This window comes from Gemmatimonadaceae bacterium, from assembly GCA_035606695.1.
Lineage (GTDB): Bacteria > Gemmatimonadota > Gemmatimonadetes > Gemmatimonadales > Gemmatimonadaceae > JAQBQB01.
Genome location: DATNEW010000008.1, coordinates 1 through 57,671, shown reverse-complemented (window position 1 = coordinate 57,671; position 57,671 = coordinate 1). Strand labels below are relative to the sequence as shown.

Here is a 57,671-nt window from a genome sequence, read left to right as displayed (position 1 = left end):
ACGAGAACGTTGACGCCGGCCGCGGCGTTCGTGTCATCGCGAATGACGTCGGTGACGCGAACGCGTTCCATCACGCGCGCACCGGCGCGCCGCGCGCGATCGAGAAGCACCGCATCGAGAACTTCGCGGCGCACGGACAGACCATACGGCGTGCTGCCTTTGTATCCGTGCGCACCGACAAAATCGCCGGCGATCACCGAACCGTTCGGCGCGTGGACGCGGATCCCGGAGAGCTTCGCGGCGCCTGACGCCTCGATCTCGCCGAGGGCGTCCATATTCGCCAGAATGCGCGACGCTTCGGGGCTCAGCGACTCGGCACACGGCTTTGGCCGTGGAAATGTCGCGCGATCGACCATGAGCACATCGACGCCGGCGCGCGCCAGCGCAAACGCCACGGATGAGCCAGCCGGTCCCGCGCCGACGACGAGCACTTCTGCATCGTGCATTCTCGTACTCTATCGTGCCATCCAAGCAGCCAGAAGTCCGCCGGCGACTCCGCTGAGCAAATTCACGGCATCGTTCGTCAGCCATCGTACGCCGCCGCGCGCCGTGGTCGGCGTTCCACAATCGTGAATGATGCGTTCGGTGAGCTGTGCGCACGCGGGGCACCAACGACGCGTCTGGATGAGCGCGCCGAGCAGTGAATCGACGAGCGCCCCGACGAATCCGCCGGCGGCGATGGCGATCGCGTCACCGTGCGCGCCGAAGACGCGAGCGAGAATCGCGATGAACCCGGCGCCCGCGGCGGAAGCGATCAAGCCGATCGCCGTCACGCCGCCCGACATACCGGCAGCGACGGGACGAAACGTGACGATCGAGCGCGGCCCGCCACCGTAGAGCGTTCCAATCTCCGTCGCCCACGTATCCGCGGCCGAGGCCGCGAGTGCGCCGATGCCGAGTGCGAGCCAGCGAGTGTTGGGCTCGATGATGGTGAGGAGCGCGCCGGCGATGAATACCGCGCCGTTCGCGAATACTTGCAATGCATCGCGCTCACCTCCTTTGGCGACTACCTTGGCGGTTCGCTGCTCCTTCTCGCGGCGGCCAAGGTGGGACAACGCGGTCGATGAGACGAAATACACGATCAGCAGAATGGCCCACGCCCAACCCGCGGCGGCGGCGAGCGTTCCGGTCACGACGGCCGCGAGCGCGCCGTCAGGCGTCAGCGAACGCGTCCGCCGCGCGGCGATGGCGATGATGGCGGCGAGTGCCGCGCCGATCAGAGTGCGCAGCAGCATGACATTGAAAGCTTTATGGCTTGAACGGCCTCTCTGGCCCGGCTAGCTTCGCAATCCGCCCTTCTATCGACGCACATGCTTGCCACCGTAGACGCCCTCGTCCCGCTCAGCCTCCTCGAGGCCGTCCGCAACGTCGATACGCCGAACGACCAGTTCGAGGCGGAGTTCGTCGACGAGCTGCGCAACAAGCGGTTGGGGTTGAGTGACACGATCTACGCGCAGATCAAGCGGCACACGGAAGCGGCGAAACGGGGACATCGTACCGGCCAGGACGAGGCGATCGCGCTGGCGAAGTTGATCGGCCGCCGTCCCGACGCCGAGGCGGTGTTTCGCGCCGCCGGGCGGTATCTCGCCAAACAGTCGTATCGCACGATTTCGCCGGTGACGCGCAAGATGATGCGGCTCTTGCCGTCGGCGATGGCGCGTCCTCTCGCGTTCCGGCACGCGCGGAAGATCGCGGGTCGGTATCTCAACGGCAACGTGCGGCGTGTCGGCACGTTTCTGCTCCTCGACGTGCCGCGGTCGATCACGCTCGGCACGGCGCCGGGGAGCATCGGGTGCACGTACTATGAATCGTCGCTGCGCGAGCTGCTGCTGTTGTTGATCGGCAGCATCGGCGCCGTGGAGCACGTGCGGTGCAATGGGCGCGGCGAAGGAACCGACGAGTGGCGCGCCGACTGGCGGTCGTTCGATCGGACGGCGGGTCTCACAAACACGTCATCCTGAGCACGCGAAGCGTAGCGAAGGCCCCTATCGCTGCGGTGCGCAGTCCTCGGCGACAAAGGGGTCCTTCGCCCTCGCTTCGCCCTCGCTTCGTCCTCGCTTCGCTCGGTCTCAGGATGACACCAACTTCATAGAACTGACATGCTCTCTCCTGAATCGCTCGCCGACGTCCAGCGCGCACTCGCCGCCGCCGGCGTCGACGGTTGGCTGCTGTACGATTTTCGCGGTCTGAATCCGATCGCCAGTGGACTCATGCGGCTCGACGGCATGACGACGCGACGCGTATTTGCCTGGGTGCCGACGCGCGGCAAGCCCGTCGCCATCACGCATGCCATCGAACAAACGCAGTGGAAACATTGGCCGACGGACTGGACGCGCGAGATCTACGCGTCGTGGAAGAGTCTCGAATCGCTGCTCGCGAAGCACATCAAAGGCAAGCGCGTCGCCATGGAATACTCGGCGGGTGATGCCGTGCCGTATCTCGATCGCGTGCCGGCGGGCGTGATCGAGATGGTGCGCGAGGCCGGAGCGACGGTCGTGTCGTCGGGCGAGCTGGTGTCGCGCTTCTACGCGACATGGAACGCCGAGAACATCGCGTCGCACCTGCGATCGGCGGAGATCATCGCGTCGGTGGCAAAGGACGCGATGGAGCTCGCCGGCGAGCGCGCGCGGGGGAAGGAACCGTTGGCCGAGCACGAGTTGATGGGCTGGATCCTCGACAACTTCAAGAAGCATGGGTTGACGACAGATCACGGGCCGAATGTGTCCGTCGGCGCGAACGCGGCGAATCCGCACTACGAGCCGTCGGCCGACGCGCCGAAAGTGATCAAGCCCGGCGAGATTCTGCTGATCGACCTCTGGGCGCGCGAGGCGGATGGCGGCGTGTGGGCCGACCAGACCTGGATGGCGTCGCTCGGAAAGCCGTCCGCGGACGCATTAGAGATCTGGAATGCCGTGAAAGACGCCCGCGACGCGGCGATCGCGCTCGTGCTGCAGAAGGCCAAGGCCGGCGTCGCGATCAAGGGCGCCGACGTGGACGACGCGGCGCGCCAGGTGATCGATTCGCGCGGATTCGGCGAGAACTTCACGCATCGTACCGGGCATTCGATCGACTCGCGCGAGCTGCACGGATCCGGGCCGCATCTCGACAATCTCGAGACGCGTGAGGAGCGGTTGCTCGTGCCGGGGGTGGCGTTCTCGATCGAGCCGGGGATTTACATCCCGGGCAAGATCGGCATGCGGACCGAAGTCAACGTGTACATCACGCCTGGTGAGGCGGTAGTGACGCCCCGGGAGTATCAGAAAGAGTTGATGATCGTTTAACGGCAGAAGATCGACTGGAGACTGCGAATGGAACAGTCGACTGGAGAGAGCGAATGGAAACGGCGAATGGAAGGAGCGACGCCTTTTCCATTCGCATTTTCCAATCGCCTGTTCCATTCGATCTTTCCACTCGCTTTCTCCAATCGCCGTTCTAGCTCTTGACCTCACCTCCAAATCCCCGGATCCTCGAGCCCGAGCCGCCAATAGGCCACGCGCGTCGCGCCAAGCGTCGTAACTTCGCCGATCAGCGTTCGCAGGAGCTCAGCATCCGTCACCCACAGTTCCCAATCGTTCGGTTTCACCGCGTGCATCGAGCCCGATGACGGATCGTGCACCAGCTCGACGTTCGCTTGCGCCGCGGCGTGGCGCGCATCCTCGAAGCTGATCGGCTGGCCCGGCTGATTCGGCCGCCACAGATACCCGTAGAGCGGCAGCGCCGCAACGATTTGTGACGCCCCCGCGGCCGCGATGCGCGCGCCGAGCGTGCGGCGAACCCAAAGGGGTGTGGCGATCGGTCCCGGCGCCGACGTCGACCAATGCTCGTCGTAGAGCATGACGACGAGCAAATCGGCCACTGCCGCGAGCGACGCCGTCGGATACGCGGCGGTGTCGGCGGCCGGAATCGCGAGCGCGACGACGCGCACGCCGCGTCGATGCACGCTGTCGACGATCGCGCGGACCACGCGAATCGTACGAGGAACGTCGTCGCGCGACTGATCCTCGAGGTCGAGCACGACACCCTCGTAGCCCCCACTCGAGAGCAGGCTGGCCGTGCGCGACGCCGTAAACGCCAACGCGCCAGGATCGGCCGCCAGGCGGCGAATCATCTCCGGATGAAACCTGGTCCCCCCATAACTGGTGACCAACGCAAACCGTCCCGCAGTGGCCGCGCGCGGCGTATTGTCCCGGTAGAGTTGAGCGGGCTGACCGGTTAGGCTATCGAGCTGTATCCAGCCACTCACGACCACGTCGAGCGACTTGCCGTGCGCCGCGACGCTGCTGTCGCTCCTCGCATCCCACGGCGCGGTGAATCCCCACGACACGGCGACACGAGGCGCGGCGGTCATGGTGGCTGGCGTCGTTCCGCCGCAGCCGCCCAGCGCCGTGATCACGGTGATCCAGGTCAACGCCGCAAATAATCCGAGAGGCCTTCGTAGATGGCGCGTCGTTTGCCCCCTTTGGCGGCGTGAGTCGCTTGAACCCTATTGCCAGAATCGTGACCGAATTCAAATCGCGGCGCATCGCCGCCGTTGTGCTCGCTTGTTCCTGCCTTGTCGCCTGCGGAAAGGATGCCGCGCGAACCCAGAAGAGTGGCAGTCGCACGACGGCGGTCGTTCAGAAGACCGACGACTCCGCGGCGGGGACCGTCGATCTCGGCGGCGGGTCGTACAAGCCTGGGCCGGTCACCTCGAGCGGATCTCTCGCGGGCACGATCAAGCTTGACGGCGCGGCGCCCGCGCCGGTGGCGATCGATATCGATCAGAAAATCTGTGGCACGACCGCCGAAAGCCCGGTAACGACATCGGCGAAAACGGGTGGTCTCGGCGGCGTGGTCGTGTGGATCGCCAACATCACCACCGGCAAACCGTTTCCCATCGACAAACGCGCGGAATTGTCGAGTGAGAAGTGCGCGCTGGATCCGCGAGTGCAGGGCGTGGTCGTCGGCACGACGGTCAACGTCTTCAACGACGACAAGCTGCTGCACAAGCTGGTGTTCACGCCGTTGGGAACGCACGACACCCTGACCGCCATGCCGTTCTTCAACGAGGGGCAGGTCGTCGCGAGCGAGCGGCTCGCGAAATCGCCGGGCATCGTCGAGGTGCGTTGCGTTCAGCATCCGTGGACGCACGCCTACATCGCGGTGTTCGATCATCCGTATTTCGACGTGACCGAAGACGACGGCAGCTTCAAGATCGATTCGCTGCCGCCCGGCACGTACACGGTCAACCTGTGGCACGAAGGGATGGCCAAGCCGGTGACGCAGTCCGTGAACATCGCGGCGAACGGCACCGCCCGCATCGATCTGCCGATCAAGCTTCAATAAACTCTGATCGGCAGATCGAGCGCGGTCGCTACTGCTGGCAGCGCGCGAACGGACTGTCGGGCTTCGTCTTGTCGACGACGACGCGATGATCCAGGTCCGCCACCTTGACCGCGATGTCATATACCAGCTTGTCGACGGCGGCCATGTGCGTGTACTGGATGTATTCCGGCTCGTCGGTCACCTGGTGGTAGTCCGCGTGGCCGCCCGTCGTGAAGAAGATCACCGGAATGCCGTACCGCGCGTAGTTTGCGTGATCCGACCGGCAGTAGATGTTCTGCGGGTGGCCGTTTGCATCCATTGAATAATCGAACTTGAACGGCGTCGGCTCCGACATATTCACCGACTCGGCAATGTCGCCGAGCTCCGTCGACAACCGCCTCGAGCCGACGAGCTGCAGATAGTTCGTGGCGCCGCTCAGCTCGTGGTTTTCCTTGTCGCGGCCGGTGATGTCCGTGGGCGCGCCGCGGCCAACCATGTCGAGATTGAGGTCGGCGACGATCGAGTCGCGGGGAACCGTGGGATGGTTCGTGAACCACTGCGAGCCCCACAAGCCTTTCTCTTCGCCCATCTGCCAGATGAAGATCAGCGAACGCTTCGGCTTGATCGGCCCTTTCGCGAACGCCTCGGCGATCTCGAGAATCGAGACGGAGCCCGAGCCGTCGTCGTCGGCGCCGTTGCTGATCGAATCCTTCCGCGCCGGATAGATCTTGCGCAGCGAATCCTTGAGCGCGTTGATGCGCGCCCACTGCTCTGGCGTCGGCGGTGCGGCACCGCGTGAATCCGCACCTTCGACGCGCGCGATCATGTTGTACGCCTTGAGCGAGTCATGCTCGACGATGTTGCCGCCGCTCGAATAGCCGATGTGATCCGCGTGCGCGCCGATCACGACATACTCATTCTTCAAGACGGGATCGGTGCCGGGAATGATGCCGACGACGTTGCGCGTCTCCGCGGCCACCGTTTCGACTTTCACGTTGATGGTTGCCGAGCCGCCCGTGTCGCCCTTCGTCGCGCGGCTCACCGGCTTGCCGAGCAGCGCCTGCGCGACGGCTGGGGTCACCGTGACGTTCAATGCGCCGCCGCCGAATCCGCCGCGGCCGCCACGTCCTCCGCGACCGCCCTGATTCGCCGAGGGATTCGCGGCCGCGTACGCGGCGCGTCCTTCGTTCTGCACCGTGTCGTTTAGAGTATACTGAACGCGCGCCTTGGGCAGTGACGGCGTCGACGAGACCGTCACGATCGCGGCTGCTTCCGCGAGCGGATTGTTCGCGCCGCCGCCCCGGCCAAAGCCTCCACGCCCGCCGCCGGCGCCCGCGACCATGACGACGATCTTGCCCTTCACCGCATCAGCGGACAGCGCGTTCGCCGTGTCGCCAAGCGTGCCGCCGAAGATCACGTCGCCGGACACCTTTGCGTCGGCGCCCGCATTGGCGGCGAAGTCCTTGTTCGGATGGAACGTCTTTCCGCCGACGGTGATGCTCGACGCCGCGCTCAGCTGTCGAGCGGTGACGGGCATGTACTGGAAGTAGGTGCCGTGATCGCCGGCGGGCTTGAGGCCGAGCCGTTTGACTTCGTGCTCGATGTACGCGGTCGCCCTGATGGCGTCAGGGGTGCCGGCTTCGCGTCCGCGCATGGAGTCGGCGGCGTAGATGTAGAGCCGCGTCATCAGGTCGCACGGGGTGATGTCGGGCACGGTGGGGCCGCCCTTGTACGTGAGCGGCATCTTGGCGCCGGTCACGGCGGGGCAGGTCTGTTTCTGCTGTGTTTGCCGAGTGGGCAAGAGAGAGGTCGAGCCCGCGAACAGCAGCGCCGCGGGCAGCATGTAACGAGGATTCACAGTGAGATCTCGAGTGTGGTTCGGATCCCTAATGATGGTGCGAGACGCGGGGGACGGGAAGTTGTGGCCCGTGGTATCCGCACGCCCATCCGGTCCGCGAGGTAGCGAGGGGCCTTACGCGAGCGGGACCATTTTCGACCGGAGGATTCGGCGGTCGCGGGTGAGCAGCGGGACGTCGTGCACGACGCTCGTCGCAGCGATCAATTCGTCGGCGGGGTCGGCATTGAAGTCCAACTGGGTCGACTGAACGGCCACAGCAAGGTCGATCGGCCAGACGTGGATGCTCGAGAGGACACCGACGACATCACGGTGCGTCACGTCCAGGTCTACACGGCCGAGTTGGACGAGCTTGGCGATTTCCCAGAAAACGACGCCTGAAATGCTCCACGGCTGCGAGGTGAGCAGGCGGCGTTCCTTGGGGGTCAGCTCGCCGGCGAGAGCGAAGATGAGCACGTGCGTGTCGAGGTTAATCACTCGCGTCCCAAGCCACGCCGGTACTGCGGATGTCGCCTTTCACCGTCACGCGGCCGCGCAGCGAGCCGATGAGCGCGCCGGGCTCGTCGCGAAAGGGCAGCACGCGTGCGACCGGGCGGCCGTGTTTGGTCACCACGATACCGTCGTCCTCGAGGTGATCGAGGATGGCCAGGCATTGCTCCTTGAACTTTGCGGCGGCGATTCGCTTCATGGACATAATTTATAACTGGTCGGAAATTATGTCCAGAATAATGCGATGCCATGCGCGGTGCATCAGCCCGGCGGGCGGCGGTCAGTCGCCAAGTACGCTCGCGAAGTACTCGGCGAGATCGACCCGAAACGCCGTCGCCGCACCGTCGGGACGCCACTCGAGGACGTCCGTCACGACTTCCACGCGCGGCTCGGACGGCGTAGACCGCTCGACGGTTCGCGCATCCAAATCGACGAGCCAGTACTCGGGCACGCCTTCGTCTCGGTACAACGTGCGCTTCGCCACGCGATCCGCGCGGGCCGATGAGGGGGAGAGCACCTCGACCGCGAGAAGAAGGCGTCCGACGTCGGCGAACTTTTGAGGGCGAGGACCGTCGACCACCGGGACGACAAGGAGGTCTGGTTGAACGCCGCGCGTCGGCGAAAAGATGATGTCCACGGGAGCGAACAGAACCTCGCCGACTCGCCCGCTCCGGAGGTACTCGGCGACGAGAGAGTAGAGTGCGGCAATCGCGCGCTGATGCTTCCATGCTGGCGCGGGCGTCACGAACAACTCGCCGTCGATGACCTCGTACCGGTTGCCGTCGTCCGGCAAATCCTCGAGATCGGCGACCGTCCACTGTCGCTTGACCATTGGCATGTGCATACGCTACGTCCTCGGCGCCGAGTTATGCAAGGCTGCATGCGGGAGAGTATCGCATGCGCTCGGCGGACGAAGCATCAATCCATCGCGTACGTGGCGATTTGATGTCCTGCGGCGAATTCGTCGTCATCCCGAACGGAGCGAGGGATCCAACATCCGGAAGGAGAGCCCTCTATCGCGAACGCTAGATCCCTCGCCGCTTCGCTCCTCGGGATGACAAACTCACACCAAATCCGCCGTCGCCAGTCGCGAGAACAACCCGCCGCGCGCGATGAGCTCCGCATGCGTCCCCGCTTCGACCACGCGCCCACGCTCGAGCACGACGACGCGATCGGCGCGCCGCACGGTGCTCAAGCGATGCGCGATGATCAACGTCGAGCGGCCGCGTAAGAGATCTTCCATGGCCGACTCCACCGCCCGCTCGCTCTCGGTGTCGAGGCTCGACGTCGCCTCGTCGAGTACCACGACCGCGGGGTTCTTGAGAAACACGCGCGCGATCGCGAGGCGCTGCCGTTGGCCGCCGGACAACTTTACGCCGCGCTCGCCAACGCGCGTGTCGAGCCCTTCCGGCAAACGCTCGATGAACTCCCAGGCGTGCGCCCCGCGCGCCGCGGCGACGATCTCCGCTTCCGAGGGCATCGGCCCGGCTTCGCCAGGGCGCGCATACGCGATGTTCTCGCGAATGGTGCCGCTGAACAGCGCGGGCTCCTGCGGCACCATGCCGATCGCGCCGCGGAGGTCGGCGAATGCCAATTTCCTAATATCAATTCCATCAAGCGTGATGCGGCCGCCCGTCACGTCCCAGAAGCGCGGCAGGAGCGACGCGACGGTCGTCTTCCCGGCGCCGGACGGCCCGACGAGGGCCACCACCTCGCCCGGCGCGATGCGCAGCGTCACGTCGATCAATACTTCCGGCGCGTCGGATGAATAGCGAAAACTCACGCTCTCCAATGCCACGGCGCCGCGCACCGGCTTGACCAACGCCGCCGGATGCGCCGGCTCCGCCACCTCCGCATGGACGTCGAGCAACTCGAACACGCGTGAGGCGGCACCCAAGGCTTCCTGGTAGCTGCCGAAAAGCGAGGCGAGCGACCCCACCGCGGCCGCGACCGTGATCGCATAGAGTAGGAACGAGACCAGGGCGCCAGGCGTCAGCGCACCGTCGAGCACGAGCTGGCCGCCTTCCCACAGCACGGCAACGACACCGGCGAACGCAACGAATCCGACGATGCCGAAGAACATCGCGCGAATCTTCGCGCGATTCACCGCCGCCGTGACGACGTCCGCCAGCTGATCGCGGTAGCGGCGCGTCTCCTCCGCCTCGCGGCGAAAACTCTGCACCGTGCGAATCTGCGAGAACGCCTCATCGGCATGCGCCATCGCCTCGGCCACACGATCCTGCACGCCGGTGCTCGCGCGGCGCAGGCGCCGGCCGAAGTAGAATGCCGCGGTGACGACGATGGGCACGACGGCGAGCGTCGTCGTCGTGAGGCGCGGATGCGTGAGCGAGAGCATCACGAGGCCGCCGATCAGGAACAATCCCTGTCGCGACATCTCCGAGATCCACGTGCTCATCAACGATTGCAGCACGGCGAGATCCGCCGAGAGCCGGCTCGTGAGCTCGCCCGTGCGGCGCTCGGTAAAGAAGCCCGGGGACAATCGCACGAGATGCGCGAACGCATCCTCGCGCAGCGCGGCGATCACGCGCTCCGTCGTCGACGTGAGCAGATAGACCTGGACGAAATTCATCAGGCCCTGGAGCGCGAAAAGCGCGACGAGACCGAGCGCGATGCGATCGAGCAGCGCGCGATCATGATTCTGGAATGCCGCGTCGAGCAGATGCCGCACGATCTGCGGAAACGCGAGGCCGACGGCCGCGGCGACGAGCAGGCAGATCGCGGCCACGACGAGTCGGCCGCTGTACGGCTTCAGTCGCGGAAGAAGTCTGCCGAGCGGCTTGGGAGAACCGAGGCGGCGCGAGCGCTTATCGGAGCGGGAGAGCGACGGTGAAGTCAAACGAAGGACCCAGGCGGTCCACGACCATCGCCGCGAACAGCAACGCCAGATAGAGAAGAGAGAACTTGTAGAGCCGCCACGCGGGCTTGTTCCACTCGGTGGCGCGAATGACCGCCACCACGTCTCTCACGAACAATCCTCCGAGCACGAGCGCGCTCACGAGGTAAATCGGGCCGAGCGCGCGGAACGCGACCGGTAGCACGGTGAGGGGAATGAGAATGAGCGTATACCACAACATCTGCCGCTTCGTTTCACGCTCGCCCCAGACAAGCGGCGCCATGGGCACGCCGGCGCGCCCGTAGTCTTTCTGCTTGAGCAGCGCGAGCGCCCAGAAGTGCGGCGGCGTCCAGTAGAAAATGACGAGGAAGAGGTAGACGGCGAGCAGATCGATGTGATTCGTCACCGCCGCCCAGCCGACGAGCGGCGGGAATGCGCCTGCCGCGCCGCCGATCACGATGTTCTGCGGCGTACTGCGCTTGAGCCACCGCGTGTAGACGAAGACGTAGAAGTAGAATCCCGCCAGCGCGAGCGCGGCCGTGAGCACGTTCGCCGCGGCGGCGAACAGATACGTTGCTCCGGTCGAGAGCAGCACGCCGAACGCGAGCACCTCGCGCGGCTGCATGCGTCCACTCGGGATGGGACGCAGCCGCGTGCGCGACATGCGATCGTCGATGTCGCGGTCCATGTACATGTTCACCGCGTTCGCGCCGCCGGCCATGAGATAGCCGCCGACAAATACGGCGAGCACGAGCGACCAGCTCGGATGTCCCGCGACGTACATCGGCGCGATCGTCGTGACGAGCAGCAGCGAGATGATGCGCGGCTTCGTCAGCGCGACGAGGTCGCGCGCGAACGACTTCGAGCGAGAGGCGATCACCGCTTCGCTCACAGCAGGTCGGCTCCGCGCGCGACGATGACGGCCATGGTGGGTGGTGGCGGAGGCAGCGGCGAGAGTGGTTTGACGTCCTGAAGGAGCGACGCGGCGCTCGCGTCATCCCGAGAGAGCGAAGGGACCGAGGGATCTTGCGTCGCCGTCAGAGTGACTGGCCTCTCTACCGTGATGCCAGATTCCTCGCTTCGCTCGGAATGACGAACGGGCTCGGAATGACGAACGGGCTCCGAATGACGAACGGGCTCGGAATGACGAACGGGCGCGCTTGTGCCGCCCGCTGTTTCCGGCACGGTACGCGCCGCGATCCGCGCCAAATACGCCAGCACGAAGCAGCTGAGCCAAATGCCAACGCCGGTCGCTTCGTGCAACGACCGCAAGACTGGCGGAAGGTGTCCGAGAATCATCGCGGATGCGACGACGAGCTGCAGCAGCACCATGCCGAGCGCGATGTGCGCCGCGCGCACCACGACAGGCGCTTCCGACGCGCGCCGCTTGCGCATCATCGTCACGACGCCGATCAAGTGGAGCACCAACAGCACCGCGATCGTGCGATGCAACATCTGAATGTCGATGCTCGAGCGCGCGACGCTCGGATTCGGACCACACAGCGGAACCGTCGTGCACCCGACGGAGGCGCCGGGCATTTTCGCGGTGAGACCGCCCATCGCCACCGCGAAGATCGCCATTACCGCGGCGGCGAATGCCGAGCGCGCGGCGCGTGACGTTCCGCGTTGCACGCGCGCGCTCGCGCCACCGAGCGTGCCGCTGCGGATCGCCGTCATCGCGACCATGGCGAGAAGCGTCATCGCCACGAGCCAGTGCGCGACGGTTGCCCACGGCGCGTTGCCCATTTTGACAGTGACGCCACCGAGAATCGCGGCGGCGAACACGGCGGCGACGGCGCCGAGCGCCGAGCGCATGGGGCCGCCGCGTCCGCCGGTTTCGGCGCGATTGCGCACCGCGACGAACGCGAGCGACAGCACCGTCAATGTGAGAATCGACGCGAGGTAGCGGTGGCTTACTTCAACGATGAGATCGGGGCGGCTGAACGGCGGAATCCAATAGCCGTAGCACTTGGGCCAGTTTTCCCCGCAGCCCAGCCCCGAGCCCGAGATACGGACGATGGCGCCGAACACGAGATGCGTGCACGCGACGACGAGCGCCGCGATCGATAGACGACGGGTATTGTTCACGGCGCGAGCGTGGCCGCGACAGCCGATGCCGGTGATTCCGGTGATGCGGGCGATGCGGGCGATGCGGGGGCGTGAATCGCCGACCATGTGAACACGAGCACGACGGCGAGCGCGATGCCGGGCAACACCGCCCACGCGATCTCGACGACGCGCGGCGATGCGGTCGCGGACGAGGTCGGCTGCGATGAGCCCTCGGCGAACGTGCGCGAGGCGACGACGGAACGAATGATCGCCAACTGGGCGACCGTACAACACGCGACGGCGATCCAGAAAATCGCGTCAGCGAGGGAGTGAGGCATTGGGAGTGGGCTGAAATACGAGATGAAAACTAGGCGAGAGACGCGAGAACTGCGACCGCCGCCCTTTCAGGCCCACCGCCCAGCGCCCATCGCCCAACGCTCAGTATCCCACCGCCGCCGGCTCATCTCCGATCTTCTGCCCGTTTCGCCACGTGTTCGGGCAAAGCGGGTGCGTGTAGATCGACGGACGGTCCGTCTTCGAGTATTGAATGTCGTCCACCGCCGGTCCCTTCGCCGGGTCGAGTCCCGCGAAATGCCGAACGCGTTTCGCGATCTCGTGATCCGCGCACGGCGTATCGCCGCTGATTCCGAGCCCGCCGACGATCCGGCCATTCTTGTAGAGCGGCACGCCGCCGCCGAACGCGATCGCGCCGCCGCAGATCTTGATGTCGTTGTTGGGATCGAGGCACTGCGGATTGAACGGCGCGGGCTGGCTCACGCCCCAGAGCGAATGGCCGGGTTGCGTGAACGTGTACAAGCGCGCGGTAGACATTGCGGCCGTGTCGGTGCTGAAGCCGTTCGCGGTGAACGCCTTCGCCATCGAGATCGCGCGACTGCCGGGCCAGTAGCCGCCCGTCGAATCGCTCGGCGGGACGACCGCGCAAATCTGCCCGCTGCGATTCACGAGCGCGCCCCACTCGGCGCGGCCGTGGAACAGGCCGCCGGCTTCGCCCGAATCCGGCGCCGCCTTCAGATACTTGCCGAGGTCCGTGGCGCTCGGCAGCGCGTCGCAGCCTGCCGCGGCGACGACGCGCGGCGACTTGGCGTTCGTCGTGTCGAGCGACCCTTTCTCGTTGTTAGAGTTTTTGCATGCGGCCAGAGCGACCAGGAACGTCGCGGCCTGAGACCACGCGATGACTCTCCGCATCACGCCCTCCTCCATCGTTCGCGATTCACTTGAGGCTCGAGACGTAGGCCGCCACGGCGCGCAGCTGCGGGCCCGTGAACGCGCTGAGCGTCGGCATCTTGGTGCCGGGCTTGAGCGACTGCGCGTTGGCGATCCACCCCTCGAGGTTGCCGAGCGTGTTAGGCAAGGTTCCGGCCGCAATGGTGGACCGGCTGCCGAAGTGAGTCAGGTCGGGAGCCACCTGCGCGAGCGCCGGGGTGCCGCGCACGGTGTGGCAGAGCGCGCACGGTCCGGTAACGAACAGTTTCTGCCCCGCGGCGGTGACCGAGTCGCGTGGAGTGGCGCCGTCCGCCAACTGGGCGGCGGCCCATCGCCGGAACGTCGTCGAATCCTCGGCGATGACCGTGAGCCCCATGTGCGTGTGCTGCGTGCCGCAGTACTCCGCGCACGCTCCGGCGTACGTGCCGGCGCGACGCGCGACGAGCCGAAGATCGTTCGTGTCGCCGGGGATGACGTCGAGCTTCCCCTGAAGTTGCGGCACCCAGAAACTGTGAATCACGTCGCCGCTGGTGAGGATGATTCGTACCGGGCGGCCGACCGGAATGTGGATCTCGTTCGCGGTGCGGAAGTGCTGCGGCATCTCGGGGAACTCGTAGTCGAGCTGCCACCACCACTGCCGGCCGGTGACGTGAATCGTGACCACGGGATTTTTTTCGGGAAAGCGGCCCATGGCGGCGAGCGACACGACGAAGATCGCGAGCAGGACGATGCCGGGCATCACGGCGCCGCCCCAGATGATCCAGCCGGTGCCGGGATCGCTCAGGTCGACGTCGACGGAGTTGCGACGGCGATTGCGCAGCATCGCGGCGACCATCGTGAGCATGACGCCGGCGAAGATGATCGCTGACAGAATGATCATGAACCACGCGAGCTTCGAGACGCGCTCGGCGGAGTCGCTGGCGGTGGAGAAGATCGAGAGCGGGGTGTTGCAGCTGGTGACGATCGTCATCCCGAGCGGAGGCGCGCAGCGCCGGAGTCGACGGACCCTCTTCTCAGCGGTGCGCTGCATATGGCTCCTCCGTCGGGACGGGAGTCCCTCGACTCCCCTTCCCCTTCGCTACGCTCAGGGTCAGGGTCGCTCGGGATGACACGCGCAACGCGCCGCTACCGCGGAGGATCTGGCTCATCGGGCGTCCTCAGCGACTTGATGTACGTCACGATCTTCCAGATATCATCCGACGGCAGCTTCGAGCCCCACGACGGCATGCCGTGCTGCCGCCCTTCGGCGATCGACGCGAAGATCGACGCTTCGTCGCCACCGTAGTACCACGCGGAATCACGCAGGCTCGGACCCATGCCGCCGCCGGCGTGATCGCCGTGGCAGCCGGAGCAATTGTACCAATTGAAGAGACGGCGACCGTCCGCGAGCACACGCGTGTCGCCGGCGTACGGATTCTTGACCGGGATCAGCGCGCGGTCCGGCCCGGGCTGCGGTCCAATGAAGTACGCGTTCGCGGGCGGCGCTCCGGCGGCGGCTTGCGTATTCGATTCGTTCTGACACCCGGCGACCGCGATCGCGCCCACGGCCGCGGTCAATATCAATATTTGAATACGCATTTACTCATGACCCTCCAACCAGCGGCACGCCGTACTCGCCGAGCACGCGCCGGATGTCGTCATGGCGTCGCACGATCTCGGAATCGAGAAAGGCCTTCCGCGTGGTGTCGCCGCGCCGCACGCCCATCGAGATGCTGTACACGAACGGCAGGAACGGCGTGTCGATTCGCGGAGACACCGGCGTGACGACCAGCGGCACCGCGCTGTGCCGCGCGTAATAGCCGGCGAGCGGTCCCCACGCGATCGCCACGTCGACGTCTTTCCTCACCACGGCATCGAGCAGCCGGCTCGGCGGACTGGGCTCGTTGTAGTTGCCGTAGATCATGTAGCCGTGGATGTTCGCGCCGAGTCCGCGGTGCATGAGCGCCACGGCCGCGGGCGAGTTCGCATAATCGTCGCCCATCATGTGGATGCCGATGCGCGCGTGACGCAGCGAACGGTCGTCGAACGATTTCGGGCTCAGTCCGGCGTCGGCGCGCGTCACGAACACGTACGTCGACTGATAGTACGGAGCCGTTGCGGCGACCATGTCGTACCCCGACGGCACACCGATCACGACATCGCAATCACCCGCCTTGAGCGTGTTCCGAACGAACCCGCGTCGCTGCGGCCACCACGTGTACTCGAGGCGCGCGTGCATGTCGCTCGCGAGCATCGACGCGATCCGATTCTCGAAGCCGTGCTGCAGGCTGTCGGAGAAGGGGAGGTTGTTGGGGTCGGAGCAGACGCGGAGCGCTTCGCGCTGGGCGGTGGGCGATGGGCGATGGGCACTGCTCGTGAAACCCGCCATCATCACGATCAAAACCGCCCATCGCCCAGCGCCCAGCCCCCAGCGCGAACCCCAACGCTTAAAACGAAAAGACATACAACGTCCCTCCCATCCCCGACTTCTTCTTGAGATCCGGCACCGCGCCCGCGACGCCGAGTGCGGTGTAGGGATCGTCGAGCGAGATGTCGGGGAACGCGACGGCGCCCATCCAGCCGCCGATCCCCGAATACACGGCGACGTATTCCTTCCCGTCGGGACCGCGATAGGCGATCGGATTGCCGACGATGCCCGATCCCGTCTTGAACTGCCACAGCGGCGCGCAGCTGCGCGCGTCGATCGCCTTGAACCATCCGTCCATCGTGCCGTAGAACACGACGTCGCCCGCGGTCGCAAGCACACCGCTCCACAGCGGAAGATCCTCCTTCACATCGCACGTCGCTCGGCCGTGCACCGGATCCCACGCCACGAGATCGCCGCGATAGCCGCCGGGCCCCGGAAACATCTTCACGCTCGCGCCGAGGTACGGCGTGCCCGCGATGTAGTTCGCTTCGACACCCTCGTAGTCCATGCACACGTTGTGTGCGGGGACGTAGAGCAGCCCGGTGCGCGGCGAGAACGCGGACGGCTGTTGATCCTTCGCGCCCGTCGATGATGGACAAATATCCTTCGTGACGACGCCTTCGTGCGTGCGCTTCTCCGGCACTTCGATCGGCGCGCCGGTCTTGAGGTCGATGCCCTTCGCCCAGTTCGTCGGCTGATACATGTTGGCGTTGAGGATCTCGCCGGTCGCACGATCGAACGTGTAGACAAACCCGTCGCGCCCCGGATGGATGAGCAGCTTTCGCATCTGCCCGTTCACCGGCATGTCGACGGGAATGTTCTCCATGATCTCGTCGTAATCCCACGCGTCGTGCGCGACGAACTGATAGGCCCACTTCGCGTGGCCGGTCGCGGGATCGCGTGCCCACAGCGTGATGGACCACTTGTTGTCGCCCGGGCGCAGATCGGGATTCCACACGCCGGGATTCGCCGTCGCGTAGAAGAGGAGATTCAGCTCGGGATCGTAGCTGATCCATCCCCACACCGTCCCGCCGCCGAGCTTCCACTGATCTTTCGGCCACGTCGTGATTCCGAGATCCTTGCCGCGATCCTTCGCGTAAAACGGCTTGAACTCGGCGCCGATGAGCGCATCCGCGTCGGAGCCGGTGTTGTACGCCTTCCACAGCGGCTTGCCCGTGCCGAGATCGAGCGCCTCGGCGTATCCGCGCACGCCGAGCTCCGCGCCCGCGTCGCCGACGATGACGGCGTTCTTCACGACGAGCGGCGCACCGGTCATCGTCTCGCCGATGCTGATGTCGCCGACGCGCGTGCGCCACACTTCCTTGCCGCTCTTCGCGTCGACGGCGACCGTCTGCGCGTCGAGCGTGTTGTAAATGATCTTGCCGTCCGCGTACACGGCGCCGCGGTTGATGATGTCGCAGCAGGCGATGCCGACCGAACGCGGATCGGGGTTCGGCGCATAGACCCAGTTGAGCGCACCGCCCGGTTTCGTGAGATCGATCGAGTATAAGAGATTTGGAAACGGTGTGACGACGTACATCGTGCTGCCGATCACGAGCGGTTGCCCCTCGTGGCCGTGCAGCACGCTGGTCGAGAACGTCGTCGCGACTTTCAGGTTCTTGACGTTCGAGACGTTGATGTCGGTGAGCGGACTGTAGCGGCTGCCGCCAAAATCGCGGCCCGGCATCGTCCATTCGCCGGAGCCCTGCGCGTTATCGTTGCCTGGCGGCAGGGCGACCGCGTTCGCGGGTGCGTTCGGTGCACTCGTGAGCGTCGTGTCGTGCGTTCCCGTGCGCTGCGCGGTATCGGCCTCGCCGGCGCGCGCGTTCCGGCACGCGGTGGCGATGAAGCTCGCGCCAACGAGCACGCAAGTCATCGCCATCAATTCACATTGCCGCCTCATGAGAGAATCCTCATTGATCGTCTACCGCAGCGTGTACAGATAGGCCGTGATGTCGCGGGCCGATTGTGGCGTGACGCCAAGGTTCGGCATCGCGGTGTTTGGTTCGATGGACGGCGGATCCTCGATCCACCGCATCATGTTCTCGGGCGTGTTCGGCAGCGCGCCGGCGATGAGCGATCGCCGCGCGATGCCCGTGAGCGGCGGCCCAACCTCGCCGTGCGCGGGGCCGACGCCGGCGATCGTATGACAGGCGCCGCAGCCCATGGCCTCGACAGCCTGCTTGCCGCGCGTCACGTCGCCGCCGGGAACGACGCTCCGCGCCGGCTGCGCACAACTCGCCGTCACGACAACCGCCGCGAGCGCGACGCGTGACACAACTCTTCGCGGCTCGAGCCATTTCACGAACAGCACGCTCATCGCGGCCACATAGATCAAGCCGCCCGGCACCCACATGATCAGCCCGGCGAGCGTTTGATCTTCCATCGCCGTCAGGCCCCACCGTGCGGCGCCCGCCCCCTGCGCCGGATACAGCAGATGATGCGACAACGTGATCAGTGCACCGAGCACGCCGGTTTGCATGGCGGTGAGAAACAGTGTCCCGATGCCGAGTGCATATGCGGTGCGACGCGCGGTACGAGGATGCGCGATCGGCCACCAGACCAACATCGCCGTGCCGACGAAGCTCGCGTGCTCGGCGGCATGGATCCATTCGCTGCGCAACGCCAGCTGATACAGCGATGGCGCATGCCACGTCCACATCGCGATGAGATGAATGAACCAGCCGATCGCCGGCGCGGTGATGGCGAGCCACGCCGCGCGCAAGGCGCGCCGACGATGCAGCCACGCAACTACGCGCCGCCTCCGACCCGCGGGCAACGCCCAGATGAACGCGGTGAACGGTGCACCGAAAACCAAAAAAGGAGGGACGACGGCCGCCAACAACACATGCTGCGTCATGTGCGCCGAGAAGAGATCGTCCGCCATTGCGTCGAGTGGCGACAGGAGTGCGACGGCGGTGACAATGATGCCGATGCCGAACATCGCCGCTTGACGCGCGCTGATCGAACGTCCGACGCCCGCGCGGCGCCACGCGGCGCGCACCCCGATCGCGTAACAGCAAGTCGCGGCGAGGAGCATCAGCGCGATCATCATCGTGCCTGGCTGCACGCGTTGACGAAGAACGGCGGAATGCCGAACATCACGATGCCGCCCAAGAACAACACGCTCGTCAGCACACCGACGAATGCCATGAATTGCGCGCGCCCGAGCTCCGACGGTGGCTCGCGACCAGGTTGCGGAAGGGCGCGCCAGCTGCCGATCGCCGTTACGAGACCGATCAGGCTGACGACGATCGCGACGACGGCAATGATCACCTGAGTCACACGCGGGTTCGCCGTGCCGAGCAGTGGCACGCCCGCCGTCCCGGGCTCGCAGCTTCGCGCCGCGAGGTAATAGCCAACGATCTCCATCAGTACCCACGCGCACGGCGCCGCGAGCACACCAACCCACAGACGCTTGAGCCCGACCGGCAACTGCCGAACGCCTTCCTCATGTGTCGTCGAAGGTGCCGTCATCGCTCCTCCTAGTACCAACGCGGCGACAAGTACAACGACGTGAGAATCACGAGCCACACGCCGTCGACGAAGTGCCAGTAGATCGACGCGTTCTTGATCGCGAGCGGATAGCGCGGCGGCGCGGTGCCGCGCCATTCACGGAGCAGCGCCCAGCCGAGAAAGAGCACGCCGAACGCCACGTGGATGCCGTGGAGGCCCGTGATCGTGAAGAAGATCGACTCGTACGCATGCTCGGTCGGACCGGCATGCTTCAACTTCTCGTGATATTCACGGGCTTGAATGAGCAGAAACACAACGCCGAGCAGCATCGTGACGAGCGTGCCGAGGCGGTATTTGATCGCCGAGCCGCGCTTGTGTGCCTGTTCGGCGAGAAAGCACGTCACGCTGCTCGAGAGCAGCACGGCCGTCATGATGAGCGGAAGCTCGAGCTCGGGCTTGGGCGTTCCCGCCGGCGGCCAGAACTTGTTTTCGAGCCCGAGATAGAAGTAGCTGGCGATGAGCGAGGCGAAGAGCGCACCCTCGTTCAACAGGAAGATGACCATTCCCCACCAGCCGACCTGCTCCTTCGGGTTGCTTGGCGCCGGCAGGAGATGGTCGTCGCGCATCTCGATCGCGGCGGAGCTCATACTTCGGTCTCCAGCACTTTCTCCGAGCTCGGCCACATCCAGCGTGCCATGCAGAAGAGGCTCGCGGCGACGCCGATAGCCGACCACGCGTACGACCGCACGAGCAGCGCCGCGAACGCGAGCAGCAGCGTGAGCGGCATGACGATGCTCCAGACGCTGTCGTTCGGCATCTCGACGGGCTCCTCGAGCGTGGCGTCGAGCGTCGACGTGCGCGGTGTCAGTCGCGCGTTGTCGTATGACGGCCCCGGCGTGTAGCCGCCGTCCCACAGCGGGTCACGTGAATGAACGACCGGGATATGAGCAAAGTTGAAATGCTCCGGCGGCGACGTGGCGAGCCACTCGAGCGATCCGGCGCCCCACGGATTGTCGCCCGCTGCCTCTCCCGCGACTCGGCCGCGAAGAAAATTCCACAGCGTGAGCAGGAGGCCAAGCGCAAGAACGTATGCGCCAATCGTCGACAACAGATTCATCGTGCCGAAGCCGCTCGAGCCGCTGTACGTGTAGACGCGCCGCGGCATGCCCATCAAGCCGCTGATGTGCATCGGGAAGAACGCGACGTTGAATCCGATGAACATCAACCAGAAGCTGATCTTGCCGAGACGCTCTCCCATCATGAAGCCGAACATCTTCGGCACCCAGTAGTAGAGCCCGGCCATCACGCCGAACAACGTGCCGCCGGCGAGCACATAGTGGATGTGCGCGACGACGAAGTACGTGTCCGTGACCTGCCAGTCGAACGGCACGGCCGCGGTCATCACGCCGCTGATGCCGCCGATGACGAACTGGAAGATGAACGCCAGGGCGAACAACATCGGCGTCGAGAGCACCACGCGTCCGTACCACATCGTGGCGAGCCATCCGAAGATCGTGACCGCGCTCGGTATCGAGACGGTCATGCTCGCGGCGCCGAAGAAGCTCATCGAGAGCTGCGGCAGTCCGGTGGCGAACATGTGGTGCACCCACACGCCGAAACCGATCAAGCCGGTCACGACCGTGGCGAGCGCCATGAACGTGTGGCCCACCATCGGCCGCCGGCAAAACGTGGGGATCACCATCGACAGCATGCCCGTCGCCGGAAGAAAGACGATGTACACCCAGGGATGGCCGAATACCCAGAACAGATGCTGCCACAGCAGCGGACTGCCGCCGTGCGAGGGATCAAAGAACACGAAATGCCAGCGGCGCTCGAGCTCGAGAAAGCCGAGCGCGGCGGTGAGCGGCGGCATACAGAAGATCACCGCCGCGGACATCGTGAGCGAGCTCCACATGAAGAGCGGCATGCGGTCGATCGACATGCCGGGCGCGCGGAGCTTGAGGATGGTGACGATCGAGTTCGCCGCACCGACGGTCGTCGCGATCCCGAGAAAGATCAGGCCGAGACAGTAGAAGTCGATGTTGAAGCCGGTGTTGTACTGGATGCTCGCCAGCGGCGTGTAGTTGAACCAGCCGGCGTTCGGCGCCTGGCCGATGAAAAAGCTGGCGTACATGAAAACGCCGGCGAGCAGAAACACGTAATAGCTGAACGCGTTCAGGCGCGGAAACGCGAGCTCGCGCGCGCCGATCATGAGCGGCGTCAGATAAAAGCTGAAGCCGGACAGCACGGGTTGGACGAACAGGAACATCATCGTCACGCCGTGCATGGTCATGAGCTGATTGTACGCGTCGGGCGAAAGCAGGTGGTTGTCGGGACGCGCGAGCTGCAGCCGGATGATCGCGGCCTCGACGCCGCCGAGGAAGAAGAAGAGGAACGCGGTGTAGATGTATCGCTTGCCGAGCTTCTTGTGGTCGACCGTGGACAACCACGCGAGCCAGTTGTGCGGCGTCTCCCACAAGTCGGTCAGACGCCGCTCGAGCGTGGGATCGCCCTGACTGATTTGGTCGGCTATCGAAGTCACAATGGTTCTCCCCGCCGGTGCGTACCGGAGTGGATACGCGCCGCCGCAACGAGACGTACCGGTCTACAAGAACCGTACCGATTATAGTGACGTCAATACATTTACTTCCGACGTCGACGCCTTGCTCTGCGCCGCTCGTCCAATGTGTGCATCGCGAATAGCGTTCCGACCGCGATGGCCGTGGCCGCGCCAATGCCAATGCCGCGCGCGCGCCGCGTCGGCAGCGCCTCGCGCGATTCGCGGAGATTGAGAACGGCGATCGCGGCGGTGATGAACGCGCCCGCGATGCAGTATGCGCACCAGGTATGAAGGCGATACCGCATCTGCCACAGGAACCAGGCAGCCACGCTCACTTCGACGACGCTCTTCGCCGCAATGCTCAGTGGAATCCACGGCCGGGTTCGCGCACGATCTTCGCCGCCGGCGAGAGCGAGAGGAATGTTCGCCACCAGCCCGGTGATGGCGAGCGGTGTATCAGGAATTCCAAAGACGAACGCGGGCCCGCTCGACATGACCGCGTTCGAGTCGAAACCCTTGACGGGCAGATCGGGGAGTCGCCGAATGACGCCAAACTGCTTCAGCGCGCCAGCGGTCATGTTTGCCGCGCCCAGTGCCGACAAGCCGATGATCCAACGTCGTTCGGTCGTCAGGTGTGTCACGTCAGCCTCCTTCCGATCGCGAAGCCCTGGCCGGGTGCCGCGCCGCATCCAGATGTACGGCGAAATCCTCACCCTCCCAACGCCCGGCTTGGGGCCAGAAAAACGTGAACAGGACGCGGCCGCCCGCCGACGCGTCCGCGGTCGGCAGATCCACGAACCAGATACCCAGCGTTGAATCGACGGAATCGGTGTCCTCGACAGTCCGCCATTCGTCGCAGCTCCAATGCGCGACAAACGGCGCGAGTGCTTCGATGCGCAACGTGTTGCCGGCCGGAATCGCGCGGACCTTGTTGTTGAAACGCCATTGCGACGTACGACATTCTCGTCGTGCACCGGCATATCGCCGCACGGTCTGCGGCGGTGTGTCGAACACACGCTCGTCGCGAAGCGAGCGCGCCAGCTTGAGGAATTCGGCGTGCGCCCACGCCAGTGGCATCGCCGATCCGCTCGGGCATCCGCAAAACAACGACCGTTCGGGAATGTCCGCGGCGTCCCAGACTTGCTCCGGAATCAACCCGCCGCGACCGCTTTGGCGGCGCACGGCGTCGAGCAACAGCTGGGCGTTGTTCGGTCGTCCAGCCGCAACCTCGTAGTGGCCGCGCTCGCCGGCGAGCAGCGGCCACCCTCGGCCGATGCCCGTTCCGTCGAAGGCGGAGCCGTCTTCATGTTCGCCGTACCCATCGTCGTTGTACCGGTGCCACACGGGCCCGTTGGGCGTGGTCGTGCACAGCAACCAATCGATGACGCCGATGGTATTTAGAATTTTCTCATCATCCGGAGCGCGGAGCCCGAAGCGGACGAGCGCCAGCGCATCGGGGCTCACCATCTCGCTGTAGACGATCTCGCTGCGCGACGGCGGCTGATTCTTCACGGCGATCGTTGAATCGCCGTCGCCAAGATCGCCCGGCGCGATTCGCACGTAGTAGCCGTCGACGCCGGCCCCCGTCGCGAGCGGGGTGCCGCGGACATACGTCCAACGCTCGAGCGACGCATTCCACATGTCGGCCGTTTGCCGAAGATAGTTTGCAGCCGTCGCATCGCGATGCCGGTCGGCGAAATCGGCGGCAACGAGCAGCGCGGCGATCTCCACTGCCAGCGTGAACGTCGAGTATCCGCCGTCTTCCTCCCAGCGGTCCTCCGGTGTGACCGGCCCAGTGCGAGCGAGATAGGCCGCGGCGCTTCGCACCATCGGCCAGGGATCGAGGTCGCCGAGCGCGCGATGACGGCGGAGTTGATCGGCGAGCAGAATTGGGAATCCGGTTTCGTCGAGCTGGTTGCCGCTCCAGTACGCGCGTCCGTCGAGCCACATGTTCTGCGGCCAGTGGCCGTCGGCGTTCTGTGTCGTCATCAGGTAGTGCAACGCGTGATGCGCGGGCGAGAGGTATCCCGCCGCCAACAGGCCGCCGGCGATCTCGACGAGATCGCGCGCCCACACCACGTGGTATCCGCCAAGATCGTGGTCGCCGCGCTCGTTTCCCCAGGGGATCGAGAGACTGGCAATGAAGGCGCCGCGCCGCACCTTGTCTTCATGCGTCTGAAGCACGGCGACGCTGAGTTTGCATTCGACGGTCGTGTCATCCGTCGCGGACAGGCGGCGCGATCGCGCATGATAAGACCTCCATCCGTCGATGAACGCCTTGCACGTCGCGTCGAACTCGGTAAGCAGCGAAGCACGCGCCGCGTGTGCAGCCTCGTCCGGTGTCCGGCCAAACGCCAACGCCAGCACGAACGCCTCACTCGCGTCGGGCAACTCGATCTCACCAGTGAGCGCGACATTGCCATTGCACGCGTCGTCGTAGCACGCCGTAAGCCGACGGTCGCGTGACAGCTGTTGCCATCCATCGTTGACGCCGACGAAGCCGCAACTCATCGACGCGAACGTTGCGGAGCACGCCAGCGCCAACACGGAATCTCCGCGCCGAGCAAACAACATCGGCCAGCCGTTATAGTCGCCGACCCATCCGGTGTTTCCGTATCCCTGGTTGTCGAGGTGAGGCGCGAGGAGCACGAAGAGACGGTAGTCTCGATTGGAACCGCTCAACGCGTCGAACGTGGTTGACTGGAGCAGCACATCGCGGTCGGGATCCGTGAGAAGAGTCTTTCGTATGCGGAACCGGTCACGATTGCAGCTGTTCGTCACTCGAAACGCGGGCACTCCAGTCTCGATCATCTCGACGGTATGCCGCGTGTCCCGCTTCTCTTCGGCGAAAAAGTCTGGATCGGCCGTCACGATCATCTGCATGTCGCGGACGTTCGCTTGATCGACGCGCGGATAGTACACCTCGTTCACGATGCCGTGTGCCATCGTGAACCACACCATACTTCGCGCGCCGATCGCGGTCCCGACGCCCGACTTCGCGCTCGACGTCCAGCGTGGCTCGACCCCCGGCCCTCCTGGGGCGCCACCGTGTGCAGCCATTACCGGCGATCTCGCGTGAACACGCCACCGAGTGTCGCGCCGAGCGCGAGGGCACCGCCGAGCATCAACCATGGCTTCCGCTTCGCGACCCAGAGCTCGACGCTCGCATCGCGCGCGCGATCGTCGAACCGTCCGTGGGCCGCAAAATCTCCGGGGGCCGGCTGCCAGAGATTGTCGGCTCGTTCGGGATTCGCCGGCTCGCTCGTCTGCTCGCCCTGATACCCCTCGTGCCCGAGCTTTTCGTCGATGTATCCCGGCACCACTTTCTCGCCGAGCACCGCCTTCACGGTTGGCCACGCGACCAGAAACTCGCGTCCAACATCGTGACGAACGCAGTGATGCACGGCATCGGCGCCGACTTCGGGCTGAAAGATCGGCGGCACCGGCTGCGTCTTGTGCGGCAGCCGGCTCTTCGCCCAATCGAACTGCGGCGTATTCATCGCCGGCATCTGCACCATCGTCGCCCGCACGCGACTGCGGTCGTGTATCAGTTCGCTCAATAACGATTCGTGAAATCCCATGACCGCGTGCTTTGCCGCGCAGTACGCCGATTGCAGAGGTATGCTCCGATGCGCGAGTGCGGATCCCACCTGGATGATGACGCCGCGGTCACGCGACAGCATTCGCTTGAGCGCGGCGAGCGTTCCATGCACGTAACCGAGATACGTCACTTCGGTCACGCGACGGAATTCGTCGGCGCTCATCTCCTTGATCGGCGAGTAGACCGAGACCATCGCGTTGTTGATCCAGACGTCGATCGGCCCAAGCTCGCGCTCGACCGTCGCGGCGGCGTCTTCGACGGCACCGGCGTCCGCGACGTCGAGCGGGAGCACGATCGCGCGGCCGCCGAGTGCCTCCACTTCGGCCTTCGCGCTCTCGAGGCGTTCGCGGCCGCGCGCGATCAAACCGATCGCGCTGCCGTCCCGGGCGAATCGCTGAACGATGGCGCGACCCAGCCCGGCCGAGGCGCCGGTGACGACGACAACTTCGCTCATACTGACCTCTGATCCAGCGACATCTTCAACGCGTCGGCGAGGTGCAACGCGCGCACGCCCGTCGTCTGAACGATCTGTTCTCGGCAGCTAAAGCCGTCGGCGAGTATCAGCGCGTCGCGCGCACTCTGGCGAACGGCGGGAAGAAGCACGCGTTCGCCGCAGGCGACCGACACGTCGTAGTGCTCCCCCTTCTCATAGCCGAACGCGCCGGCCATGCCGCAACAGCCGGAGTCGAGCACGGTGAATTCGAGGCCTGCCGCTTTCAGCACTTCGGATTGGCTGTCGAATTTCAGAATCGATTTCGCGTGACAATGACCGTGCACGACCGCTTTGCGATGCATCGGCGGCAACTTCAGGTGGTCGAGATGTTCCGCGAGGAACTCTCCGAGCATGAACGACTGATCGTGCAGTCGCTTCGCGTCGTCATCGTTCGGCAGGATGTTCGTCAGCTCGTCTCGAAACACGGAGACGCAGCTTGGTTCGAGGCCAACCACGGACGTTCCCGCGCGCAGATGCGGCCCGAGCGCATCGAGCGTCTCTCGCAGCAGCTTCTTCGCGGTGCCAAGCATGCCGTAGTCGTACAAGGGTCGTCCGCAACACAGCGGACGTTGTGGAACGACGACCTGAAACCCAGCGGCCTCGAGTACCTGTACCGCGGCCCGCGCCGTATCCGGCAGGAAATAGTTGTTCCACGTGTCGACCCACAGCACGACGGGAGTGCTGCTCGGGTTCGGCGTCTTGCGATGCTTGAACCAATGTCGGAAGGTGCGTCGCGCGAATGGCGGAATTCGCCGCTCGGGCGCGATCGACACCGCGGCTTTCGCGAGCGAGCGCAGCCCGGGGGTCTGCGTGAAGAAGTTCGCGAATCGCGGCGCGTGTGCGGCGAGCCGCGCCCAGCGATGCATCAAGCCAAATGCGTAGGCGGACAGCGGACGACGGTGTCCATCGTAATAGTGCGACAGAAACTCTGCCTTGTACGTCGCCATGTCGACGTTGACCGGGCACTCCCCGCGGCACGCCTTGCACGCGAGACAGAGATCGAGCGCGTCCTTCACGGATTCGTCGCGCCATCCGTCTCCCAGCGGATTGCCTTCGAGCATCTCGAACAGCAGACGCGAGCGGCCGCGCGTCGAATGCTTTTCTTCACGCGTGACCATGTAGCTGGGGCACATCGTTCCGCTGTCGTGCTTGCGGCATTTCCCCGTGCCGACGCAACGGTTCGCGGCGTACGCGAAGCTTCCGCGATCTTCAGTGAACGCGAAGTGCGTCGCCGGATCCCACGGGTGGTAGTGCGGTCCCCAACGCAGGTTGCGATCGACGGGGTACGCATCGACCACTTTGCCGGGATTCATCATGCCGCGCGGATCCCACGCGGCCTTGAATTCTCTGAATGCCTGAACGAGCTCGTCGCCGAACATGATCGGCAACAGGCTTCCGCGCGCCTGTCCATCACCGTGCTCGCCCGACAGCGATCCGCCGTACGACGTGACGAGATGCGCCGCCTCGTTGAGAAAGCGCGTCCAGCGTGTGATGCCGTCGGGCGTGTACAGATCGAAGTCGATACTGCAGTGCACGCAGCCCTGCCCGAAATGCCCGTAGAGCGAGGCCGTGTAGCCGTAGCGATCGAAGAGCTTCTGAAGATCTCTCAGATAGTTGCCGACGTCCTCGGGGCCGACCGCCGAGTCCTCCCATCCGGGATAGAAGTCCGGATCATGAGGGATCTTTGACGTCGAGCCCAACCCGGCTTCGCGAATGTGCCAGATGAGGTGTTCCTGCTTGACGTCCTCGAACAACTTGACGCGTGAGGAGTCGACCTTCCCCTCGAGGCCCGACATGAGCTTGTGCGCCGACTCCGCGGCCTCCGCTTTCGTGTCGCCGCCGAATTCCACGACGAGCCAGGCGCCGCCGTTCGGGAAGAGCTTGCGTCCAGACGTCGACATACCCTTGTCGTGCATGTATTTGAACATGCTGGCGTCGATGCCTTCCAGCGCGATCGGCTTGAACTCGTTGCAGAACGCGACGTGGTCACCGGCGGTGAAGATGTCGTCGTAGGCGACGACGACCAGCGTCCGGACGCGCGGGCTATGGACGAGACGAAGCTTTGCTTCGAGCACCGTGACACACGTGCTCTCGGTGCCGACGAGCGCGCGCGCGACGTTGAATCCGTGCTCGGGAAGCAGCTGGTGCAGCGCGTACCCGGACACGAGTCGCGGAATCTTCGGAAACTTCGCGCGAATCTGATCGCCGTACGTGTCGCGAATCACCTTGAGGCGCGAGTAGATCTCGCCGCGCACGCCACCCGCGCCGATGATCGACTCGAGCTCGTCCTCCGACGTGGGACCGACGCGCATGCGCTCGCCGTCGTACGTCAACACGTCGAGCGAGAGCGTATTCTCCTCGACTTTCCCCGCCATCTGCGCATGCATGCCGCACGAATTGTTGCCGATCATTCCGCCGAGCGTGTTGCGCGCGTGCGTCGCCGGATCGGGACCGAACGTGAGCGACCGCTCTTCGGCGCGATGGCGTAAATCGTCGAGGACCGTCCCGGGTTCGACGCGCGCCCACTTCTCGTCCCAGTTGATCTCCAACACGCGGTTCATGTACTTGCTCAGGTCCATGACCACGGCGGCATTGCAGGTCGCGCCGGCGAGATCGGTCGCCCCGCCGCGCGACATGATCGGCGCGCCGAACGCGCGGCATGCCGCGACGGTGGCGACAACGTCGTCCGCGCTGCGCGGAACCACGACACCCACCGGAAGCTGCCGATAGTTCGACGCGTCGGTCGAATACAGCGCGCGATCGCCGTCGTTGAAGCGAACTTCGCCGCGCACGTCCGAGCGCAGCCACTTCTCGAGCGCCGGCACGTCGATGTGCAGGTCGCGTCCGCTCACCGCGTCGGGGCGCGGCGGCGTTGGCGGCGGCGCTTGCTGGCCCTTGCCGGTCCGCCGGGAGACCGGCATCTGCGGAATGCGGGTCATGCGACCTCGTACTTGAGCGCGTCCGCCTGTTTGAGCTCGAGTCCGAGGCCATGACGGCCGAGATCGGGGTGCAGCGCGCCGTCGCGCGGCGTGAGCACACCGTCGAAGAGCATCTGCTCGATGCGCGCGTGGTCGTGAAAGTATTCGACGTGTCGCACCCGCTTCGCCGCGCACGCCACGTGTGCGTGGAGCGACGGTGCGCAGTGCGTCGACAGCGGCGTCGCCGTGGCGTCGCAGAATCCGTCGACAACGATGAGGCCCGTAATGCCTTCGCATCGCGACGCGTCGGCCTGCAACACGTCGGTCGCACCGGAGCGCACGATCGACGCGAAGGTGTCCGGCGCGTATCCGTATTCGCCGACCGAGATTTCCATTCCCGGCGGCGCGTGCTCGCGAACGAATCGCAGGCCGCGCAGGTCGCGGTGGTACACGGGCTCCTCGAACCAGGTCACGCGCTGCTCGGCGAATCGCTCCGCTTGCGCCAACGCCTGCTTCCGCTCGTACGCGCCGTTCGCATCGACGAACAACTCGGCGCCGTCGCCGATCGCCGCCCGAGCGGCCGCGACGCGTTCGACGTCGGCGCGCGCGTCGCGGCCGATCTTCATCTTCACGCGCGGAATGCCGGATTCCACCCACCCCGCGAGCTGATCGCAGAGCTGGCGAACAGTGTACGATGTGAAGCCTCCGCTGCCGTAGACCGGCGCCGACTCACGCGTGGCGCCGAGCAGCGAAACGAGCGGCAGGCTCAGAAGCCTCGCCTTGAGATCCCACAGCGCGGTATCGACCGCGGAAATCGCCATCGATGCGATGCCCGTGCGTCCGACATTCCGTACGCTCTCGACGAGCGTCCTCCAGATGCGGCCGATCGACAGTACGTCCATGCCCCGTACGAGGCTCGCGAACGAATCGCGGATGAGCGTCGCCGTCGCGACGTTCGCGTACGTGTAGCCCAGCCCCGTCGCGCCACCCGCGGCGGCGTGCACGACGACCAGCGTCGTTCCGTTCCAGACGAACGTGCCGTCCGACTCGTTCGGTGTGTCCGTCGGCACGCGATACGCGCGGACCGTGAGATCGTCGAGCGGCACGCTATACGACTGCGTGGCGCCCACGGTCAAATGACCTCGCGTACTTTGTCTTCGACCACCGTCTTGATGATGTCCCAGCGATCCTTCTCGCCGCGCGCGAGCGCTTCGGCGAAATGCAGCGCCTGCTTCGTCGAGATCTTCCCGGGCATCGGCGGCTCGTTCGGATCGACCACCGCCTGCACCACCGCCGGACCGCGATGCGCCAGCGCCGCCTTTAGAACTTTCTCAACGTCCTTTGGCTTCTCGACGGTGAAACCGCCGGCGCCACAGGCCTTCGCGTACGCCTCGAAGTCGATCGGCTGGAGCTCGACGCCGAACTGCGGATTGCCCTCGAGCACCATCTGCTCCCACTTGATCATGCCGAGGACGTTGTTCTTGATGATGATGACCTTGACGTTCAAGTCGTATTTCACGAGCGTCGCGATCTCGCCCATGAGCATCGTGAATCCGCCGTCGCCGACGATGCACACCACCTGTCGCTTCGGGTACGCGATCGCCGCGCCGATGCTGTAGGGCAGGCCGTTCGCCATCGTCGCCAGCGAGCCGGAGAGCGAGAACTGCATCGTGCCGCGCATGTCGATGTAGCGCGCGCTCCACGTCGCGATCGTGCCGCTGTCCGACGAGACGATGGCGTCGTCGTCGAGCAGCTTGTTGAGATGATAGGTGACGACTTGCGGCTTCATCGGCATGTCGTCGCGCGTGCCGCGCTTCTTCATCAGGCCGCGCCAATCCTTCATCCGCTCCTGCGCGTCCTTGAGGAAGTCGTGCTTTTTCTTCTTTTCGATCAACGGCAGCAGCGCGCGCAGCACGGTGCGGCAGTCGCCGACGAGTCCGACGTCGACGTTGAAGCGCAGCCCGATGCGCGCCGGATCGACGTCGATCTGAATGCCCTTTGCTTTTCCCGGTTTGGGATAGAACTCCATGTAGGGAAAGCCGCTGCCGGCGATGAGCAGCGTGTCGCACTCCGCGAGCGCTTCCTGCGACGGTGCCGTGCCGAGCAGCCCAACGCCGCCGGTCGTGTATTCGCTGTCGTCGGGCACGACGGCTTTGCCGAGCAGCGGCTTGATGATCGGCCCCTGCACTTTCTCCGCGAGCTGCAGCACCTCATCGCGTGCGCCGAGGCAGCCGCGTCCGGTGAGGATCGCAACCTTCTTTCCGTCGTTGATGATGTCGGCGGCGCGCCGCAGGATCTCCTGCGGCGGCACGGAGTGCACGGCGGCGTACAGATCGGCGCTGTGCTTCGTGATGTTCGCGCCAGACCGGTGTCCATCCTCCACGGTCCACTTCTGAATGTCTTTGGGCACGGTGATGTGCGAGACCGTGCGGCGTGACAGCGCGGTCTTGATCGCTTCGTCGACGACGTTGTGGACATGCGCCGGACCCATCACGCGCTGATTGAACGCCGCGACGTCCATGAACAGCTTGTCGAGATCGACATCCTGCTGGTACTGCATGCCGATCAGGTCGTGAAACGTGTGGCCGGTAATCGCCAGGACAGGTTGGCCGTCGCACTTGGCGTCGTACAGCCCGTTGAGCAGGTGAATGCCGCCCGGTCCCGACGTCGCCATGCAGACGCCGAGTCGTCCGGTGTACTTGGCGTAGCCGCATGCGGCGAACGCCGCCGCCTCCTCGTGGCGTACCTGGACGAAGCGAATCGCCTTTTCGCGCGTTCGCATGGCCTCGAACAACCCGTCGATGCCGTCACCCGGCAGTCCAAAGATGGTATCCACGCCCCAGGCAATGAGGCGTTCGACGAGCAGATCGGCGACGGTATCGGCCATACGCTCCTCCAGGCGCGCAACCGCGCCCACGTGGTGCGCCGATGGCCTACAAGAAGCGTACCGATTATAGTGACGTCAATATAATTTGTGCGCTGCACGATTCCTGCATGCGGCGCAATCGGTACGCAGGAGACCACATCGCTCGCCAATCATGACTCCACGAGCAGCAAACCGTGCGGACGGCTCGGCTCGCAACCGAACGGCTCGCGCGGTTGATTGTATTCGGCGTCTCGTCAACGTGCTCGGTGAATCGGCGCGCGCCGTCGAGCAGGGATCGGGCGTCACGAACGCGCAGCTCTTCGTGCTGCGGCAGCTGGAGCGCGAGCGCGAGCTCACGATCAACGAGCTCGCGGCGCGCGCGCTCACGCAGCAGAGCACCGTGTCGCTGCTCGCCCGCCGCCTCGAGGACGCCGGCCTCGTCACACGCACCCGCTCGGCCGACGATGGCCGGCGCGTGTGCGTGACGCTGACGCCGAAAGGCCGCTCCGTGGCCCGGCGAGCGCCCGAGCCGCCCATCGCGCGCATGCTGCGCGGACTCGACACGATGCGGCCGGCGGAAATGGACGCACTCATCCGCGGAATCGGCGCGTTGCTGTCGGTGATGCGCGTTCCGGCCGACGCGTCGAACGCCCCGCTGTTCGAACCGGAAGCGGCCCGTCGCTTGCGGGCTGGCAAGGCGTCATCAACGAGGAGACCTCGTGGCTCGCGGCGATAAATCGAAATACACCGACAAGCAGAAGCGGATGGAAGATCACATCGAGGAAGGCTACGAAAAGCGCGGCGTCGGCAAGCACGAAGCAGAGCGGCGTGCGTGGGCGACGGTCAACAAGGAGACCGGCGGCGGCAACAAGCCCGGCGGCTCGGGACGCGGGAAGCGTGACACGAGCGCCGGCAGCATGACGCACGCCGAGCGGAGCCGTGCGGCAAAGAAGGGCTGGGCGACGCGTCGCCGCGAGGGCAACGCGTAAGACACACACTTCAACGCGGCGTGGCATCGTGCAGAAACAACCGGGATTCCGCCGTTTCGCCGTCGCCACGTCGCACGCCGTCGGCTCGTCGTGGGCCTTCGTCGCGGCGATGCTGGTCGTTCTGCTATGGGCCGTCAGCGGGCCACTCTTCCACTATTCCGACGGATGGCAACTGACGATCAACACCGGAACGACCATCATCACGTTCCTGATGGTCTTTCTCATCCAGCACACGCAGAATCGCGACGCGCAGGTGACGCAGCTCAAGCTCGATGAGCTGATTCGCGCGGTGAGAAGCGCGCGCAACGAGCTGGTCGACATGGAAGATCTGTCCGACGAAGAGCTTCGGCGGTTACAGCATCAGTTCGAGCTGCTGCGATCGAGCGCCGAAGCTCGCCTCAAGCGACAGCCAGGTCAGCCGTCGAACGAAACGACACGCTGAACCTCGCCGACCGAGGCGCCGTCAGAGCTCTCGACTGGCGCGACCGCCGTGCCAACCGCGAAGAACTCGATCGCGTTCGCGCCCCACCCCCAATTTGATTCCTCGACGCGCGCCGCGACGATTCCAACACCGCCCCGCGCCATCGCCTCCGCCTGCATGCGCTCGAGCGCGAGCTCGCGCGCGGCGTACGTCGCTTCGGTGTACGTCGTCATCTCCTGATTGCGGCCCACCTGCTTGAGCGCCTGCATGAATCCGAGGTGCGCGATGTGATACACGCAGGCGCCCATCGCCAGCGACACCGGGCGATAGCCGCCGCGTACGAGCTTCCACAAATCCTGCCCGCTCAAGTCGGACGTGAACGGCCGATTGTCTTTGGTGCGGTAGCTTCCGCCCTTCTTGGCATGACGAACCGCCGTGCCAATCGCCTGGAACTCGAGGACGTCGGCGTCGATCGAATACTTCGAGAAGATGAGACGCACGCCGACGATGCCGTCGGCGCCGAGGAGATCCGCTTCCTCCTCCATTCTCGTCATGGCGAGCTCGCGCGCTTCGTACATCGCGTGCGTCAGCACCGGGAGCTCCTGGCTGACGCTCCACTTCTGCCACTGAAAGCCGACGTGGTAGATCGAAGAGCCGAGGACGAGGCCCAAGGGCTGGAATCCCGCGTCCTCGACGAGCAGGAACTCGTCGACCGACAGGTCGCTCGTGAAGAACTTCGGGCGCTCTCCGTCGCCGCGCATGCCGCGCAAGCGAGCGGCGGCGCCCGGCGGCAGGTTGGCGGTGGACCCCGGCGTATACTCGGGCATGATCCGGCTCCGTGTTCAAGATGTTACATTCAGGTATTCGAACGCATCCACGAATCCAGCGCCTGCCGTCCGCGTTCGGTGCGGCGTGCCTCGGCATCGAGGGCCGCGCTCAGTTCACTGATGAAGACGTCGACGTCGATGGGTTCGTTTCGAATGACGACGTTGCGAACGACCTGTTGGCGGCGGGCCTCGAACGACGTGCCGCGCGCGCGCTCGAGGACGTAGGCGAGCTCGCCGAAGGGGACGCGGACCGATTGGACCTTTCGCGTGAGCAGGGCGCGTTTGACTTCGACGCCCGGCATGACGCCGATGAGCAGCATCACGAGATCCTCGAGCAGTTCGGCGCGGTCTTGCCGGCTGCGCTGCGCGAGAATCGCGCTGACGCTCACGGCGTCGGCGGAGGGCGTGGGGTCGGTCATGGGTCCAATGTAGTGCGGGGGCGGCGCTGTTTCTACGAAAGGGTGAGCGCGGCGCGCACGAGCGTCGCCGCCTCAACCGCCGCGGCGACTTCTTCGGTCGTCGGTCGGCGTTCCTTGGGGTATCGCGACAACGGCCAGAGTCGATCGAGTAAGGCGCACGCGTCGCTGGTGCGCGCGTCGGCTCGAATCGATGCCACGCTCAATTCGAGGAGCTTAGCCAAGACGTGCGTGCGCGGCGGAGCAACGCCACGAAGGACGAGATTTGCCTTCAGGTACTTCTCGACACACTGGTGTGCGTGAAACGCGGTGGCGTCGGCGGTCCTCGCGTCACCAACGCCCCTGTTCATCATCAGGTAATCGCTCTCGGCGCGCTCGACCCACTCACCGAACGACTCCGGTATCGCCGGCCGCTCGCGCACGACGCGCGGAGGCGGCGAAGACTGACGCTCGTACAGAATCTGTCCTTCACGCGCTACGACGAATTCGAGCGTTCCGACATCCGTGCGACGGCGCTCGAAGCGGTCGACCGTCGTCGCGATCACGTCTACCGGGCGGCTCGCTCGCGATACGAGACCATGAATCTCTGCCTCCGCGCGCGGGCTCTCATCGTCGAACAGGACCATGATATCGTAGTCGCTGTCGTCGTGCTGCTCGCCGCGCGCTCGGCTTCCGAACAAGAGGATTCGCGCCGGCGCGAAGGCTGGAACGATGGCGGAGACGATATCCTCGAGGGCAGTATCGGCGACGGGCGTCTTCACGATGACAGGTGATGTGATGTCATTTCCGGCGTGCGAGTGACTGGAACACACTATGTCCTCGGCAGGCTAATCGGCAACCAGTTTCCTGCCGGCGGTGCCACCCGAGCGCAAACCGTGACGAAATGATGTGGACCGCTGCCGAGGCCCGCGAGCTCAACGCCAAGAATCCGTCGCATTGGCCGCGCTACGAAGTCATCGACGGCGAGTTGCTGGTGCCGCCGGCGCCCCGGCCTGTGCATCAGTATGCCGTCGAGGAGCTCGTGCTCCGGCTCGGGCCATATGTTCGCCGGCAACGCGGCGGAGATACGCTCACCGCGCCAGCCGCCATCGAGCTCGATCAGAATTCGGCGGTCGCACCTGACGTCTTCAGCTCGAACCGACCGTGTGAAGAAACGGCGCTACTTCGCGCGCACCGCCGTTCCCGAATACTGGATCGTCGACTGCGACGCACGCGTCATCGAATGCTGGCGCCCCGGTGACGAGCGTGCGCTCATCTGCGACAACGAATTGACGCGGACGCCGCCTGGGGCGAGCGACGCGTTCGTGCTCGACCTCCCGACGTTTTTCACGGACGTATTCGGCGATACGTAGGCGCCTCGCCGCGAGCTCACTCTCCCGGCGGCGGCCCCGTCTGCGCCTGCGCGTCCGGATCGCTCTGCTTCGGCTGCAGCTTGATCGCCTGCCCGAAGTTCCGCGTGATCGTCAGATACACCGCGCGCGATCCAAAGAAACGCTCGCTGAACTCGACCACCGTGCCGTTCGCCGTGCGATAGCCGTACTTCTGCATCTTGAACGGATCGGAGACGCGGAGCGAGATGTTGCCCTGATCGCCCCACAGCTTGTACCGACCCGCCAGATTCATCGACACGCTCGCGAGCTGCGAGCCACCTTCCGTCGCATACGGTGCGCGATAGTACGCGAAGAACTGTGCGTCCGCTTTCGGCGTGAATTTCCATGTGGCATTCGTGCGCGCCGACCACACCACGGCGTGCGCTGACAGATTGCCCGACAGGTTCGAGGCGTCACTCGAGTAGTGATACACACTCGCGCCGCCGCCGAGTTGCAGCGGGCCGTGATGCGCGTTGATGTTGAGATCCGTGCCGAGCGTCAGGGTGCTTGCCACGTTGTCATACGTGCTCACGGAAACGCCCGTCGAATCGACGAACTGAATGTTGCGCACCGCGTGCGACGTGCTGCGGAGATAGGGATTGAGTTGAATCGATCCCCACGAACGCGACTCCTGATAGCCCGCCTCGAGCGCGTCGGTGTACTCGGCACGGAGCGCCGGGTTGCCGCGGAACACGTTGCGCGTGTCCTGTCGGTATTCGATAGGACTGAGCTGATACGGATTCGGCCGGCTCACGCGCCGCGAATAGCTGAGACGAACCTGCCGGAGCGGCGTGAAGTTGTATGTCGCAATCGCGCTCGGATACGCGCTGTTGTAACGACGGTCGAACTGCTCGTCCGCCAACCGCAGATCGAGATACGTCGCCGCGTCCTCGAGACGCACGCCCGCCTGTGTCTGGACGTTGTCGAACTTGTTGGACAGCAGCGCATACCCGGCGCCGATGTCTTCGTGATAATCGAACGCGGTGCTGCGCTCAGGGACGAGCGTAAAGACGCCGGTCGCCGGATTGAGATTCGCCGCGTCGAAGTCGTTCGACGTCGTGCGGCGCGTGACCTTCACGCCCGTCTCCAGCTTGGTGGTCGCGCCGAATTGCGCGGTGTAATCCGTCTTCCAGTTGAGATACGGATAGTGGCCGAGCGTGTGATCGCGCTCCGTCGGAATCGACGCCGGGGTGCTCGCGTCGGGTTGCATCACCGTGCCCGACAGATCGATGTCCGACGTCGCGCGCGTGTTCGAGTACTCGAGCTCCGTCGAGAACACCGGCTGATTCTTGTCGGCGAAATGGCGGAACGTGGCGTCGAGATCGATCGACGTGCTGCGCGAGACTTGCGACTGCAGCTGGAGGAACGAGCCGATGACGTCGCGGTCGGGATTGAAATCGGTGTACGCCGACGACGAATTGCCGCCGAATTGTCCGGCGTAGAGATAACTGTCGAACGACAACGAGGTACGGTCCGTAAATCGGTACTCGCTGCGCAGCGTACCGCCGCCCGAGATCGGCGACTGATGACCAGCCAACTGTGTCTCGGTAAACGCGGGCGTCGGAATCACGAGATTCGTGCGGGAGATGGTGCCCGACGTCGCGCGGTGATCCTGGTAGATGCTGCCCGACCCGAACAGCGTGAGCTTGCCCTGCTGCTTGCCGATGTTGCCGTTGGCGTTCACCGCGCCGGTGGATGCGGTGCCGGCCGAAATCCCGCCGCTCAGGCCAAGCTCCGTCTCCTGATTGAGCACGATGTTGATGATGCCCGCCGTGCCCTCGGGATCGTCCTTCGCCGACGGATTCGTCGCCACCTCGACGTTCTTCACCGTTCCGGCCGGCAGCTGCGCCAGGAACGCGCCGAGCTGGTCGCCTTTGAGCGGCGTCGAGCGACCATTGATTTGAATGACGACGTTCGCGTTGCCGCGCAGACTGACGTTGTTCGATCCGTCGACTTCGACGAGTGGAATGTTGCGCAGCACGTCGATGGCCGTTCCGCCGCTCGCCGCCGGCATGTTCTTCACGCTGTAGCTCGTGCGATCGGGCGCGAGCACCACGTCCTCACGCTCGGCGACAGTCTGAGCGGCCTCGAGCTTTGCGGCGACGACGTTGAGCGCAACCGTCCCGAGCTCGACCACGGGACGTTCGGCGGTCACCACGATGTCGTTGCGCGTCAACATCGCGAATCCGATCGCGCGCACGCGCAGCGTGTAGCGGCCGGGACGCAGGCCGTCGACGCGGAAGGACCCGTCTTCTTTCGGCAGCGCACCGCTCACGAACGTGGAATCACCAACTCGGCGAACGGCGACGGAGCCGGTCGTGACGGGCTGGCCGGTTACGGAATCGACGAGGTGGCCGCGGACTTCACCCGGGCCCGCAACTGGCGCCTGAGGCGCACGGACTTGCGCGCCAACGAACGGAGCGACGAAGAGGAGCGCAATAATCGCGGCGAAAGGTGCTCGAAGCATCAGTGGTTCGAGATTTCAGGTTCGGTCAGACGGCAAGATGCGCTGGAGGTGTGACACCGCAGCGTACCGAATAGTTCATTGTACTTCGTGCTCGATCAGTGGCGGTCGGTGCTCGATTCCAGCAGGTCCCGCCGCGTCATCGGCACGTGTGCTCGGCCCTCGGCATCCGGCTTCGCGAGCAGCGTTTGCACGACGTTGAGCCGTCCGGTGGCGAATCCATTCGCCGATGCGGTCATGTACAATCGCCACGTGCGAAACGTCCGCTCGCTCGCCAGCGCGATTGCACGCTCGCGTTGCGCCGTCAACCGGCGCAGCCACTCGCGCAACGTCAAAGTATAGTGCTCGCGCAGACTTTCGGCGTCGCGCGTCTCGAATCCCGCGCCTTCGGCGGCGGCGATCACCGCGTGCAGCGGCCCGAGCTTGCCATCAGGAAATACGTATTGATCGATGAACTCGTCGCGGCGCCACAGCCGCCGCTCGATGCGTTCGCGCAATCCCATGTGATGCGCGGCGTTCACGCCGACAATGCCGTGGTTGAGCAGCTGGCCGCCGGGCTTCAGCACTTCGTGAAGCACGCCGAAGTAGACCGGCAGCTTGGCGACGCCAACGTGCTCGACCATCCCAACGCTCGCGATCTTGTCGAATTCGCCGAGCGTGCGAACGTCGCGATAGTCGACGAGCTCGATGCGGCAGCGCTCGGAGAGTCCCGCATCGGCAATGCGCTGTCGCGCGAGCGAGGCCTGCGCGTCGCTCAGCGTGATGCCGACGGCGCTCACGCCGTAGTGGCGAACCGCATGCATGACGAGCGCGCCCCAGCCGCAACCGACGTCGAGCAGTCGCTCTCCCGCCCGCAGCCGCAGCTTGCGGCATACGAGATCCAGCTTCGCGACCTGCGCCTCCTCGAGCGTCGCTGACGGCGACGCGAAGTATGCGCAGGAATACACCATTCGCTCGTCGAGCCATAACGCGTAGAAGTCGTTGCCGACGTCGTAGTGGTATTGGATCGCCCTGCGATCGCGCTGCTTGTCGTGTCGTGAGCCTGCCTCCGACACGACATGCTCGGCACGCGCCGTTCGCACGTCCGATTCGCTGTCGTGTCGCGGCAGGGCGAACAAGTGCCGCGCGAGGGTCGATATCGCACGCGCGGATTTGAGTCGCGCGTTGATCTCGTCGCCGAGGGTTACGGCGCTCTCGAGATCGCCGTCGACTTCGATGTCGCCGGAGAGATACGCCTCGACGATCGAGACTTCACTCGGCGGAAGCAGCATGCGGCGGAGCGCCCCGGGTCTCGCAACGCGCAGCGAGAAATTCGCAGCACCGGTGCCGCGTTCGACGCTTCCGTCCCAGTACGCCACGTCGAAACGGCGCGCGCTCGGCGGACCGAACAGCGCGTGCATGATCGCCCGCGCGTGCTCGAACGGATCGCCGCCGCTCACGGCACGGCGAGGCCAGCTCTCAGCTGACTCACGAGAAAATTGCCGACGCGGCGCTCGTAGTCGATCTGGTCGAACGCATGAAAATCCTCATGGCCGGCGCCGAAGATCGGCCAATATGTCTTGGGCGACGGTGCATGCGCGTACAACGACTCCGCCTCGACGATCGGCGTGTACGGATCATCGGTGCCGGAGATCAACAGCAGCGGCGCGTGAATCTTCGCGATGCGATCGATCGGCTGCAGCTCGGCTTCGGTGACGCCGATGTCTTCGCTCACGAAGTGGATCACGGCGGGTGTGAACCATCGCGCGACGCCGCCGAGTGGCCCGAGCCACGTGCCGAGCCGATTGCTCACCGCCTGGCGAATTGTTGGATACACCGACTCGAGCACGAACGCGTTCGCGTCGAGCGGCCCTGGGCCGAGCAACGCGGCGGCGCCGCCCATCGAGACGCCGATGACTCCGACGCGCTCGCCGGGCATGGCGGTTTTCAAGAAATCTAATGATGCGGCCGCGTCGAGACTCTCGCGAACGCCGAAGGTGACGTGTTCTCCCGGCGACTCGCCATGCGCCTGAAAGTCCGGCGCGAGGACGCTGAAGCCCATCGCGTGAAGGAACCGCGCGCGGCCGAGCATGCTCGTGCGATTCGCGCCGACGCCGTGCAGCAACAGCACCGCGCCCATACCACGCTGGCCGCGCGCGAACCAGGCGCGAAGCTCCGTCCCCGTGCGGCTGGTAAACGCGACGCTTTGCGCGTTCAAATCAACCGGCGGCCCGCCAACGTGCGCGCGGCTCGGGTTGGCGAGCATACAGCCGCTCGACAACCCGAGGGCAGCGAAGCAATACCGAGCGATCGTGCGCCTCATGCGCTCGGTAAAGTGCATGGCGCTTGCCACACGATCAAAACGCCATCACGGTCCGGTGACGGTCACGACCTCGCGCATCCACGGATGGATGCAACATTGATAGCGGTGAACGCCGATCTGGGTCTCGGGGTCGGTCGTCATCGAGGCGCCCGGCTTGATGTGATCGGCCGCCGTGGTCTCGGAGCACTCGGGCGCGACGACATTGTTCCCGGATGCGGCGTTGAGGGCCGGAACGATGCCGCCGCCGAACTGTTGGACTTCCGTAAAGGTATGTTCTTCGCCGCCCAAGTTCGTGGCGGTGATCGCCTGGCCGGTGCGAAGCGTGAGTGACGTTGGATCGAAGGTCCAGGCCGCGACGCGGCCGGTGGCGTTCAGCTCGCTGTTGAACGCGGCGAGCGTCATCGAGCCCGCGTGCGTGCAGGCGCCGGCGCCGAGCGTGGCATTGAAGGTCGCCGAGTCGCACTGGTCGAGGATGCTGACCGCCGCGTTCGCCGACGGCGCGACCAGATTGACGTTCGTTTTGTCGCCGCACGCCGCGAGCGCGAACGGAGCGACCGCGACGATTATTAGAGTTCTCTTACGTGGCATCTTAGCCCCTGTTTGAAGACGGAGGGGGATAGCGCAAATGCCAGGCACGCGATCAATTGATTCGTCGAGTATTTTTGTTTCCTGGCTGGGCCTGCATCGAAACGGTACCATTGACCAATGACTGCTCCTTCGTCGACCGCACCCGCGTCTGCTTCATCCGAAACACACGAGCTTCCACGACAGCTCGGCTTGTGGAGCGCCATCGCCGTCGTGGTCGGCATCACGATCGGCTCGGGCATCTTCCGAACGCCGGCCAGTGTCACCAACCGTCTGCCGGGCCCGCTGCCGTTGTTTGGCGTCTGGGTCGCGGGCGGCGTCACCGCGCTGTGCGGTGCACTCACGCTCGCCGAAGTCGCCGGCGCGTTTCCGGATACGGGCGGCATCTTCGTCTTCATTCGCAACGGCTTCGGGCGCCTGCCGGCGTTTCTGTTCGGATGGGCCGAGCTCGCGATCATTCGCGCGGCCGCGGTCGGCGCGATCGCCACGACGTTCGCCGAGTATTTCCTGCGCGTGCTCGGCTTCGATCCGTCGACGGCGCCGTATTCCAATTACGTGCACTATGTCGCGGCGGGAGCGATCGCCGTCATCGCGGCGCTCAATTACGTCGGCGTTCGCTGGGGGTCGCTCATCCAGAATCTGACCGCGGTCGCGAAATACGTCGGCCTGATGTTCATCGTGATCGCGGCGATCGTGATCGGCATTCCGAAGACGGGCGGACATTTCACGCCGGCCGCGCCGCCGGGAAGTTTCGGCATCGCGCCATTCGGGCTTGCGCTGGTCTCAGTGTTGTGGGCGTACGACGGGTGGGCGGATCTCGCGTTCATCTCCGGCGAAGTGAAAGATCCCGGCCGCAATCTGCCGCGCGCGCTCATCTGGGGAACGCTCGCGGTGATCGTCATCTACCTCCTGGCGAATGTCGCCTATCTCGGCGTGATGTCGGTGGACGAAGTGCGGCACTCGAAGCTCGTCGCGGCCGACGTTGCGCTGCGACTCGTCGGGCCGGGCGGCGTGACCTTCGTCGCGATCACGGTGATGCTCTCGACGCTCGGCACGCTCAACGGTTCGATCCTCACGAACCCGCGCGTGTTTTTCGCGATGGCGGCCGATGGATTGTTGTTCAAGCAGATCGCCGGCGTGCACAAGCGATATCAAACGCCGTACGTGGCGATCGCGCTGACGGCGGTGCTGGGAATCATCTTCGTGCTGCTGCGGACGTTCGAGCAGCTCGCGGATACGTTCGTCACGGCGATTCTACCGTTCTACGCGCTCGGCGTCGCGTCGATCTTCGTCTTTCGGGTGCGAAAGGATCCGAATTACAAGCCGACGTTTCGTACGCCGCTCTATCCGTTCACGCCGATTCTCTTCGTGCTGGCGACGTTCTATCTGCTCGGGAACGCGTTGATCGATGACAGCAGCCGCGGACCGACGTTGGCCGTGTTCGGGATCATTCTCGCCGGGATTCCGGTGTACTACCTGACCGTCGGGCGGCGCGGGCCTGGAGTTGGCGCTCGCGTGGCTGTGGAAAGCGGAACTGCGGGTGCGCACGCGGACTAACGCCGACACTTCGCGGGCTCGCGCGGACAAAAACCAGAGACCCGAGACGGAGGCGGAATTCCGTCCGCAGGGGCTTTGGTTTTGTTTTATTTAAGATCTTTGTGGTGTTCTGGTGTCGTCCGCGTGAGCCCGCGACCTGACCGCGTTGGTGCGCGTGCGCACTGGCAGTTGCTCTTGCCCTTTGCGACTCAAAAGATTTTCAGATTGATATACTTCCGCGGATTCGCCTTGAAGTCCGCGATCAATGAATCCAGACTCGCGACCGTGTGCCGGATGTCGGTATAGAGCAGGGAATCCGACAACAGCTTGCCCACGGTGCCGTTGCCGTTCTGCGCCTTCGCCAACAACTGCCGCAGCTGGTTGTTCGTCGAATCGATGTTGGCCGAGAGCCGTGCCGCGTTCTCGCTCGTCTTGCGGACGTTCGCGACCGTCGCCTCGATCTGCGCCGAGTCGACCATGCGGCTCAAGTGACCGGCGGCGTCGCGGAACGAGCCCATCGTCGCCGTCATGTTTCGATTCTGCTCGGCGATCACGCCTTGCAGTTGCGCCGAGAGCGCGGCCGCCGACGCGACGGTGCGATGAATGTCCTTGAGCGTCCCCGCCTCGATGACCTGCTGCTTCAAGGCGAGCGTCAACGCCGACACGTTCTGGCCGATCGAGTCCACGCGATTCATGATCTCGCCGATGTCGGCCGCCGGCGGACCCGGAGGCACCGTATCGCCCGGCGAGTACGACGTAGGCGGCGGCGGCACCGGCGGATTGAGCGCGACCGCGACGTCGCCAAAGATGCCGACGGGCTTCACGATCGCCGTCGATCCCTTCGGCACCGTGTACTGGTCGTCGATGCGCAGCAACACGTCCAGGTAGCCGTTGCGGCGAAGATTCACGTCGCCCACGTAGCCGATGCTCACGCCGGCGAGCAGCACGGGCTGCCCCTGCTTCAGGTTCTGCCCCCACGCAAAGCGCGTGTAAAGCGGATAACCGGACTTGAGACCGCCGCGCGCCAGCCACAGCGTCCCGAGCACGAGCACGACCACCGCGACCGTTATGAGAATGCCGACCGAAACTTCGTTGCGACGGTTCATGATTGGAGAAGAGGTCCCAACACGCCGGTCGTCAGGGCGTCGAGCACCAGAATCGTCATCGACGTGATGACGACCGCTCGCGCCGTCGACCGGCCGACACCCTCGGCACCGGCCTCGGTAATGTAACCTTCATAGGCGCAGACCAAAGCGATCGCCGCGCCGAACATGAGCGATTTCAGGAGACTGTACACAACCTGAAATGTGCCGAATCCCAATCGCAGGCCCATGATGAAATCCTGCGGCGTCACGTCGGTGAGCTTGACCGACACGAGGTACGCGCTCACGAGTCCCGTCGCGTCGGCGAGCACCACGAGCGTCGGCAGCATCACGAGCGCGGCGAGGAGCCGGGGCACGATGAGGAATGCGACGGGATCGTAGGCGAGCGTCTCGAGCGCGTCGATTTGCTCGGTGACGCGCATCGTGCCGATTTCCGCGGTCATGCGCCCACCAACACGGCCCGTCAGCACGAGACCCGTGAGCAGCGGCCCAAGCTCGAGCACCACCATGAGCCGGCTCGCCAAACCGATGATCGACTTCTCGACGCCCGGCAAAAGCTGATACCGCGTCTGGAGCGCGATGACGCCGCCGATGAACGCCGCCACGATCACAGTCAACGGCACCGAGTCGACGCCGATCGTTCGCATCTGGCGAATCGTCTCGGGCACGTACGTCGCCGGATCGCCGAAGCCGCGCAGAATGTCGCGGAAGAAATACGCGCGCAGGCCGACGTCGCGAAACAGTCCGCGCCAGAAGCGCGTGACGCGGCGGAAGAAGCGGATCGAACCCCGCTGGATGACGGGATAGGTGTCGGTCTGGCTCGATACCGGACCGGCGCCGAGCGGTGCGCTCAAGTCCGCACGCGTGCGAGGAGGACGAGGCCCATGAAACCGAACAAGACGCCGGGAATCCAGGCCGCGTAGTCGGGCGCGATCACGCCCTTTCCGCCAATGGCACGGGTGAGTTGAATCATCAGGAGAAAGATCATCGTCGTCGCAAGGCTCACGGCAATGCCGTATGCCGAGCCGCCGCGCTGCGTGCTGGTGGCAAGTGGCGCGCCGAAAAGCGCGATGATCAGACAGGTCGCGGGAATGGCGATCTTGAGGGCGCGCTCGACGCGCAGCAGGTTCGCGTCACCCCCCGATCGCTCGAGCGCGCCGATCGCCCGGGTCAGCGCGGCGTAGGTCATGTCGTGCGGATCGGGCGGCTTGGACATCATCTCCGCCGGACGCTCGGTGAGCTGGTTGTCGCGCGCGTACGCGAACTGGATCGTGAGGTTCGGCCCCGAATCCGAAATGATGTTCATCTCGCCGTTGCGCAGCGTCCAGCGACCGGTTTTCGCGTCGAACTTCGCGGTGTCGGCGGTCAACAGATACGTCGGATAGTCGGCGCCCTTGCCTTTGCGCTCGATCTGGAGCTGCCGCATTTGCCCCGAGTCGGTGCGCAGCTCGAACGCCTTGTACACACGGCCGTACTCGCCCGCGAACGCGAAGTTGAAGCGGCTCGTGCCCACCTGCGCCTTGTCTTCCTGCAGCAGCTCGCTGCGGCGCTGGTTCGTCATCGGCACGATCTTGCCGAGCCCCAGGTCGAGCCCGAAGGCGAGCATCGCGCCGAAGAAGATCGGCATCACGAGGCGATAAAAACTTATCCCCGACGCCTTCGCGGCCGTGACTTCCGTATGCCGCGTCAACGTGCCGATCGAGAACACCGTCGCGAACAACACCGCGGCCGGCAGCACCATGAACATCGAGTCGGGAATCCAGAACAGATAGCTCAGCGCGATGTCGCGGGTCGGAATGTGCCGCTCGAGATACACCTGCACGTGATCCGTGAGGTCGATGACGATCAAGAGGATCGGAAAGCCAAGTGCGGTGACCGCGAAGATCTTGACGAACTCCGCGAACACATAGCGGTCGAGCGGCCGGAAGATGTGTCTCACGCCGACACCTCCGCGCCGCGCACGCGCGCGAACCACGCGCGCGTCGCGTCCATGAACTCACCGAAGCCGCCGCCGCGCGACGTCCCTCGCTCGTGACCCATGCGCGAGATCAGCACGAGTCCCACGACGAGAAACACGATGTTGTCGATCCACATCGCCCAGAACGGCGAGATGATGTTGTTGTTCGCCAGCGATTCGCCGCCGATCAGACCGACATAATAGATCGCAAATACGGAGAAGCCCACGCCCATCACGAGCCCGACGCCGCCGCGCGGAAAACGCAGCGCGATCGGCGCGCCGACCAGCACGAACACGATGCACGCGAACGCGAGCGAGAACTTCTTCTGAATCTCGACGCCGTAGCGATTGCTCCAGTGCCGCGCGTCCTCGAGCCGAAGCTTCGCGTCGCTCAGCTCGATGTTGATCGAGCTCACGTCGGGTCCTGGCAGGGTTGCGCTGGGATACACCGGCGCCGTCCGCGCGCCCGGCGGAGGAACGACGGTCGCTGTTGGCACGGCCGCCGGCGCCACGCGCAGGGGCGGAGGCGCGGCGGCCGGCGCCGGATTCGCCGGCACCGCGACGGTCTTCGCCGCGGTCTCCGGTAGATACGCGCCTGGCGGCACCTTGTCCCGCGCCATCTTCTTCAGGATTCCGTTGACGAGCGCCCAGACCGAGTCCGACTTGCCGGCCTGCGGCTTCGCGGGTGTTTTTGCCGCACCTTTCTTTGTCGAATCCTGACGGGTCGTGCGCGCGAACGCCGGCATCCGAGGTACTTCCGCCGCCTGCGCCGCCGGCACTTTCAGGTATCTCGTGATAAACGTGCAATACAGCGCACCGATGCCGCCGGCTTTCTTAATGTGCAGATCCGACGGCTTAACGGCCTTCCGTCCCTTCGACGTCGCCATCTGCCAGGCAGCCACGAGGCTGTCGTGATACGCGCGCTGAAATGACGCGTGCCGCGACTCGAGCTCCGCTTGCATCTCGCAGACGGTCATCTCCCGCTCGCCCTTGGAGGCGGTATCGGCATTGATCGACTGGAAAGAGTTCGCGACTTCGCGAACCTTGAGCTCGTCCTGGTTGTAGTAAATGCGCTCGAGCTGTCCGTGTTGCGCCGAGGGGGCGGTCATCATCATCCCCTTGTACAAGTGCAGCACGAGGTCCTTCTTGTTTGGAGCGAATCGAAGCGTGCCGGAATCCGCGTAAATCGACCGGCGGCGCATCGGATCGCTCACGTCGTAAATCGTCACGCCGCCCATGCGGCCCGATTCATCCTGGTCGATCCGATCGGCGCGCAGGTACAACTGGCTTTCCTTCACCGCGTTGATGACCTGTGGCTTGAGCGCGAACGTCGGCTTCGTCCGTAAAATCGCAATCTGGAGCGTTGCCAGCTCGTGATTGGCGCGCGACAACAACTGATCGTTGAACCACAGCATGAAAACCGCGAGCAGCGTCGCGGCGATCAGCGCCGGTTTGAGCAGGGCGCGCGTCGATACCCCACCCGCTTTCATCGCCGTGATCTCGTTCTCGGACGCCAGACGGCTGAACGCGTAGAGCACGGCGACCAGCACCGCCATCGGCAGCGTCATCGCGACCGTGAACGGAATGGATAGCAGGAAGAATTCAGTGATCGTCTGCCACGACAGTCCCTTACCCACCAGATCGCCGAACTTGCGCGCGATGTACTGGAGCAGGAGCAATGAGGTGAGCGCCGACAAGGCGAACACGAACGGTCCAACGTGCTCCTTGAGGACGTAGCGATTGATTATCTTCACGCGTGTAAATTACCCCGCCTTAAGCATTTAGTGCGACCCAGCCACCGCCTCGTTTTTGCGCTCGTGCTCGCCGTCGCGTCCGCGATCGTCCCCGCGCATTCGTACGCGCAGGCGGCGCCGCCGGATTCCCGCGATTCCAGCGTTTCCGGCGTTTCTAATGCGCGAACCAAGCCTGCTGCCGCCGGCGCCGCCCGTAGTACCCCCGCGGGCGTCGTTGTGCCGGACTCCACCGGCGGGGTTCGGCGTGTCGGTCTGCCACGCCTCGCGGCCGACACCGACACCACCAAGACGACGACACCGCCGGCCACGGATCTCCAGTTTCATTTCAACCTGCGAGGCGGCGTCACCTCGACACGCTTCAAGCGCCTGAACTGCACGTCCCTCGAGGCATTCCAGGTCGCGACGCAGGCGGCCTGCCAGGGCAGCTTCCTCACTCGGCCCAGCGATCCGGCGGCCGCGCTCACCGCGGCGGGACGCATCGGCCTGCTGCACGTCAACGTCGACTACGATCAGGAGCGCGAGTTCGACGCCTCGCAAACGCTCTCCCTCTACTACGAGGGCGACTCGTCGTCGACGCTCCGCCGCGTGGACGTCGGCAACATCTCGTTCGTGCCGCCCTCCACGCGATTTCTGACGTCGTCGCTGCCCAGTGGGAATTACGGCGCGCAGATCACGGCGCAGCTCGGGCGCGTGCAGCTGAAGTCGATCTTCGCCAAGCAGACAGGCAACGTCGCGCGAAATCGCCGCTACGATTTCTCGCAGCGCAGCGCACAGCAGCACAACCAGCACGAGACGGCCGACTATCAGATCGAACGGCTGCGTTTCTTCTGGACGGTCGATCCCGCGCTGTTCCGCGGCGTCTATCCCAATATCGATATTCTCAATTCATCACAACTCCGCCAACTGCGTGCGGAGTTGCCCGATACACTCCGCCCATCGCGCGTGCTGGTGTATCGGCTTCAGTTCGGCGCGCAGCCGCAGGACGTCAACGGGCCGCGGTTCAAGCTCCACGGCGCCGAAACGCAGGGAACGCAAACGTACGATCTGCTGCGCGAAGGCGTCGACTACTTCATGGACCAGTCGCTGCTCTGGTTCGCGCTGGTGCGTCCGCTCAACGAAACGAACGAGCGGCTCGTCGTCGCGTACAACGTACGCCTGAACGGCCGCGACACCGTGTGGACGACGACCGGCGGCACGCCCGACCTCCAGCGCGTCATCAACCGCGACCAGTTCGCGAATCTCGTCACCGATCCCAACGTTGGGCCCTCGTCGCCTGCGTTCCGCAACGAGATTCGCTCGGTGTATCGCATCGGCGGCGAGGATGTCGTGCGGCAATCGGTGAAGCTGCGCATCGTCGCCGGCAGTGGCTTGCTCGAACATCCGCTCGCGGGACCGGACGCAACGTTCCTCCAGATGTTCGGCCTCGCGCAGCCAACGGCGCCCACGGAGTTCGATTATCAGAATCGTCTGTGGCCGCGACTTGGCGATCCCGCGTTCGATCTTGGCATCGGCGCGCCGGACATTCGCCACGCGCAGTCGCTCATCGCCGCGCAGGTGATCAAGGATTACTTCCTGGTCTTTCCGTCGCTGCAGCCGTTCAGCGCGCGCAACTCTGGGCTCGTCTTTCCCGGCAATCCGACGAACGATCAGATCTACACGTTGCCGGTCGACTACCTCGATTCGCCGCAGCATCCTCCGACGACGTACCGGATCGACGTCGAGTACGAAGCGCAAGGCGTCGACGAGAGCGGCACCATCACGCTTGGCGCCACGCAAATGCGTCCGGGCTCCGAGCGGCTGGTGATGGACGGCCGCACGATGGTGCGCGATCTCGACTATCGCATCGACTACGATCTCGGGCGCATCGAGTTCACGCGGCCCGACACGTTGTTCCAGCTCCCGCGCCACCTCGACGTGAGCTACGAAGAGAACCCGACGTTCGCCGGCGCCCCGACGACGCTCGGTGGGTTTGTCGCCGAACTGCCGCTGCCGCACGGGACTCTGAATTTCGCGGCGATCAATCAGTCGCAAGGCAACGCCGGCTTCACACGACCGGCGCTCGGCTTTCAGGGAAACTCGACCTTGACCGCCGGCGTGAGCGGCCAATTCAGTTGGGATCTTCCGCAGCTCACCAACTTCGCCAGCCGCTTTCCATTCGGGCCGACGAAGGCGCCGTCGCACTTCTCGGTGCAGGCCGAGTTGGCGGGCAGCCGTCCGCAGTTCATCGGGCTTGGCGATCAGCGCGCGTATGTCGAGACGTTCGACGCCGACGGCGGCATCGGCATTCCGATCGCCGACGACGCGTGGGAGAACAGCAGCCTGCCCGCGTACGGCAACGCATTGCGCGCGCGCTTCGGGGGAACGTTCTTCGAGCCGACGAATGACGCGACGCTCGTGTGGCAGACGAACGTGCAGAACCGCAGCGGCAAGCGGATCACCTTCACACTCGGCGACATCGATCCGCTTGCGGTGTTCACCGGCGCCGGCGCGCCTCCGCCCGAACCGATGATGTGGCTCACGCTCTTGCCGCTCGATTCGGTTGGCCGGTTCAACGCATCGGCATCCAGGTATCAGTGGACCGATCCCGGTGCGACGGCGAATCGTCGCTTCCATTCGATTCGCGCCACCCTCAGCCCGTCGGGAATCGATCTCACGCGCGGTGAGCATCTCGAATTCTGGACGCTCGTCGACACCAACCCGGCGACGCTGACGCGCAACGGCACGGTCATCTTCGACTTCGGCGACGTGTCGGAGAACACCGTGGCGTTCGTTCCAAAAACTCTAACGGTGCAGCGGAACGGCGCGACGACGGACAGTCTGTTCACCGGCAAGCGTCTCGTCCGCTTCGACACGCTCGACACCGAGCGAGATACGCTGACGCACGTCTTCAACGCCGGCGTGAACGACGTGGGGCTGCCGGGCGACCTCGTGGACAGTCTCACGGTGATCGACAACGGCGCGCCGAAGATCGTGAAGAAACTGCCGATCTGCCGCGCGCTCCCCGGCGCGATCTACACGCTCGGCGATCCGGCCAACAACTGCACCGTCGGCAACAACCGGCTCGACGAAGAAGACATCGATCTCGACAACGAGATGAACTTCCCGAGTGCGTTGCGCGAGCGCGAACGCATTCTTCGCTACGTGATCGACTTGAGCGACCCGACGAACTGGAAGCGGCTCGGCGGCCGGTACACGGATACGTTGTTCGTGAACGGCGTGCCGCAGCCGCGCACGCGGCGCTGGGCGCTCATCAGCACGCCGTTTCTGACGCCGACGGATTCGCTGAACGACGTCGTTCGCCGGCGCATTCGCGCGGTGCGATTGACGGTCGTCTCGGGGAAAGGGCAGGGACCCGAGGAACAAACGCAGCTGCCGATCGCCGACATTCGTATCACCGGCGCGCCGTGGCTCAATCGCAGCAATCAAACGCTCATGGGCATCGCCGGCGTGCAAAACCACGGCGGCTTCGTCGTGACGTCGACCATCGGCACGAACGATTCGACGTCCGCGCTCGTGTATCAGCCGCCTCCGGGCGTCGTGAATTCGGCGGATACGCGCGGCGCACAGTTCGCCAGCACGCAGACGCAGATCAATGAGAGCTCCATGCGCATTCAGGCGGGGAACATGCCGCTGTATCATCGCGCGGAGGCGTTCCTGCGTTTTCAAACGGGCGCGCAGAATTACATGACGTATCGCCAGATGCGCGTGTGGGGCCGCGGCCGCGGCAACGGATGGGGCCAGAACGGCGAGCTCCAGATGTACGTCAAGCTCGGCCGCGACGAGAACAACTTCTACATGGTTCGCGCGCCGATGAACGCGGGACAGACGCAGGCGGCGTGGACGGATCTCGTGCTCGACTTCAATCGGTTCATCGATCTGCGGCGGCGGATTCAGAACGCGTTCACGTCGGGCAAGACACAGTCGATCGCGTGCACCGGCGTCGACTCGGCGATCATTACCGCGTCGCCGCTGCCGGCGGGCGCGCACACTTTCGCGGCGTGCGACAACGGCTACATGGCGCTCACGACCGATCCGGCCGTTGCGGCGCCGAATCTCGCCGCCGTGCAGGAGCTGGCGGTGGGCATCGTGCGCGTCGCCAACTCGGAGACGCTGTCGCCGAGCGACACGCTGGAACTGTGGGTGGACGATATCCGCCTGGACCACCAGGTGAACAACACGGGAATGGCCGGACAGATCTCGCTCGCCGGCAACATTGGAGATCTGCTGGATCTTAGATATAATATTTCTAATCAAGATGCGAACTTTCGCCAGATGGGGGAGCAACCCACCTTCCTCGGCCAGCGCACCACCGACGTCGCGGCAACCGTGCGGCTCGAGAAGTTGTTGCCGAGTGGAGCAGGGTTCTCGCTCCCGTTGACCGTCACGAGGATTGGGCTCGGCAGCGATCCACTCTTTCTTTCGCAGAGCGACATCTCGGGTCGCGGCATTGGCCCCGTGCGCACGCCGCGCAACGATCTCACGACGTACAGCCTCACCATGCGCCGCACGAAACCCATCGGGACGCCGCTGCTCGGGCCGCTGGTCAACAATCTCGATCTGACCTCGAGCTATCTCACCGGCGTCGATCGCACGGAATTTCAGAACGGCTCCTCGCACAACTTCAGCGTCGCGCTCGACTACCTCGTGACCGCGGACAGCGCGCGCACGGCCGATCTTCCCGAGTGGATGACCGGCGCGCTCGGCGCATTGCCACAGGCGCTCCAGGCCGGTCCGATCAGCACGTTGCGCGGCACACATTTCCGGTGGAATCCCACGCAGCTGCGATTCACCAGCAGTCTCGTGCGCGGCGACGATCGACGCGTCTCGTTCCTCAATCCGACGAGCGACGCCGCGGATGCGCCTGCCGAGTCGCGTGCATCGAGCCGGTTGTGGCGGAATGGGAGTGTGCTGGAGCTGCATCCCACGACTTCCCTCACCGCGCGATGGGAAGCCTCGTCGGTTCGAGATTTCCGGGACTACCGCGACACGCTCGTCGACTTCGGCGCGCTCGGCCAACGTCCGCTCCAGGTCGCGCCGGGCTTCGAGCGCGAGCGAAGCATCTTCACGAATTTCTCATTTGCTCCGTTGTTCTCGGCGTGGTTCCGGCCGCGCGCTGATTTTGGAACGCAGTACGGCATGCTGCGCGACCCGAACGTGCGTTCATTCTCGGCGCTTCCCGGCGTGATCGGCGTCGACAGCGTGCTCGCCGAGCACGATTCGTTGACGATGCTGCATCTGCTCGCCATTCCGCGCCGGCTGACCGCCGCGCAGACGTCGAGCATCGGCACGACGATCGACGTCGCGCGCGCGATCGTCACCTACAGCGCGGACAGTGCGAGTATGGCGCGGCGGGTCGGGAAGCTCTTCGCGCCGCTCGATGTGTCGTACACGCGTAGTCTGTTGACGGCGCTCGATGGCGCGAACGCCGCGCCGCCGCTTGGACTTCAGTTCGGACTCGCCGGCCCGGGCGCGTATCGCCGTGTGAATGGGGAAGACGCGACGACGGCGGGGCAGACGGGTTCGCTCGCCGCGTCCAATGCACTGCAGCTGCCGTTCGGCACGTCGTTCGTCAACCGCTATCTGCGCACGACGACGCTCAACTGGATCGAGCGGCCGGATTCCACGCAAGCGCACGTCGACGGCTCGATGACGACGTTTCCCGACGAGACCTTCCGTTGGGGTTATCGACCGCCGGTGCCGACGCTGTCCATCTCCAGCTTCGACGCGAACGTGGGCTACGCGCACAGCCTGGCGACGGTCTCGTTGCCGAGCTTGTTGTTCAGCGATACGCCACCGGAAATTCGCCGCACGCATTCCGACGTGATTCCGCTCGGCGCCTCGATCGCGTGGAGCGGCCGCGCGGCGCCGAGTTTGGGGGCACGTTACAGTATTCTGAAGCGAATCGACAGCTTGCCGGGCAGCGTGGCGCACACGCACGGCAACGAGATCAGCATCGACGCGGGGCGCGCGTTCCACGTTCCGGAAAGCCTGGGCTTGGGCCTCAAGAGCGATCTGCGCACGCGGCTGAACTACAGCCAGGCGCACAACATCACGACGATCGCCGACTCGGTGGGCGCGACGCAGGCGCGGTTGCAGGACAATGGTCGGCAGGCGTTCAACTTCACGGCCGACGTCGCCGCGATGGACAACGCCACGTTCACGCTCCAGGCCTCGCACGTGATCACGTTCGACAAGAACTTGAATACGCGAACGGCGCAGACGATTTTCACCGCGCTGGTGCAGTTTCAGGTGTTTGGGACGGGGAAGTGAGATGTCATTCCGAGGGACGGCTTTGTTCGTGTCATTCCGAGGGAGCGAAGCGACCGAGGAATCTTGCGTCCGGATAGAGAGCCTTCTGTCGTGACGCTGGATCCCGCGCTGCGCTCGGGATGACAGCCTCCGCCGTTGTCCATCGTCGTGCTAGGATTAACCTTATTCTTACCAGAGACTTGACAGTGCGAATGCTGCTCCTCCTCTGCGCCGCCGCCGTCGCGCTCACCGGGTGCGACAAGATCAAGGACCGTTACGCCGGCCCCAAGACGGCGTTCGACGGCCAGGCCGCGCTCAACTATACCAAGGAGCATCTCCAGTTCGGTCCGCGCACGCCGGGCACACCCGCGCACGACAAGGCGGGCGATTGGATCGTGGCCGAGATGAAGAAGCGAACCGACAGTGTGATCGTGCAGACGTGGACGCAGACCACGGCGAACGGGACCACGCTCGCGATGAAGAACGTGCTCGCGCGCTTCAATCCCAAGGCGACGTCGCGCGTGTTGTATCTCACGCACTGGGACACGCGCCCCACCGCCGACGAAGATCCGAATTTCGGCAATCGCGCCCGCCCAATCCTCGGCGCGAACGACGGGGCGTCCGGCGTCGGCCTTTTCCTCGCGCTGGGTGACGTGTTCAGGAAGACGCCGCCGTCCGTCGGCGTCGACTTGCTGTTCGTCGACGGCGAAGATTGGGGCGCGTTCGATCCCGACAGCTCGGGCAACTATCCCGACGCGCTGTTCGGCTCGCAGTACTTCGCCAATCATCTGCCGTCGCCCGACTACAAGCCGCTGTACGGCGTCCTGTTCGACATGATCGGCGACGCGGATTTACAGATCTATCAAGAGCAGAACTCGGTCGACAAGGCGCCCGAAGTGGTGAGCCGGGTATGGCGGACGGCGGCGGATTTGGGGTATCAGAATTATTTCCGCGCGCAGGTGATGCAGCCGATCACCGACGATCACATTCCGTTGCTCGCGAAGGGCCTGCACGTGATCGACGTGCTCGACTTCCAGTACGGCCCGTTGCCCGCGAACGCCGGCCCGAACGATGTGCCGAGTCCGAGCTATCACCACACGATGGAGGATACGATCGACAAGGTATCGGCGAAGAGCCTGCAAATCGTCGGCGACGTGGCGGTGACGCTGGTGAAGTAGCCGACTACGGCTGAACCCGTCCGCCGCTCATCGCTTCAGCCATGCGCACCGCGTTGTACGCGTTGACGATCCCGCCCGTCACCGACAGCGATTTGAACGACACGCGTTGCGTCATCTGCTTCGGATCCGGCTGATAGACCGTCTGGTCGAGCTTCATCACCGACGCGAGAATGATCTTCTTGACGTCGGCCGCGGAGAGATTCGGGTAGTAGCCCATCAGCAGCGCCGCGAGTCCGCTCACGACCGGCGCCGCCATGCTCGTGCCGCTGTCACGCTCGTACTTGTTGCCGGGCACCGTCGAGAGAATGTCGACGCCGGGCGCGAACACGTCGACGAGCCGCTCGCTGTAGTTCGAAAAGTTGGCCGCGAGCGAATCGCCGCCCTTCCACGACGACGCGCCGACTTCGATCCAGTTCTGCGGACGCCCGCCGTCGAGATAGACCGGCGTCGGGAAGTTGTGTCCCTTCGCCAGGTCCGCGCCGTCGTTGCCGGCGGCGTGTACCATCAACACACCATGCGCGTCGGCGTAGCGCACCGCATCGTCGACCGCGGACTTGTAGGGCGAGTACGGCTTTCCAAAACTCATACTGATGATCTGCGCGCCGTGATCGACCGCATACCGAATCGCGTTCGCGACGTCCTTGTCGCGCTCGTCGCCGTCCGGCACGGTGCGGATCATCATGAACTTCACCGCCGGCGCGATGCCGTCGACGCCGATGCCATTGCCGCGCACCGCGCCGATGATTCCCGACACGTGCGAGCCATGGCCCGCGTTCGGGCCCATCACGTCGCCGTTGCCGTAGTTGTGCTGCGTGACGTCCGAATAGTTGTCGCCGACGATGGTCCGCGGATTGTACGACGGATCGAGCGAGTACTTGACCTGCCCCTCGAGCGACGTCAGCCCTTCCTTGATCTGCGCCGGCGTCGCGCCCTCGGCATCGAGCTCCAGGAAAATTTGTCGAGCGCGCGAGACTTGCGCGGAGGTCGCCGGATTGATCGCGCGCACGCGCGCCGCATCGAGCGAGTCGGCGGGCACATGCGCCGCCTCGGCGAGAATCGGCAAAATCTGCTGTAGGAGATCGTTCACCTGCCGATAACTCGCGGCGTTGCTTTCGACGTCGGCGCGCTGCTTCTCATAGTCGGCGTCGATCGCTCTGCACTCCGCCGCATCGGTGATCGGCGGCGCGCCACTCGCGGCCGGCTTGTTGTGGCAGCGCGCATACTGACGCGTCACCTCGAAGGTATCGAAGTTCACGTCGCCGCCATTGGCGCCGCCGATGAAATCCCAACCGTGCAGGTGCGTCTGCGGATCGGTCCAGAGGTTCGGCCGCAGATCCACATGCGCCGTGTCGATGCCGTTGTCGATGACCGCCACGAGCACCGTGCGCTTGGGCGTCCGCCCGGCGAGCAACTCACGCATGGCGCGCTCCGAGCTGATGCCCGGAATGCCGTCGATCGATTCATCGAGCAGCTGCCAATTCCGCGGCAGGCTGCTGACGTGCACGGCCGGCACGCGTGTGGGCTGACCGCCCGCCGCGGGCATTGGCGTCGCTGCAGTAGCCGTCGCCGGCGGCGAAGCGGGAACAGGCGTCGTAGCAACGGTGGCCGGAGCGCCGCAGGCCGCGGCGGTCACGAGCGAAACGAGCGCGATGCGGAGAGACAGCGGCATCATCCAGGATCCTGGGTTAAAACCGAGTTGGAAGACGTTCCCTCGAACGATAATGCGCCGTCGCGGCGGGACGCATCGGACTTACGCGATTCTTACGCCCGGCTGCATACAATCCGCGGGTGCGTGGGACGATCCGATGTCGGCCGCAATCGAACGATGATGGTGGCGGCTCGTCCGCCCATAGGTTGCGCCCCATGACGATGCGTGCAGACCACAAAGCCCTGCTCTTCATTGGCGCCGTCGGCGTACTCGGCGCCGGCGTCCGCGTCGTGCGAGCGTCCACGGCGTCGGATCACGGCGATCAGCCGGCGCTCGCGCACCAAATGCAGGCGGCCGATTCATCGGCTCACGCCCAACGCGGCCCGCGACCAAAGTCCAAGGGTCGCCGCGGCGGTGCAAAGTCACCCGCCGATTCCACGCCGGCACACGCCGCGCCGACGCACGGCGCCGGCGCGCTCGATCGCCCCGGCTACATCAACGGCAAACTCGACCTCGACGCCGCCTCAGCAGCACAAATCGACTCACTCCCCGGCGTTTCGACGCTGATGGCCAAACGCATCGCGGTCGACCGCATGCTGCGCGGCCCATTCGTGAATCGTGATGGACTCAGGCGCGTGAGCGGTGCAGGCCCGACGTTCGTCGCCCGCATCGATTCACTCGTGACGTTCTCCGGAACGGTGCTTCAACCCAGTCCGACGGACACGATCATCCCCGCACGCTCATCGAAACGCGCCGCGCCGCGCCCCCAAGCGCCTAAGCCGCCGTAACGCCCCGA

General features: G+C 65.0%; 48 protein-coding genes and 1 pseudogene (1 of these 49 running past the window's edge). 11 read left to right on the top strand and 38 right to left on the bottom strand.

The genetic code is table 11. The annotated features are described in order from the left end of the window. Together VN706_02055 and VN706_02050 are read right to left on the bottom strand one after the other, a co-directional pair. Positions 1-446 carry the 5' end (the start) of an FAD-dependent monooxygenase gene (locus VN706_02055; GenBank protein ID HXT14383.1) on the bottom strand. Its footprint begins 838 nt before the window's first position, so the window shows 446 of its 1,284 coding nt (coding positions 1-446); the start codon lies at positions 444-446; its stop codon lies beyond the left edge, outside the window. Positions 447-455: 9 nt separating this feature from the next. Beyond that, positions 456-1,235: a DUF92 domain-containing protein gene (locus tag VN706_02050; protein ID HXT14382.1), complete on the bottom strand. Its 780-nt coding sequence runs from the start codon at positions 1,233-1,235 to the stop codon at positions 456-458. A 75-nt stretch (positions 1,236-1,310) separates the two neighbouring features. On the opposite strand from VN706_02050, the gene VN706_02045 reads away from it, so the two are divergent. Next, complete coding sequence (locus VN706_02045; GenBank protein HXT14381.1) at positions 1,311-1,961, top strand: hypothetical protein; 651 nt, start codon at positions 1,311-1,313, stop codon at positions 1,959-1,961. A 138-nt stretch (positions 1,962-2,099) separates the two neighbouring features. Next, a complete protein-coding gene (locus tag VN706_02040) occupies positions 2,100-3,281 on the top strand; it encodes a Xaa-Pro peptidase family protein (GenBank protein HXT14380.1) in 1,182 nt (393 codons plus the stop codon). 164 nt (positions 3,282-3,445) lie between these two features. Here VN706_02040 and VN706_02035 read toward each other — a convergent pair whose 3' ends face one another. After that, positions 3,446-4,408: a hypothetical protein gene (locus VN706_02035; protein HXT14379.1), complete on the bottom strand. Its 963-nt coding sequence runs from the start codon at positions 4,406-4,408 to the stop codon at positions 3,446-3,448. Positions 4,409-4,497: 89 nt separating this feature from the next. On the opposite strand from VN706_02035, the gene VN706_02030 reads away from it, so the two are divergent. After that, positions 4,498-5,325, top strand: a complete 828-nt coding sequence (locus tag VN706_02030) for a carboxypeptidase regulatory-like domain-containing protein (protein HXT14378.1) — start codon at positions 4,498-4,500, stop codon at positions 5,323-5,325. 28 nt (positions 5,326-5,353) lie between these two features. Here the strand turns inward: VN706_02030 and VN706_02025 are convergent, their stop codons facing one another. The 23 genes from VN706_02025 to VN706_01915 form a co-directional block, all read right to left on the bottom strand. Next, the gene (locus VN706_02025) at positions 5,354-7,162 is read right to left on the bottom strand and encodes a M28 family peptidase (GenBank protein ID HXT14377.1); all 1,809 of its coding nucleotides are present in this window, start codon (positions 7,160-7,162) and stop codon (positions 5,354-5,356) included. A 114-nt stretch (positions 7,163-7,276) separates the two neighbouring features. After that, positions 7,277-7,636 (bottom strand): type II toxin-antitoxin system VapC family toxin, encoded by a 360-nt coding sequence (locus VN706_02020; protein ID HXT14376.1) that lies wholly within the window; start codon positions 7,634-7,636, stop codon positions 7,277-7,279. Then, positions 7,629-7,847, bottom strand: coding sequence for a type II toxin-antitoxin system prevent-host-death family antitoxin (locus VN706_02015; protein ID HXT14375.1), 219 nt, complete (start codon positions 7,845-7,847; stop codon positions 7,629-7,631). Before VN706_02015 ends, VN706_02020 begins: the two co-directional genes overlap by 8 nt. 81 nt (positions 7,848-7,928) lie before the next feature. Beyond that, positions 7,929-8,492 (bottom strand): Uma2 family endonuclease, encoded by a 564-nt coding sequence (locus VN706_02010; protein HXT14374.1) that lies wholly within the window; start codon positions 8,490-8,492, stop codon positions 7,929-7,931. 219 nt (positions 8,493-8,711) lie between these two features. Then, complete coding sequence (locus VN706_02005) at positions 8,712-10,394, bottom strand: ABC transporter transmembrane domain-containing protein (protein ID HXT14373.1); 1,683 nt, start codon at positions 10,392-10,394, stop codon at positions 8,712-8,714. A gap of 79 nt (positions 10,395-10,473) precedes the next feature. After that, entirely contained in the window at positions 10,474-11,382 is a 909-nt protein-coding gene (locus VN706_02000) for a heme o synthase (protein ID HXT14372.1), read from the bottom strand. Positions 11,383-11,390: 8 nt separating this feature from the next. Continuing rightward, on the bottom strand, positions 11,391-12,590 hold the full coding sequence (locus tag VN706_01995; GenBank protein ID HXT14371.1) for a COX15/CtaA family protein: 1,200 nt from the start codon (positions 12,588-12,590) through the stop codon (positions 11,391-11,393). Next, positions 12,587-12,889, bottom strand: coding sequence for a hypothetical protein (locus VN706_01990; GenBank protein ID HXT14370.1), 303 nt, complete (start codon positions 12,887-12,889; stop codon positions 12,587-12,589). Before VN706_01990 ends, VN706_01995 begins: the two co-directional genes overlap by 4 nt. Before the next feature lie 100 nt (positions 12,890-12,989). Beyond that, the gene (locus VN706_01985) at positions 12,990-13,757 is read right to left on the bottom strand and encodes a heme-binding protein (protein HXT14369.1); all 768 of its coding nucleotides are present in this window, start codon (positions 13,755-13,757) and stop codon (positions 12,990-12,992) included. 25 nt (positions 13,758-13,782) lie between these two features. Next, positions 13,783-14,745 (bottom strand): cytochrome c oxidase subunit II, encoded by a 963-nt coding sequence (gene coxB / locus VN706_01980; protein HXT14368.1) that lies wholly within the window; start codon positions 14,743-14,745, stop codon positions 13,783-13,785. Between the two features lie 155 nt (positions 14,746-14,900). Then, complete coding sequence (locus tag VN706_01975; GenBank protein ID HXT14367.1) at positions 14,901-15,353, bottom strand: c-type cytochrome; 453 nt, start codon at positions 15,351-15,353, stop codon at positions 14,901-14,903. Positions 15,354-15,357: 4 nt separating this feature from the next. Then, positions 15,358-16,218, bottom strand: coding sequence for a substrate-binding domain-containing protein (locus VN706_01970; GenBank protein HXT14366.1), 861 nt, complete (start codon positions 16,216-16,218; stop codon positions 15,358-15,360). Beyond that, on the bottom strand, positions 16,202-18,058 hold the full coding sequence (locus tag VN706_01965) for a methanol/ethanol family PQQ-dependent dehydrogenase (GenBank protein HXT14365.1): 1,857 nt from the start codon (positions 18,056-18,058) through the stop codon (positions 16,202-16,204). The genes VN706_01970 and VN706_01965 overlap by 17 nt, the downstream gene beginning before the upstream one ends. Before the next feature lie 48 nt (positions 18,059-18,106). Beyond that, entirely contained in the window at positions 18,107-19,237 is a 1,131-nt protein-coding gene (locus VN706_01960) for a cytochrome c oxidase assembly protein (GenBank protein ID HXT14364.1), read from the bottom strand. Beyond that, positions 19,234-19,659, bottom strand: coding sequence for a hypothetical protein (locus VN706_01955; GenBank protein HXT14363.1), 426 nt, complete (start codon positions 19,657-19,659; stop codon positions 19,234-19,236). The genes VN706_01960 and VN706_01955 overlap by 4 nt, the downstream gene beginning before the upstream one ends. Before the next feature lie 8 nt (positions 19,660-19,667). Continuing rightward, entirely contained in the window at positions 19,668-20,285 is a 618-nt protein-coding gene (locus VN706_01950) for a heme-copper oxidase subunit III (GenBank protein ID HXT14362.1), read from the bottom strand. Further along, on the bottom strand, positions 20,282-22,180 hold the full coding sequence (gene ctaD, locus VN706_01945; protein HXT14361.1) for a cytochrome c oxidase subunit I: 1,899 nt from the start codon (positions 22,178-22,180) through the stop codon (positions 20,282-20,284). The genes VN706_01950 and ctaD overlap by 4 nt, the downstream gene beginning before the upstream one ends. Before the next feature lie 101 nt (positions 22,181-22,281). Further along, a complete protein-coding gene (locus VN706_01940; protein HXT14360.1) occupies positions 22,282-22,839 on the bottom strand; it encodes a vitamin K epoxide reductase family protein in 558 nt (185 codons plus the stop codon). A 1-nt stretch (position 22,840) separates the two neighbouring features. Then, complete coding sequence (locus VN706_01935) at positions 22,841-25,258, bottom strand: glucan 1,4-alpha-glucosidase (GenBank protein ID HXT14359.1); 2,418 nt, start codon at positions 25,256-25,258, stop codon at positions 22,841-22,843. Continuing rightward, positions 25,258-26,253, bottom strand: coding sequence for an SDR family oxidoreductase (locus VN706_01930; protein HXT14358.1), 996 nt, complete (start codon positions 26,251-26,253; stop codon positions 25,258-25,260). The genes VN706_01935 and VN706_01930 overlap by 1 nt, the downstream gene beginning before the upstream one ends. After that, entirely contained in the window at positions 26,250-29,231 is a 2,982-nt protein-coding gene (locus tag VN706_01925; protein ID HXT14357.1) for an FAD-linked oxidase C-terminal domain-containing protein, read from the bottom strand. The genes VN706_01930 and VN706_01925 overlap by 4 nt, the downstream gene beginning before the upstream one ends. Next, complete coding sequence (locus tag VN706_01920) at positions 29,228-30,340, bottom strand: enolase C-terminal domain-like protein (GenBank protein HXT14356.1); 1,113 nt, start codon at positions 30,338-30,340, stop codon at positions 29,228-29,230. Before VN706_01920 ends, VN706_01925 begins: the two co-directional genes overlap by 4 nt. Before the next feature lie 2 nt (positions 30,341-30,342). Then, the gene (locus tag VN706_01915; protein HXT14355.1) at positions 30,343-32,097 is read right to left on the bottom strand and encodes a thiamine pyrophosphate-dependent enzyme; all 1,755 of its coding nucleotides are present in this window, start codon (positions 32,095-32,097) and stop codon (positions 30,343-30,345) included. Between the two features lie 151 nt (positions 32,098-32,248). Between VN706_01915 and VN706_01910 the strand changes: the two genes are divergently transcribed. From VN706_01910 to VN706_01900, 3 genes are read left to right on the top strand one after another with little or no spacing between them, the layout of a single operon-like run. Next, complete coding sequence (locus VN706_01910; GenBank protein ID HXT14354.1) at positions 32,249-32,812, top strand: MarR family transcriptional regulator; 564 nt, start codon at positions 32,249-32,251, stop codon at positions 32,810-32,812. Next, positions 32,796-33,065 (top strand): hypothetical protein, encoded by a 270-nt coding sequence (locus tag VN706_01905; GenBank protein ID HXT14353.1) that lies wholly within the window; start codon positions 32,796-32,798, stop codon positions 33,063-33,065. Before VN706_01910 ends, VN706_01905 begins: the two co-directional genes overlap by 17 nt. A 28-nt stretch (positions 33,066-33,093) precedes the next feature. Then, on the top strand, positions 33,094-33,507 hold the full coding sequence (locus tag VN706_01900; protein ID HXT14352.1) for a low affinity iron permease family protein: 414 nt from the start codon (positions 33,094-33,096) through the stop codon (positions 33,505-33,507). Here the strand turns inward: VN706_01900 and VN706_01895 are convergent. From VN706_01895 to VN706_01885, 3 genes are read right to left on the bottom strand one after another with little or no spacing between them, the layout of a single operon-like run. Next, positions 33,480-34,313 (bottom strand): heavy metal-binding domain-containing protein, encoded by an 834-nt coding sequence (locus VN706_01895; GenBank protein ID HXT14351.1) that lies wholly within the window; start codon positions 34,311-34,313, stop codon positions 33,480-33,482. The genes VN706_01900 and VN706_01895 overlap by 28 nt on opposite strands. A 29-nt stretch (positions 34,314-34,342) precedes the next feature. Beyond that, positions 34,343-34,732: a hypothetical protein gene (locus VN706_01890; protein ID HXT14350.1), complete on the bottom strand. Its 390-nt coding sequence runs from the start codon at positions 34,730-34,732 to the stop codon at positions 34,343-34,345. Between the two features lie 32 nt (positions 34,733-34,764). Then, on the bottom strand, positions 34,765-35,490 hold the full coding sequence (locus VN706_01885; protein ID HXT14349.1) for a HEPN domain-containing protein: 726 nt from the start codon (positions 35,488-35,490) through the stop codon (positions 34,765-34,767). Positions 35,491-35,612: 122 nt separating this feature from the next. Here VN706_01885 and VN706_01880 point away from each other — a divergent pair. Further along, positions 35,613-36,081 (top strand): annotated as a pseudogene (locus VN706_01880) (Uma2 family endonuclease). A 16-nt stretch (positions 36,082-36,097) separates the two neighbouring features. Here VN706_01880 and VN706_01875 read toward each other — a convergent pair. The 4 genes from VN706_01875 to VN706_01860 all read right to left on the bottom strand — a co-directional run bounded on the left by VN706_01875 (position 36,098) and on the right by VN706_01860 (position 41,453). After that, a complete protein-coding gene (locus VN706_01875) occupies positions 36,098-38,566 on the bottom strand; it encodes a TonB-dependent receptor (GenBank protein HXT14348.1) in 2,469 nt (822 codons plus the stop codon). Between the two features lie 95 nt (positions 38,567-38,661). Continuing rightward, positions 38,662-40,002: a cyclopropane-fatty-acyl-phospholipid synthase family protein gene (locus tag VN706_01870; protein HXT14347.1), complete on the bottom strand. Its 1,341-nt coding sequence runs from the start codon at positions 40,000-40,002 to the stop codon at positions 38,662-38,664. Further along, positions 39,999-40,808, bottom strand: coding sequence for an alpha/beta fold hydrolase (locus VN706_01865; GenBank protein ID HXT14346.1), 810 nt, complete (start codon positions 40,806-40,808; stop codon positions 39,999-40,001). Before VN706_01865 ends, VN706_01870 begins: the two co-directional genes overlap by 4 nt. Before the next feature lie 102 nt (positions 40,809-40,910). Then, positions 40,911-41,453 carry a hypothetical protein gene (locus VN706_01860; GenBank protein ID HXT14345.1) on the bottom strand — a complete coding sequence of 181 codons (543 nt, stop codon included), beginning with the start codon at positions 41,451-41,453 and terminating at the stop codon, positions 40,911-40,913. A 117-nt stretch (positions 41,454-41,570) separates the two neighbouring features. Between VN706_01860 and VN706_01855 the strand changes: the two genes are divergently transcribed. Further along, positions 41,571-43,007: an amino acid permease gene (locus VN706_01855; GenBank protein HXT14344.1), complete on the top strand. Its 1,437-nt coding sequence runs from the start codon at positions 41,571-41,573 to the stop codon at positions 43,005-43,007. Between the two features lie 188 nt (positions 43,008-43,195). Here the strand turns inward: VN706_01855 and VN706_01850 are convergent, their stop codons facing one another. From VN706_01850 to VN706_01835, 4 genes are read right to left on the bottom strand one after another with little or no spacing between them, the layout of a single operon-like run. Then, a complete protein-coding gene (locus tag VN706_01850) occupies positions 43,196-44,092 on the bottom strand; it encodes an MlaD family protein (GenBank protein HXT14343.1) in 897 nt (298 codons plus the stop codon). Beyond that, positions 44,089-44,943 (bottom strand): ABC transporter permease, encoded by an 855-nt coding sequence (locus tag VN706_01845; GenBank protein ID HXT14342.1) that lies wholly within the window; start codon positions 44,941-44,943, stop codon positions 44,089-44,091. The genes VN706_01850 and VN706_01845 overlap by 4 nt, the downstream gene beginning before the upstream one ends. After that, positions 44,940-46,028 (bottom strand): LptF/LptG family permease, encoded by a 1,089-nt coding sequence (locus VN706_01840; protein ID HXT14341.1) that lies wholly within the window; start codon positions 46,026-46,028, stop codon positions 44,940-44,942. Before VN706_01840 ends, VN706_01845 begins: the two co-directional genes overlap by 4 nt. Continuing rightward, positions 46,025-47,800: an LptF/LptG family permease gene (locus tag VN706_01835; protein ID HXT14340.1), complete on the bottom strand. Its 1,776-nt coding sequence runs from the start codon at positions 47,798-47,800 to the stop codon at positions 46,025-46,027. Before VN706_01835 ends, VN706_01840 begins: the two co-directional genes overlap by 4 nt. Before the next feature lie 63 nt (positions 47,801-47,863). Here VN706_01835 and sprA point away from each other — a divergent pair, with 63 nt between their 5' ends. Together sprA and VN706_01825 are read left to right on the top strand one after the other, a co-directional pair. Beyond that, positions 47,864-54,070 (top strand): cell surface protein SprA, encoded by a 6,207-nt coding sequence (gene sprA, locus VN706_01830; GenBank protein ID HXT14339.1) that lies wholly within the window; start codon positions 47,864-47,866, stop codon positions 54,068-54,070. A gap of 191 nt (positions 54,071-54,261) precedes the next feature. Beyond that, positions 54,262-55,227, top strand: coding sequence for a M28 family peptidase (locus VN706_01825; protein HXT14338.1), 966 nt, complete (start codon positions 54,262-54,264; stop codon positions 55,225-55,227). 4 nt (positions 55,228-55,231) lie between these two features. Here the strand turns inward: VN706_01825 and VN706_01820 are convergent, their stop codons facing one another. Next, positions 55,232-56,899 carry a S8 family serine peptidase gene (locus tag VN706_01820; protein HXT14337.1) on the bottom strand — a complete coding sequence of 556 codons (1,668 nt, stop codon included), beginning with the start codon at positions 56,897-56,899 and terminating at the stop codon, positions 55,232-55,234. A gap of 191 nt (positions 56,900-57,090) precedes the next feature. Here VN706_01820 and VN706_01815 point away from each other — a divergent pair, with 191 nt between their 5' ends. After that, positions 57,091-57,663 carry a helix-hairpin-helix domain-containing protein gene (locus VN706_01815; GenBank protein ID HXT14336.1) on the top strand — a complete coding sequence of 191 codons (573 nt, stop codon included), beginning with the start codon at positions 57,091-57,093 and terminating at the stop codon, positions 57,661-57,663. The last annotated feature ends 8 nt before the right edge of the window (positions 57,664-57,671 follow it).

Excerpts from the sequence above, each read along its gene's own strand:
- VN706_01850 (HXT14343.1), bottom strand. The coding sequence starts at position 44,092 with ATGAACCGTCGCAACGAAGTTTCGGTCGGCATTCTCATAACGGTCGCG.
- VN706_01950 (HXT14362.1), bottom strand. The coding sequence starts at position 20,285 with ATGAGCTCCGCCGCGATCGAGATGCGCGACGACCATCTCCTGCCGGCG.
- VN706_01855 (HXT14344.1), top strand. The coding sequence starts at position 41,571 with ATGACTGCTCCTTCGTCGACCGCACCCGCGTCTGCTTCATCCGAAACA.
- VN706_01925 (HXT14357.1), bottom strand. The coding sequence starts at position 29,231 with ATGACCCGCATTCCGCAGATGCCGGTCTCCCGGCGGACCGGCAAGGGC.
- VN706_01820 (HXT14337.1), bottom strand. The coding sequence starts at position 56,899 with ATGATGCCGCTGTCTCTCCGCATCGCGCTCGTTTCGCTCGTGACCGCC.
- VN706_02010 (HXT14374.1), bottom strand. The coding sequence starts at position 8,492 with ATGCACATGCCAATGGTCAAGCGACAGTGGACGGTCGCCGATCTCGAG.
- VN706_01965 (HXT14365.1), bottom strand. The coding sequence starts at position 18,058 with ATGACTTGCGTGCTCGTTGGCGCGAGCTTCATCGCCACCGCGTGCCGG.
- VN706_01815 (HXT14336.1), top strand. The coding sequence starts at position 57,091 with ATGACGATGCGTGCAGACCACAAAGCCCTGCTCTTCATTGGCGCCGTC.
- VN706_02040 (HXT14380.1), top strand. The coding sequence starts at position 2,100 with ATGCTCTCTCCTGAATCGCTCGCCGACGTCCAGCGCGCACTCGCCGCC.
- VN706_01865 (HXT14346.1), bottom strand. The coding sequence starts at position 40,808 with ATGCTCGCCAACCCGAGCCGCGCGCACGTTGGCGGGCCGCCGGTTGAT.
- VN706_01895 (HXT14351.1), bottom strand. The coding sequence starts at position 34,313 with ATGCCCGAGTATACGCCGGGGTCCACCGCCAACCTGCCGCCGGGCGCC.
- VN706_01960 (HXT14364.1), bottom strand. The coding sequence starts at position 19,237 with ATGATGATCGCGCTGATGCTCCTCGCCGCGACTTGCTGTTACGCGATC.
- VN706_01930 (HXT14358.1), bottom strand. The coding sequence starts at position 26,253 with ATGAGCGAAGTTGTCGTCGTCACCGGCGCCTCGGCCGGGCTGGGTCGC.
- VN706_01975 (HXT14367.1), bottom strand. The coding sequence starts at position 15,353 with ATGCGTATTCAAATATTGATATTGACCGCGGCCGTGGGCGCGATCGCG.
- VN706_01970 (HXT14366.1), bottom strand. The coding sequence starts at position 16,218 with ATGTCTTTTCGTTTTAAGCGTTGGGGTTCGCGCTGGGGGCTGGGCGCT.
- VN706_02015 (HXT14375.1), bottom strand. The coding sequence starts at position 7,847 with ATGAAGCGAATCGCCGCCGCAAAGTTCAAGGAGCAATGCCTGGCCATC.
- VN706_01890 (HXT14350.1), bottom strand. The coding sequence starts at position 34,732 with ATGACCGACCCCACGCCCTCCGCCGACGCCGTGAGCGTCAGCGCGATT.
- VN706_02045 (HXT14381.1), top strand. The coding sequence starts at position 1,311 with ATGCTTGCCACCGTAGACGCCCTCGTCCCGCTCAGCCTCCTCGAGGCC.
- VN706_01990 (HXT14370.1), bottom strand. The coding sequence starts at position 12,889 with ATGCCTCACTCCCTCGCTGACGCGATTTTCTGGATCGCCGTCGCGTGT.
- VN706_02050 (HXT14382.1), bottom strand. The coding sequence starts at position 1,235 with ATGCTGCTGCGCACTCTGATCGGCGCGGCACTCGCCGCCATCATCGCC.
- VN706_01875 (HXT14348.1), bottom strand. The coding sequence starts at position 38,566 with ATGCTTCGAGCACCTTTCGCCGCGATTATTGCGCTCCTCTTCGTCGCT.
- VN706_01825 (HXT14338.1), top strand. The coding sequence starts at position 54,262 with ATGCTGCTCCTCCTCTGCGCCGCCGCCGTCGCGCTCACCGGGTGCGAC.
- VN706_01910 (HXT14354.1), top strand. The coding sequence starts at position 32,249 with ATGACTCCACGAGCAGCAAACCGTGCGGACGGCTCGGCTCGCAACCGA.
- coxB (HXT14368.1), bottom strand. The coding sequence starts at position 14,745 with ATGACGATCGTCACCAGCTGCAACACCCCGCTCTCGATCTTCTCCACC.
- VN706_01935 (HXT14359.1), bottom strand. The coding sequence starts at position 25,258 with ATGGCTGCACACGGTGGCGCCCCAGGAGGGCCGGGGGTCGAGCCACGC.
- VN706_01860 (HXT14345.1), bottom strand. The coding sequence starts at position 41,453 with ATGCCACGTAAGAGAACTCTAATAATCGTCGCGGTCGCTCCGTTCGCG.
- VN706_01915 (HXT14355.1), bottom strand. The coding sequence starts at position 32,097 with ATGGCCGATACCGTCGCCGATCTGCTCGTCGAACGCCTCATTGCCTGG.
- VN706_01955 (HXT14363.1), bottom strand. The coding sequence starts at position 19,659 with ATGACGGCACCTTCGACGACACATGAGGAAGGCGTTCGGCAGTTGCCG.
- VN706_01985 (HXT14369.1), bottom strand. The coding sequence starts at position 13,757 with ATGCGGAGAGTCATCGCGTGGTCTCAGGCCGCGACGTTCCTGGTCGCT.